Here is a 55345-nt window from a genome sequence, read left to right as displayed (position 1 = left end):
CGGCGGGGGTGAGGGGCACCTGCAGGTCCGGGATCAGCTCCTGATTCTCGTAGAAGGTGCCGTCCGGTTTGCGCAGCCCCAGGGTCGGAATGCCGTAGGAGAGCCCCGGAATCAGCCTAGAGTCGTGGCTGTAGACCATGGTGCCGGTGCCGGGCACCGGATCGCCGACGATGGGGCCGACCTTGAGGGCACGGTAGTACTCGGGGAAGGCGGAACCTTCCGAGTAGCTGGCGGCGTTGACCAGCACCACCGAGGGCTTGGTCCACTGGCGAGTGGCGGCGTCGGTTTCACCCTTGCCCTGACGGGGCCAACTGCTGGCCATCCCCTTGGTGCTGCCGCTGCCGGTCAAAAACTCCACCAGGGTATTGGCGAGATAGCCGCCGCTGTTGAAGCGGACATCGACGATCAGCGCATCGCGATTGCGCTGTCTGCCGAGGGCATCCGCCACCACCGCATCGTAGACCTCGCTATTCATCGCCGGCAGATAGACGTAGCCGACTCGTCCTCCGCTCAGCCTGGCCACCAGCTCCCGCCGTTTCTCAATCCAGCGATCCTGTTGCAGCTGGTACTCCTGCTGTTTGTCGATGGCGGTGAGCACCACCTCATCAGTTTGCTTGTTGCCCTCCTGCTGGAAGGTGAGGGCGAGCCGGGCGCCAGCCTGATGGTTGAGGGCCCGATCCAGCTCGGCCAGATTGGCAATCGGGACGCCGTTGATGGCGAGCAGGCGGGCGCCCGGGGCGATATCGCTCTCCTGATCCAGAGGGCCGCCAGAGAGCAGGGCGGTGAGCATCACCCCCTGCTCGCCATCCTGCCAGTAGCCGCCCAGGCTGGCGGTCTCGTCCGCCATGCGCGGGAAGGGGGCGGGGCCGCTGCCCCAGGTGTGGGAGACATTGAGCTCGCCAGCCAGCTCCGCCAGCAGGTTGCCAAAGTCCCGCGGGTTGCCGATGCCCGGCAGCAGGCGGCGGTAAGCGGCGACATAGCTATCCCAGTTCACCCCGTTCATATCGTCCAGATAGAATTCGTCCCGGGTGAGCCGGGCGATCTGATCGAAGGCGGCGGTCATGCGTTCCTGCCAGAGGCTGGTGGGCTGCAAGGCGAAGGGGGCGCTGGTGGCCTCGCCGGAGTCGAGGTGGATCCGGGTGATCTCCCCATCCCGCACCAGGGTAGCCAGGGTGCCCTGCTGGTTGAGGCTTGCCAGCGCTGGGCCGGGCTGCTCGCCAAACAGTTCGCTGGTTTTGCCTTTGCGCAGATCCTGGCTGTAGCCCTTGATCTCGCTCTCGCTGTTGACCCCCATCTCCTCCACCAGATAGATCAGCTGGTCGCCGATGATGCGGCTGGCGAGCAGGGTACCGGTGGGTTGCAGCAGCAGCGCTTCTCGATGGTTGAGACGATCGCTCTCAAAGCCGTATCCCCCTTTCGGCGGCTCCAGTTCGGCAATCGCATCGGCTCTGGCGGCGCGGCTGCTGTAAATGCCGAGCAGGTTGGTGACGAGGGGCTCGCCATCGGGCCCCAGTGCGCCAAACCGGGTCGATTGCCAGTAGAGAATGGCGCCATCCTGACTCCAGCCCGGTTGCCCATCCTGATAGCCGTTGAGGCTGACATTGACCGGTTTGGCCTTGGGATTGGCCGTATCGATCACCGCGATCTCCTGCTCTGCCGCATCGGGGCGGAAGGTGAGCGCCAGATGGCGGGAGTCGGGGGCAAAGGCGAGATGCACCTCGTGGCGCGACGGGTTGAAGCTGGCAGGCACCAGCTCCCGCTGCTTGTTGCTCGCCAGATCCAGCAGGTGGATGGCCTGGCCATCCACCACGAAGGCGAGCTGCTTGCCGTCGGGGGAGAGCACCGGACGGCTGATCCCCTTGTCGGGAATCGCCAGCAGCAGACTCTCGGTCAGGGTGCCGGGATCGCTGAACAGCAGATCAGGGTCCCCCTTGCGCAGACGATAGAGGGCGGCGTGCCCCTGCTGCTCCGACAGATAGATGAGGGCGCGCCCCTGCTCGGCAAAGAGAGGGCTGGATTGCTCGCTCGGGTCACGAGTCAGCTGGCGCACCCGCTCCCGCTCGGGGTCAACGGCAAACAGGTTGCCCTCGCTCACCAGGATCAGCTCGCCCGCCCCTTCGCTGACCAGCGCTTCGTCTGCCAGGGTCAGGGCCTCGCTCGCCTCATCCGGCGTGCTCGCCACTTGCGGTGTGATGGTCAGCTTGCGTGGCTCGCTGCTACCGGCATCGAGGCGATAGAGCTCGCCCAGCCATGACCAGACCAGATCGCCACTGCGAGAGGCGCTGAGCCCCCGTACCGGATGGTCCTGATAGTGGGTCAGCTGTTGCTCCTTGCCGCTGGCAAGATCCCGGCGCCAGACGTTGAAATCGCCGCTGCGCTCGCTCAGGTAAAAGAGGGTATCTCCCTTGTCGCTCCAGACCGGATCGGTGGCCGCCACCCGATCTTCGGTCAGCTGCTTGTGCTGCTTGCCATCAAACAGCCAGAGACGGGGGACCGCGAACGAGTGCTGATGCTTGCGAAAGGGTTGATCCGCCGCGGGCATCTGGTAGACGAGCCGCTCCCCGTGGGGGCGGGCCAGGGTCGCTGGCAGCGGCAGATCGGCCTGCAAGGTGCCGCCGGTGATCGGGGTCCAGTAGAGCTCGCCCCATTGGTAGCCTTCCGCGACAAAATGGTCGGCATCGGGTGCCCCCAGGCGCTGGCTGCTCAGCAGCAGTCGTTTGCCATCGGCGCTGAAGGCTTGTGGCAGGTCGGTGCGTGAATCACGAGTGAGGCGCACCATCTCGCCGCCGTTGGCGGGTACCACGAACACATCTTCGTTGCCGTAGAGATTGGCGGCAAAGGCGAGCTGTTTGCCATCCGGCGACCAGATTGGCCGCTGGCTCAGGTAGTCGCTGCCGGTGAGCGCTGTAGCGGGGCCACCCTCGGCACTGGCGACAAAAATGCGCCCCTGCCAGGTGAAGGCAAGCTGCTTGCCATCGGGGGAGAGGGCGGGCTCGCGCAGCCAGAGTGCATCGGCGGCGACACTGGCGGGCAGCCAGAGCAGAAGTGGCGAGAACAGCAGGGTGGCGAGGCGGCACGAAGAGCGCATGGCATGATCCTGTCGGGGAGTGGAGTGTTATCTTCGCCGATCATTGCCCCGGGTGCCAGCGCGATAATTTTTGGTATCTTGTTGTTTTAACTGTTAATTACCAATACCAAATGACGGCGTTCAAGGAAGATGGCCTGGCTGCGGCAAGATATGTTTTGCCGAGCATATTGAGTATTGATGGCGATCCAATATCATGGCGCTCGCTCGCCGCTCGGCGGGCATCGTTCAGATGATCTGGTAACAAGAAAAGCCCGCACCAGAGGCTTGTCGAGGGATGGAATGAGAGCCGTATTACTGTGTTTGTTGGGGCTTTGGCCCGCATTGAGTTTTGCCTTGACCGAAAAAGCCGATTTGGTGGTGGTCAAGAAGTCGACCTATAGCCTGACCCTGATGAAGGATGGCAAAGAACTGAAGCGCTACTGGATTGCTCTGGGCCCGGCGCCCAAGGGGCACAAGCAGCAGGAAGGGGATCAGCGTACGCCGGAAGGGCGCTACACCCTCGACTACAAGAAGACCAATTCCGGCTACTACAAAGCCATCCATATCAACTATCCGAACCTGGATGACATCAAGCGCGCCAATGAGCTGGGTGTTCGTCCGGGTGGCATGATCATGATCCACGGCCAGCGCAACAGCATTGGCAACCGCAGGGTTCAGCCTTCCAACTGGACCAATGGCTGCATCGCCATGCTCAATCACGAGCTGGATGAGGTGTGGGACGCCGTTGACCCGGGTACGCCCATCGTCATCGAGCCCTGATCCCCTTGTGCACGCCCGCGACTCCGCGGGCGTTTTATTTCCCGCCAGTGATGACGTGACGGCGCTTGCCGTCCCGTGCTAGTTTTTTCGGCTCGCTTTGGCTGTGACAAGGAAGATCACATGATGTCAGTAACGAGCGTGCCCGAGCGAACGGGGATGCTCTGGTGGCGTGCCACACTGGATATGCTCCCGCTCTCCATTTCGGTGATCCCCTGGGGGATCCTGTGTGGCGCTTTGGCGTTGCAGGCAGGGCTGAGTCCGCTTCAGGCTCAGCTGATGTCGTTGCTGGTCTACGCCGGAGCCGCCCAGCTCTCGGCCACGACCCTGTTCGGGGCGGGCACGCCCCTGCTGCCCATCATGAGCTCCACCATGGTGATCACTTCCCAGCATCTGCTATACGGCTTCACCTTCCGCCGTGACGTATTGCCGCTCTCCCTGCGCTGGCGGGCCAGCCTTGCTTTTTTCCTGACTGATGAGATGTTCGCTGTGGCGCTGAAAGACCGGGAGCGCAGCGGTCACTTTGATCCGGCCTACGCGCTCATCGCGGGATTCGTCTTCTATCTGTTCTGGAATCTGGCGACCCTGCTCGGCATCGCGGCCGGTCAGTACATCGATGGACTGGACAGCATGGGGCTGGATTTTGCCATCGCGGCCACCTTCATCGCCATGACCATACCCGCCATGAAAAACTTGCCCATGGTGGCGGCCACTCTGGTGAGCGGCGGCACAGCGTTGCTTACCAAGCCGCTGCTGGCGGAGATCCACATCATCGTCTCGGCTCTGGCTGGCATGGTGGTGGGCTATGTGTTGCACCGGATGAGGAGGTAGCGTGAGCTGGCTGATGATTGGCCTGCTGGCCCTGATCACCTTTTTCAACCGCTTCGCCTTCTTTTCTCGGTTGACCCGATATCAGCCGGGTGCCGAGATGGGGGCGTTTCTCGGCTTCTCGGCCCAGTCGGTGCTGACTGCCATCTGGTTGCCCATCGTCTTTAGCTACGAGCCGGGGATAGGTCTTGACTGGGATCCTGACTACCTGACCGCCACCCTGTGGGTGATGCTCTTGACCCTGTTGCGGCTGCCGACTCTGGTTGTGGTGGTGGGTGGAATGGGGGGCTTCTTCCTGCTGCGCTGGCTGGGAGGCATCGCCGAGCTCTTGCCTTGGTGAAGCGCGAGCCGTGATCTTGTGTAATGGATGTCATTATTCGACATCCGTCATGTCATGAATGTCACTTCAAAAAAAGCCTGCAAATGGTGAGGATATGGGCTCTATCCGTGAAGGAGTGTCCCATGTCTTTGATCGAAACCTGTCAGCGCATCGTGCGCGATCCCCATCTCTCCGCCGCCCAGAAGAGCCACGCACTGGCGCTGGCCGCCGAGAATGCGTTGCCCTACCCCGACCTGCCTGCCGCAGTCGCCGAGGCGATGGAGCAGGGATTTATCTGCGACATGTTCGAAGGGCACGCCCCCTACAAGCCGCGTTATGTGCTGCCGGACTATGAAAAATTTCTGACTCAGGGCTCTGCCTGGCTGGAGCTGGCGGCGCCGCAGGATTTCGACGAGGCGCTCAACGCCCTGCGCATCCTCTATCACCATGTCCCCTCCGTCACCGGCATGCCGGTCTGGCTGGGTCGGCTCGACCATCTGCTGCTGCCGTTTGTCGGCGAACTGGATGACGAGACCCTCTATCGCAAGCTGAAGGGGTTCTGGGTCTATCTGGATCGGGTGCTGCCGGACGCCTTCATGCACGTCAACATCGGGCCGGATGACAACCGCATCTGCCGCCTGATCCTGCGCATCGACAACGAGCTCAAGCAGGTGGCGCCGAACCTCACCTTCTTCCACGATCCGGAGCAGACCCCGGACAGCCTGCTGCTGCAGGCGGTGAAGAATATCGCCGAGTGCAGCAAGCCGCACATTGCCAACTACCCGATCCACCGCGATACCTTCGACGATCGTGGTTTTGGTATCGTCAGCTGCTACAACGCCCTGCCGCAGGCCGGTGGCGCCAATACCCTGGTGCGCATCTCCCTCAAGCGGGTCGCCGAGCAGTGTCAGGGGATCGATGACTTCCTCGGCTGCCTGCTGCCCCACTACTGCCGTTTGGCTTCTCAGCTGATCGAAGCGCGGGCCGCTTTCCTCCATGATGAGTCCGGTTTCTTCGACAGCTTCCTGGTGAAAGAGGGGCTGCTGGATGAGGATCGCTTTGTCCCCATGTTTGGCATCTACGGCATGGCGGAAGCGGTCAATATCTTGATGGATAAAGAGAATCTGCCGGATCGCTACGGCCACGGCGAGGAGGCGAACCAGCTTGGCTATCGCATCTCGGCCCAGCTCTCCGCCTATGTGACCACGACCCCGCAGACCCATGCCTGGGGGGGGCGCGCCCTGCTGCACTCGCAAGGTGGCCTCAGCATCGATGTGGCAGTCACCCCCGGGGTACGCATTCCCTACGGGCAGGAGCCGGATCCGGCCAGCCATGTGCTGGCGCTGGCGCCGCACCACACTTATTACCATTCGGGGATCAGCGAGATCCTGACGCTTGATCCCACCATCCGCCAGAACCCGCAGGCGCTGTTGCAGCTCTGCAAAGGGGCGCTCGCTATCGGTATGCGCGAGTTCACCGCCAACGTGGCCGACAGCGATCTGGTGCGGGTGACCGGCTACATGATTCGCAAGAGCGACGTGGCCCGCTTCGCAGAGGAGGGGTCACGCTTGCAGACCACCTGTCTCGGTGCCGAGGCGAGTGAAGTGACCGCCATTCGTCAGCGGGCACCGCGAGTGGTCGCCCACGAATCGACCATCGGCGAGTATTGAGTTCGCACCGATGGCTGATGTCTTGCCAACACGCAGCGCCCTGATAAGCAGGGTGCTGCCGTTCTCCTGTGTCGACGGGCCGGGCAACCGGCTGGTGCTGTTTCTGCAAGGGTGCAACTTTCGCTGCCCCGGCTGCCACAACCCTCACACCATAGGGCTGTGCGACGATTGCGGTGACTGCCTTGGGGTCTGCCCGAGCGGCGCCCTCACCATGAGCGAGGGCAAGGTTCATTGGCAGGAGGCGCTCTGTACCGATTGCGATGCCTGTCTGGATGTCTGCCCGCGCAGCGCCAATCCCAAGACCACAACCATGACGGTGGACGACGTGCTGGCCCTGTTGCGCCGCTACGGCCCACTGCTGAGCGGAATTACCGTCTCCGGTGGTGAGGCGACCACCCAGCTCCCCTTCGTGGTTGCGCTGTTTGCCGCCATCAAGGGCGAGCCGGATCTGGCCCATCTCACTTGCCTGCTCGACAGCAACGGCTCACTGGCCGAAACCGGCTGGCAGCGGCTGCTGCCGGTGCTCGACGGCGCCATGCTCGATCTCAAGGGGTGGCGTGACTCGGTGCATCACACCCTGACCGGCTATGGTCGCGAGCGGGTGCTGGCATCGCTGCAACTGCTGGCACGCCACGGCAAGCTGGCCGAACTGCGGCTGCTCCATGTGCCGGGCAAGAGCGATTTTCTGGATGCGAGTGGTGAGCTGGACGCGGATCTTGCCGCCTTCTTGCAGCAGCTTGGGCCTGTGCCCATTCGCCTCAACGGCTTTCGCCATCACGGGGTGCGGGGTGAGGCGGCACAATGGCAAGAGGCTCACCAAACCGAGCTGGAACAGCTGGCCAGCCGTTTGCGTGCAGCGGGATTGGGGCCGGTCTCACTGCCTGCCTTGATGGGCTGAGTGGCTGCGTCATCCGGTGATCGTCATGGCGTGAGGTGCGGCATGGAAAGGCCGCAACTGTGATTTCTGTCTATTGGAGGGGGCGAGAACGGCGGCTAGAATAATGGCCATCTTCTTACCCCTCAATGACAGATAATCATGAGTGAAAGCAAGGCGTTATATCGGGTTCAGTTTATTTGCCACAGCGAGCGCTACGAAGTGTATGTGCGCGAAGTCAATCAGGGCCAGCTGTTCGGTTTTATCGAGATTGCCGATTTTGTCTGGGATAACCATACGGCGCTTATCGTCGATCCCAGTCACGAGAAGCTCAAGAGCGAATTTGCCGATGTGCGCCAGACCCTTATTCCCATGCATCAGGTGCTGCGCATCGATCAGGTGAAAAAGCAGGGGGCTGCCCGCATCACGGATCTGGGCAGCAACGTCGCCTCCTTCCCCAGCCCCATCTATACCAAACGTCCCTAGTCCCTACTTGCCGTTGATGTTTCGCCGCGGTGAAACATCAATCTCTGCTCGCTGTCATCCGGCTCAGGGCTCAATCAATTCGCGACCCAGTTGCAGGATCCGCTGGCGGAACCAGTGGCGGGCCGAGCCATCACCGGCCGGGCCATACCAGACCAGACTGTGACTCACCTTGCCGTAATCGAACGGTGCCGGACGCATCACCAGATCCGGCTGACTGGCCATGCAGGCCGCCCAGCCACCGATGGCGGTGAGGATCAGATCAGTCTGGGGCAGCAGGGCCGCCGCGCTGGCAAAATCGGGCAGGGTGGCGCCAATCTGGCGACGCACCTGCTGCTGGGCCAGGCTCTGCTCGAAGAAGGGGTTGGCCAGCTCCTGATCCCGGATGGCGATATGGCGCCAGCTCAGGTAGGCATCGAGATCCCAGGGCTTGGCCAGCGCGGGGTGGTCTTTGCGCAGCAGGCAGACCAGTTTTTCTTCCCGCAGGGTCTCCCACACCAGCCCGGGCTGGCGCGGCAACGGCTGGCTCTGGTCATGGGGCAGGATCACGAAGTCGAGTTTGCCCGCTGCCAGCGCCTCCAGCCCCTGCTCATCTTTGTTCCAGATCTCCGGCACCATGCCCGGCACCTCTTTTATCAGCTGACCCAGAATGGGGCCCACCGGCCAGGTCATCACGCTCTCGCGCAATCCCAGCCGCAAGCTGCCCTGCCACTGTTGGGGGTTGAAGGCATTCTGGCGAGTGAGGCCGTTCAGCTCCCCCAGTAGTCGATGCAGGGTGGGAGCCAGTCGCTCGGCCATGGGGGTGAGCAACAGCTGGTTTCCCTGACGGTAGAGCAGTTGATCCCCCAGCATATCCCGCAGTTGGTTGAGGGTTTTGCTGACGGTGGAAGGGGTGGTGCAGAGCCGCTCGGCGGTGCGGGTGACGCTCTGGTTGTCGAGCAGCAGATGCAGGGTGACCAGATGGCGACCTCCCAGCCGAGAGAGAGCGATCAGATCCATAGTGGCTCCTGAAGTGGATAAAGATAAGCGGATGAAAAGACAGGCTCTGAATCAGTACGATACAGCGTGACCTGCTGGCATTCTCTCACAGCAGGGGGGAGGGTGAGCAGACTCCTCAAGAGGTGACTGCGAACGCAACAGACAAAAAGCCCCGCCAAAGCGGGGCTGATGCAGATTAGCCCTTGAGCACCGCGGCCATGGCGTCAGCCACATAGTCGACGTTGCGGCTGTTGAGGCCCGCCACGCACATGCGACCGGAGCGCACCAGATAGACGGCAAACTCTTCGCGCAGTCTGTCAACCTGCTCCGGGGTGAAGCCGGTGTAGCTGAACATGCCGCGCTGGTTGATGAAGTAGCTGAAATCGCGGCCCGGCAACTTGGCGCTCAACACCTCGAACAGCTTCTGGCGCATCGCCTTGATGCGGGTGCGCATCTCGGTCACCTCGCCGACCCACAGGGCATGCAGTTCGGGCTGGCTCATCACAGCCGCGGTGATCTGGCCACCGTGGGTCGGCGGGCTTGAGTAGTTGCGACGCACGGTGGCCTTCATCTGGCCCAGCACCCGGCTCGCCTCTTCGGCATCCTGACAGATGACCGACAGGCCACCACAGCGCTCGCCGTAGAAGGAGAGGTTCTTGGAAAACGAGTTGCTGACGAAGAAGCTGACACCGGCGGCCACCATGGCGCGGATGGCGTAGGCATCCTCTTCCAGTCCGTCACCGAAGCCCTGATAGGCGATATCCATAAAAGGGATCAGGTTCTTATCGACCACCAGCGCGATCACCCGATCCCACTGGGCGCGGGAGAGATCCACCCCGGTCGGGTTGTGGCAGCAGGGGTGCAGCAGCACGATGCTCTTGGCCGGCAGGCTGCTCAGGCAGTCGATCATCGCATCGAACTGCACGCCGCCAGTGGCCGCATCGTAGTAGGGGTAGTCGTGCACCTTGATGCCGGCTCCCTCGAACATCGCCTTGTGGTTGTCCCAGGTCGGGTTGCTGACCCACACCTCGGAGGTCGGGAAGTAGCGCTTGAGCAGATCTGCCCCGATCTTCAGCGCGCCTGAGCCGCCGATGGTCTGGATGGTGGCGATACGTCCCGCCTTGACAGCTTCATGGTCGGCACCAAACAGCAGGTGCTGCACCGCAGTGCGGTAGTTGGCGGCGCCTTCCATCGGCTGGTAGGGGCGCGGGGCCGGGGCGGCGGCGCGCTGGGCTTCGGCCTGCTGCACCGACGGCAGCAGCGGAATACGCCCCTGCTCGTCGTAGTAGAGGCCGATCCCCAGGTTCACCTTCTGCTCGCGGGTGTCTTTGTGGAAGGTCTCGACTAGCGTCAGGATGGGGTCGCCAGCATAGGCATCGACGTGTTCAAACATGGGGGATCCTTGAAATTGACTGTCCAGTAAAACCGGCGGTCAGCCGGGCTGGACATCATGGCGCAAAGCTGGCGGTGGCTCAAGCCCGACGCTGGTCGAGCCTGAAGGGATGGTGCCGCGATCCTGCTTACTTCAAATAGGATCGCAGGACGCTGACTACCTGATCCAGATCCTCCAGCCGCTCTGCCGGGGTGGCATCGGCGGCGCCGAGATGCTCGCGCATGTGTCCTTCCAGCACCTCCAGCATCAGGCCGTTGACGGCGCCGCGGATGGCGGCGATCTGCTGCAAAATGGCGGTGCAGTCGCTCTCCTGCTCCAGCGCGCTCTCCAGCGCACCGGCCTGTCCCTTGATGCGGCGCACCCGTGCCAGCAACTTCTTTTTGTCGTGAATGGTGTGGGACATGACGGATCCTCTCGATCAATAAAACTATACTGGGGTATAGTATATTGCATCATCGCTCTCAGGAGAAATCCATGTCATCCCTCGCTCAATCCCACTGCCATCAACCCGTCATCCACGAGGGCAATCCGCTGGCCGAACAGAAGACCCGCTGGGCCGTATTGTTGACTGTCATCATGATGGTGGTGGAGATTGGCGGCGGCTGGTTCTACAACTCCATGGCGCTGTTGGCCGATGGCTGGCACATGAGCTCCCACGCCCTGGCGCTCGGTCTCTCGGTGCTGGCCTATCGCGCCGCCCGCCATTTTGCCCGCGACCACAGATTCAGCTTCGGCACCTGGAAGATCGAGGTGCTGGGTGGCTTCACCAGCGCCCTGTTGCTGGTGGGAGTTGCCGGGTTGATGCTGTTCGAGTCTGTGTTCCGGCTGCTCGATCCCAGCCCGATCCACTATCAACAGGCGATCGCTATCGCGCTGGTGGGGCTGCTGGTAAACCTCGCCTGTGCCTGGCTGCTCAAGGATGATCACGGCCACCATCACCATGGGCATGACCACCATCATGACCATGACGATCACCACGGCCATCAGGATCTCAACCTGCGCGCCGCCTATATCCACGTGCTGGCGGATGCGGCCACTTCCGTGCTGGCGATCCTGGCGCTGGTGGGGGGCATGTTGTGGGGGGCCGACTGGCTGGATCCGCTGATGGGCATAGTGGGGGCCGTGCTGGTGGCGGTATGGGCCTGGGGGCTGTTGCGCGACTCCGGTCGGGTGCTGCTGGATGCCGAGATGGATACCCCGCTGGTGGCGGAGATCCGCGAGGTCATCGCCGAACTGCCGGGCACTGATATCCGCGATCTGCACGTCTGGCGGGTAGGGCAGCAGCAGTATGCCTGCGTGCTCTCTTTGCTGATGGTCAATCCGCTACCAGCGCAGCAGATCCGCGAACGGTTGGCGATCCATGAAGAGCTGGTGCATGTGACCATCGAGATCGCCAGCGAACAGGATAAATAACGGGGGCCGTTGGCCCCCTTGGTTTCAGTGCCGTTGGCACTCTGATGTCAGTGCGGCTGCCCGGTGATTTCATCCTGGGGCTTGTGTTGCCACACAGCGCCGAGCAGCAGCTTGAGCAGCAGTCCGGGCGGGTTGTCCAGCAGATTGCCGGACTCCAGCAGCAGCTGGCCATCGGCGCGAAATCCGAGGCTGGCATCTATGGTGCCATCCTCCGAGACTACCTGGATCAGGCCATTGAGGGCGGAGCGCTCACCGGGCTGACAGCGCAGCCGCAGCTCGCGGGGTTCCCCCAACAGGGTGAAGGCGCGGCTCAGCGGGGGCGAGTCTTCATAATCGGGCCAGTTGAAGAAGTGATACTGCTCGGCCAGGGCGCCCGCCTGCTGGCAAAACTGGTCGAACAGCTGCCCGATCGCCTGATACTCATGATCGAGTCGTCTTGCCTGTTCTTCAATCCGTTTCATTGTTTACTCCTTGTCTATCCACTTGATCAGACATTGCTTTTCTGACCCCGTGACTGCCGTTTTCCAGATATGAGGCCAAATGGCCGCGAGGTCTGTGAGCCGGATCGAAGTTTCAGTCTGAAAACGTTATCTTGTTGAAACTGGATGGTTTTTTTGCTTTTCCGCTCACATTTGAATCGATTGCCGCTGATTAATATGGCACCGCCTGGCAATGACCGGGTGCTCGACTATCGAGACTAACTACAGCGGGAATTATAAAAATATGGATATGAAAAAGACCAAAGTGGCGCTGGTAACAGCCTCACTGCTCGCGCTTTTGTCTGGCTGTAATGACAACAGCTCTGATGCCTCCGGTGTGAACCCCGTCCCCCCTACACCGCCTACACCTGAAGTCACCGATGGGCCTGTCGCTCGTCTGCCCAAGATGGATCCCCCGAAAGAGTTGCTGGTTGCCGGCGAAAATCAGGTGGTCATTGCGCTGGTGGATACCCAGTCGGCAGCCAAAGGCGCCAAGGCACCGTTTGACAGCTACAGCCTGCATCTGTGGAACAACGATGCCTGTAACGCCACCGCTGATAGTGGCCTGAATACCGGGTGGGATGACAAGAGCAAGACACCTGCCACTGCCGACAGCTTTGGTCCGGCCTGGGTCGTTCCGCTCAAAAATGTGGAAGGGTGCATCAACTTTATCGCTCGCAATGGCGATCTGGCCAACCTGACCGGCAGCGATATGAAGGTGAGCTTCAGTGAGCACCCGGATCGCACCGTGGCTATCGTGGCTGGCAAAAAAGAGCTGTTTGGCAGCCGTGCCGAAGCCTTTACCGCCGCCTTTGGCGTAGCGGGGGCCAGCGCTCATCTGATCGATGGCAATACCCTGATTTGGCAAGGGGGCAAAGACAAGCCCCACGTTCGCCTCTATTACACCGACTCGGGCACCATCAAGGCTAATGCCGATGGGGTGTTCGATTTCCCCTATATCAGCCTGACAGCGACCACTCTGACCGCCGAGCAGCAGGCCAAATATCCGCACCTCAAGGATGCGGCCGCCTTTGCCCTGCCTGCCGGGAAAGATCTCAAGCCCCTGCTGAAGGGTGAGCTGGTGGCTATCGGCACCGATGCTGACGGTATCCTGCAGGGGGCAACCCTGGTACAGAGCGCCGGAGCCCTCGATGCGCTCTATGCCGCCGAGGCGACCAAGCTGAGTTATGGCGCCGTGGTGGAGGGCAACCGGGTGACCTTCCGCCTCTGGGCGCCGACCGCCAAGTCGGTCAAGCTGGCCCTCTACAACGCCAGCCACCAGAAGAGTGGCGAGGTGGCGATGACCTTCGACAGCGCCAGCGGCAGCTGGAGCTACGAGGGGGGCAGCGAGCTGATCGGCCAGTTCTACCGCTACGACATGGAGGTTTACCATCCGCTGAGCCGCAAGGTTGAGCACTACGAGGTGACCGATCCCTATTCGCTCAGCCTCGCGATGAACTCCGAGTTCAGTCAGGTAGTGGATCTCGACGATCCGGCCCTGAAACCGGAAGGATGGGACAGCCTCAAGGCGCCCCACAGCCAGCAGAACCCCGCCGACATCACCATCTATGAGGCCCATGTTCGCGACCTGACCGGGAACGATGCCTCCACCGATGAAGAGAAGCGCGGCAAGTTTGTCGGCCTGACCCAGCCCGACTCTGTACCGGTCAACCATCTGAAAGCGCTGGCAAAGAGCGGCGTCAGCCACCTGCACCTGCTGCCGGTGTTCGATATCGCCACCGTCAACGAGGATCCGGCCAAGGTGGCCAATCTCGGCGATGACTTCAGCAAGCTCTGTCAGGTCAATCCGGATGTGAAAACATCCAGATTTGGCGGTTATTGCGGTGGCGGTCAGACCGTGGGAGATGTGCTGGCCGACCTGCAAGGGGGCGACAGCAAGGATAATCCGCAGGTGCAGGAGCTCTCCGGCTATCTGCGCGGCGTCGACTCCTTCAACTGGGGTTATGATCCCTACCACTACACCACGCCGGAAGGCTCCTACGCCACCAACGCCGAGGGCACCAAACGTATTCTGGAGTTCCGCGAGATGGTCAAGGCCATCAAGCAGAACATCGGTATGAACGTGGTGATGGACGTGGTCTACAACCACACCAACGAGTCCGGGCTCGGTCCCAAGTCGGTGCTCGACAAGATAGTGCCCTGGTACTATCAGCGCCTCAATCCGGAGACCGGCTCGGTGGAGAACTCCACCTGCTGCTCCAACACTGCGCCGGAACACGCCATGTTCGCCAAGCTGATGGATGACTCTCTGGTCACCTGGGCGCGCGACTACAAGATCGACGTCTTCCGCTTCGACCTGATGGGCCACCATCCGAAAGATCAGATGGTGCAGGCGCTGGCCGCGGTGAAGAAGGTCAATCCCGAGATGTACTTCTACGGCGAGGGGTGGAACTTCGGCGAAGTGCAGGATGACAAGCGCTTCGTGCAGGCTACCCAGAAGCATCTGGGCGGTACCGGTATCGGCTCCTTCTCGGACCGCTTGCGCGATGCGGTGCGCGGCGGCAGTCCGTTCGACGGTGGCGATACCATTCGCAAGACCCAGGGCTTTGGCAACGGTGCCTTCGTCGATCCTAACGAAATGAGCAAGGTGGAGCTGGCAACGGCCTTGCACCAGTCCGATCTGGTACGGCTCGGCATGGCGGGTAACCTCAAGGAGTTCGTGCTGACCGACAAGGATGGCATGCCGAAGAAGGGGGCCGAGATCGACTACAACGGTCAGCCTGCCGGTTATGCCCAGGATCCGGTGGAAGTGCAGAACTACGTCGACAAGCACGACAACCAGACTCTGTTCGACAACCTGATCTACAAGGCGCCTGCCGGAGCCGAGCTGGTGCGGATGCAGGGGGTATCGCTGGCGACAGCCATGCTGGGTCAGGGCATTCCCTTCACCCACGCCGGTGTCGAGCTGCTGCGTTCCAAATCCATGGAGCGGGACAGCTATGACTCGGGCGACTGGTACAACAAGGTCGACTACACCCTGGGCGACAACAACTTCGACAAGGGGTTGCCGCGCAAGGACAAGGATGGCGACAACTATCCGCTGATCGAGCAGGTGCTCGGCAAGCATGTCAAGCCGGGCTCGGCCGAGATGGCACAGATGGTGAGCTTCTATCAGGAGCTGGCGGAACTGCGCAACTCCTCCCGCCTGCTGCGTCTGGGCAGCGGCGCCGAGGTGATCAAGCGGGTCGACTTCCGCAATACCGGCCCGGATCAGGTGCCCGGCCTTATCGTCATGACGGTGGATGATGGCGTCAGTGCCGGGGCGGATCTGGATCCGGCAATCGACGGTCTGGTGGTGATGATCAACGCCAGCAACCAGAGCCAGAGCATCGGCGACTTCCGTGACGGCAACGATCAGCCCATCGATCTGAGCGGTATGGTGCTTGGCAGCAAGCATCGCGCTGTCGACAGCATCGCCAGCGGCGCCGCCTATGATAACGGCCAGTTGACGCTGGGGGCCTGGTCTGCCGCCGTGTTCGTCAAGCCGCAGTCTGGTGCACAGGGCACGGGCCTGCCGGTCAGCAAGAAGACCGACCTGAGCACCCTGCCACCGTTTGGCAACACCGATGTTTATCTGAAGGGGTTCCTCAATGAGTGGGGCAACACCAACCAGATGACCTTCAGCGGCAACTTCATGTACGAGTTCACTACCGAGGTGAGCACCGACAAGCTGGGTACCACCAACGTCAAGATCGCTGACGCCAGCTGGGGGCCGGTCAACTACGGCAGCTGCAACGCCGGTGACAAGCTGGTGGTTGGCACTCCTCTGACCCTTTGCAAGGGGGGAGAAACCGGCAATATCGGTGTCGATCTGGCCAAGGCAGGCAGCTACAAGTTTGTCTTTACCGCCATGAACAAGGACAAACCGACCCTGAGCGTCAGCTTCACCGAGCCGGTGCAGAGCTGCAAGGTGCTGGATACGGTGGCGGGCAATCCGCTCGGCTACAACCTGTTCGTCAAGGGTGAGCTCTCCGGCTGGGGAGCCCAACCTCAGTACCAGCTGAGCTACAAGGGGATGGACGGCGATCTCGCCATCTATCAGGCGGCGTTCAACTACGCCGGCAGCACCGAGTTCAAGGTGGCCAACGAGGACTGGAGCAAGGAGTACCTGCTCAACGGTGGCGGCGCGGTGAACGCTGAAACCGGCTATTCGTTCGCCTTCTCCAAGGGGGGCAGTGCCAATAACAGCATCACCTTGTCGCAGGGGCTGTGGAGTGTGCTGGTGAAGGTTGACCCGGCTGGCGTCAAGGCGGGCACAGCCGTCATTCAGGAGTGCAGCGTCAAGTAAGCAAGCCATTGAGTCCGGGGGATGGCTCGGCGCCCCCGGGTTGAATTCCACCTTGCCAAGGGTGGGATAACTCCGAGAGAGTAAGCAAAGCGCGACTGCCGACCGGCAGGCGCGCTTTTTCTTTTACGGGGTGCCGTGAGAGAAATGAGAGGAAAAAGAAAAGCCGTCCCGGTTGGGGGACGGCTTTTGGCTGGGATGCCATTGGCTGGCTTAACGCTTGCGCAGCAGCCGCAAGGCGTTGGCGGTCACCAGCGCGGTGGCGCCGGTATCGGCCAGCACCGCAATCCACAGGCCGGTGATGCCGAGCAGGCTGGTGACCAGGAAGATGGCTTTAAGCCCCAGCGCCAGCGCAATATTCTGGTGAATATTGGCCAGTGCCGCCCGCGACAGCCGGATCATCGCGGCAATACCGCCGAGCTGGTTGTGGGTCAGCGCCGCATCGGCGGTCTCCAGCGCCACATCGGTGCCGCCCCCCATGGCGATGCCGATACTGGCCCGCTTCATGGCGGGGGCATCGTTGATGCCATCGCCGATCATCGCGACTTTCTGCAAGCTGGCGAGCTTGGCGATCTCTTCTACCTTGTTCTCCGGCAGCAGGCCGGCACGCCAGCCCATGCCCAGCTCGGTGGCGATCGCCTCGGCGGCACGGCGGTTATCCCCGGTTAACATGATGCTGTTGAGCCCGAGTCGGTTGAGCTCTTGCAGCGCGGCTGCCGCCTCCGGTCGGATCTGATCCCGCAGCGCCAGCAGGGCGACCGGCAGCGCCTGGTCGCCGCTGCTTTGGCAGAGCACCACGACAGTCTTGCCCTGCCGCTCCAGCGAAGCAATCCGGGTCTGCTGTTCCATATTCAGGGCCGCCACCCGGCTCGGTGCCAGCAGTTGCCACAGTTCACCGTTGATGCGTCCCTCAACCCCCATGCCCGGCAGGGCTCGCAGGTCGCGGGCCTCCGCCAGCGTCAGCCCCTGTTCGGTCGCGTTGGCGACCACGGCGCGGGCCAGCGGGTGGTGGGAGCCCTGCTCGATGGCAGCCGCCAGTGCCAGCAACTCGGTCTCCGGTTGGCTATTGAGGCTCACCAGCTCGGTCAGTTGCGGCTTGCCCAGGGTCAGGGTGCCGGTCTTGTCAAACGCCACGGTATCGATATGGGCCAATCGCTCCAGAGCGGCCCCCCCTTTGATCAGCGCCCCCTGACGGGTGGCGGCGGCCAGTGCCGAGGTAACCGCTGCCGGGGTGGAGATGACCAGCGCGCAGGGGCAGCCGATGAGCAGCAGCGCCAGCCCGCGATAGATCCACTCGTCCCAGCTCTGGCCGAAGGCAAGGGGCGGTACCAGCACCACCAGCAGGGCAACCAGCATCATGGCCGGGGTATACCAGCGGCTGAAGCGGTCGATAAAGCGCTCGATGGGGGCGCGCTGGCTTTCGGCCTCCTCGATGAGGTGTAGAATGCGGTCGATGGCGTTGTTGCCGGGCTCGGAGACGACTTCAAGACGCAGCACCCGATCCGCAGCCAGACTGCCGGCCGGCACCTTGTCACCCTGGCGGCGTTCCACCGGAATGGATTCACCGGTCAGGGCGCTCTCGTCAAAGGCGCCGAGGGCGTCGAGCAGGCGGGCATCGGCCGGCAAACGGGCGCCAGGGGCAATTTCGATGATGTCGCCGGGACGCAGCTCATCGGCGCCGACCTCTTCGCGCACCTCGCCCTCGGCAGTGGTACGGATCCGCAGCGCCTTGTCGGGCACCAGCGCCATCAGGGCGGTCACTCCGGCCCGGGCACGTCCGGCGGCGTAGGCCTCCAGATGCTCACCCAGCATAAAGAGCAGCAGCACCATGGCCGCTTCGGCGGTCTCGCCGAGAAACAGGGCGCCCACGGCGGCCACCGTCATCAAGGTCTCGATGGCGAAGGGGGAGCCGCTTTTGGTCAGCGCCCACGCCTTGCGAGAGATGGGCCACAGCCCCCAGAGGGTCGCCAGGGTAAAGAGCGGCTGACCGAACTCGCTCGGCAGCAGGGCGGCAACCAGCATCAGACCGGCCAGTGACAGGGGCTGCCAATATTTGCCCAAAAAGTTACCGAATAGATTGCCCTGCAGGAGCTGTTGTGAAGCTTGCTTGCGGCCAGCTGCCTGTTTGTCAGCGCTTTCCCCCTTGAGCTGGAAACCGGCGGCCAGCACGGCGGCGGTGACGGGATCGGGGGAGAGGCCGGGGGCCAGATCCACTACCAGCTTCTCGGTGGCAAACAATACGCGCGCCTGTTGCACGCCGCTCACCCGGCTGACGGCGGTCTCGATCTTGCGGGCGCAGCTGGGGCAATCCATTCCCATCACCTGCCAGCTATGGCGGCTGTTGCCTTGCTCCGGCGCAACCAGCGGGTCGGCAGGGGGCATATCGTGCTCATGCTCATGCTCATGCTTATGATCGTGAGCCGGCGATAAGGGGGCACTGCAGCACGCTTTATCGTGGTAACTTCCTCGGGGAGGCTCTTCATCCCCGGGGGATTCATTGCCGTCACGGGATGCGTGCTCATGAGGCGTCGGGGTTGAACAGCAACTGACGGGCGTGGTGTTGTCGCAGCAGTGGCTATCGTGGTGATGCTCACTCTGGCCGGAGGCCGCCTTGCTGACGGCCTTGATGGGGGCGGCGTGCTGATGATTGCAGCAGGATTTGCTCATGATGAGTCCCTCTTGATGGATCCCGCCCCTGCGAGATCCCTGATTACCGAGAAGGAGTCTAAACCTTGGTGTTAAGTCCAAGGTCAACCCCTTTATATCCCTTGTCTTCGCGGGTGTTTGTCTGGTCCTGCCGCCCCTATACTGATCACCCGGATTTTTACTACACCAATAAAGGACATAACACATGAGCAACTCAGTCACTCTGCAAGGCAACCCGGTTTCCGTCGCTGGTCACTTCCCGGTCGCCGGTGAGCAAGCCAAGCCCTTCTCCCTGGTGGCCAAGGATCTCTCCGACGTGACCCTGGCAAGCTTTGCCGGTCAGCGCAAAATCCTGAACATCTTCCCGAGCGTCGATACCCCGACCTGCGCGACCTCTGTGCGCAAGTTCAACGAGCAGGCCAGTGCGCTGGAGAACACTGTCGTGCTGTGCATCTCCGCCGATCTGCCGTTCGCCCAGTCCCGCTTCTGCGGCGCCGAAGGTCTGGACAAGGTAGTGACTCTCTCCACCCTGCGCGGTGCGGCCTTCATGGAAGATTACGGCGTTGCCTTCTCTTCCGGTCCGCTGGTCGGTCTGACCGCTCGCGCCATCGTGGTGCTGGATGGTGACAACAAGGTGCTGCACAGCGAGCTGGTCGCCGAAGTGGCCGACGAGCCGAACTACGCTGCGGCGCTGGCAGTGCTGTAAGGCTGCAAGCCATGAAAAATCCCGCTTCGGCGGGATTTTTTATGCGGGAATTGTCTGTTCAGGGTGTTGCGGGCGGGGTGGTCGCCGGTTCAGCCTTGGCGGGTGGGGAGGGTTGCCACTCCACATAGGGGCGGTGGATCTTCTCGTAAATCTCGGCCAGTTTGCCGGTGGCAGCCAGCTGATCAATGGCTTGGCGGAGAAATTCGTCCATCTCATCACCAGCTGCCCCTTTCTGGATGATGAAGACATCCTCGAAATCTCCGAAAAATTCTCGCCTGATATTGGTCAGCCCCAGCTGCTTGAGCATCAGGTCGGCCTCCTCTTGCGCCCAGACAAAGGCGTCGATACGGCCGCGTGAGAGCTTGCGCAGTGACTGCTCGATACTCATCGAGCGCTGCACCGGGAAGGGCATATAGTCGGGAACGGCCTCGATCAGCAGATCCCGTTTGGTGGGCACTATGCCATAGGCCATATCCGTGGTGACCGGATTGGCGGTATTGCTGTAAATCACATGGGCAACCTTGCCAAAACTGCGGGTGCTGAAGCGATAAGCCAGCATATCGATATCCTTGAGGTTGCGGATGGCGGGCAGCCCCAGGTCAGCCTTGCCGGAGATCACCCCAGCCATGGCACGGGCGATGGGGTAGATGGTGATCTTGATGGTTACATCGGGGTAGAGGTCATCGATGGCGTGTACCAGATCGACAAAGGGGCCAGTCTTGTCGGCATTGATCAGCCCCGGCAGCTCGCCAAGGTGGGCATTGAGGATGCGCACAGGTTTAGACGGCTCGGGGGCAGCGTCGTTTTCCGGAGTCTGCGACAGGCCGAGAGTTGCGCTGCCGAGCAGGGTGACCACGAGCAGCAGAAGGGGGATGTGTCTGGTCATGGCGAGTCTCTCTTGGTGATGGGTCAGCTAAAGTGTAGTCAGCCCGTCGTCAGCGCCCCTTGGCCAAACCATCATGGATAGGGTTTTACTTCTCGGCCCCCGCTCACTAGACTTCGCCTCCCACTTCTTTGTTGACGTAGCGCCATGACCTTTAGCGAACTTGCCCTTCATTCCACCTTGCTGGCCTCTTTGCCCGTCACCTTGCAGACGCCGACCCGCATCCAGCAGCTGGCGATTCCGGCGGCGCTGGCGGGGCAGGATCTGCTGGCGCTGGCCCAGACCGGCAGCGGCAAGACCCTGGCGTTTGGCTTGCCGCTGCTGCAACGGCTGGATCCTGCCTCCAGCCAGGTGCAGGGTCTGGTGCTTGTGCCGACCCGCGAGCTGGCGATTCAGGTCACTATTGCGCTTAAAGAGGGCGCCGAGGCGCTGGGGCTGCGTATCGTGACGTTGTGTGGGGGCGTTGCGCAGGAGCGGCAACAGGCCGAGCTGGCGCAGGGGCCACAGCTGCTGGTCGCCACGCCGGGGCGGTTGCGGGATCTGCTGACCCAACAGTTGCTGGGGCTGGATGGTTTGCAACTCTTGGTGCTGGATGAGGCGGATCGCCTGCTGGAGATGGGCTTTGCTCCCGACATCAAGGCGCTGCTCGGCTTTATTCCTGCGGATCGCCAGACCCTGCTCTTCTCCGCCACCTTGCCTGCCGAGCTGGAGACGCTGGCCAACGGCCTGCTGCGCGAGCCTACCCGTATCGAGGCCAACCCCCTCAACAGCGTGGTGAACGAGATCGAAGAGCGGCTCTATCTGGTCAACAAGAGCAGCAAGGTCCCGGCGCTCATCAGCCTGCTCAAGGAGCAGGCGTGGCCGCAGGTGCTGGTCTTTATCAGTGCGCGGGATGATGCCGACGGGGTTGCCAGAAAGCTGGCCAAGGCGGGCATTGCGGTGGCCGCCCTCCATGGCGAGAAGGAGCAGGCGGTGCGCGAGCAGGCGCTCGGCGATTTCAAAGAGGGCAAAATTCGGGTGCTGGTGGCCACCGACCTGATGGCGCGTGGCATCCATGTGGAGGCGCTGCCGGTGGTGATCAATCTGGACTTGCCCGCCAGCGCCTCCGTCTATGTACACCGCATCGGTCGTACCGCCCGGGCTGGCCGCGAGGGGTTGGCCATCTCGCTGGTTTGTCATGGCGAGAGTGACATGCTGCAAGCTATCCGCACCCTGACCGGCCGCGAGCTGCCGTTGGGCGATCTGGCCGGATTCCCGGTCACCGACCAGCCTGCCAGCGGGGAAGGCAAGCGCCCCCCGCGTGACAAGCAGGCCAATCGCCGCACTCAGGCCAAGCGCAGCGTCAAGCAGTTCAAGGGCAAGCGCTGACCTCAGGGTGTGCCTTGCTCCCGCGCGAAGAAGTCACGACGCCACTGGCTCAACACCTCCTCCTTGTGTTGTTGCCACAGCGCAGGATCCATCTGTTGTTGGCTGGCCGCCAGTTGCTGCTCGAGCTCGGCCAGCTCTCGTTGGTAGCTGCTGCGTTGATCCAGCTGCTGCTGGCGCGCCCCGGCAAACGCCAGCGTGGCTTCAGCCTGCTCTGCGGGCAGGAAGTGGCGGGCCAGTGTGGCCAGCTCCTCATCTCCCCAAAGCTGACGAGCTTGCTGCAGGCGGGCATCCGGGTTGAACAGATCCATCGCCAGATCCGGATGATCCGCCGCCCACCGATCCTGCAAGTGGCTGAGGGCGTCCAGCCGCTCGGCCAGCGGCAACTGCTCGTTCTCTTGCGCCAACTGATCCAGCGCCAGGGCATAGCGCCCCTGTAGCCGGATCAGGCTCTCCCCCTCGCTCAGCCACCCGGCCTCTGCTGCCTCCAGATTGCTCACACGCTGCGCCAGCGGCAACTCGCTGTCGCTGATCTCGCTGGCAAGCTGGTTGATCAGTTCATCCGGCATCTGCTGCCAGCTGCTGGGCACTTCTTTGCTTTTGCCATCTATCCCCTCAGCGTTTGGCATGTGGGGAGGCGGGCTCCCCGGTTCTGCTGGCAACTGCATATTGGCCAGAGAGGGCGTCGTCGACCGTTCTGGCGATATCGGGGGCTGCTTTTCCTGCCAGCCCAGATTCACCAGCAAAAGGGTCAGGATCGCCAGCGCCAGTATCCCGTAACGGCGAGTCATCGGCTGATCTCTCCCTTGACCGGGAAGTGGTCTGAGAGGTTGCTGGCGGGCCAGAGGCTGCCATCGCTGCTGCGCGGGATCCAGACCGTGTTGAGGTTGTGGCTGGCGCTGCCGTACTCCCGGCTCACCACCAGATAGTCCAGATACTCGACGTTGGCGCCACCGGAGAGCGGGCCACCGGCATAGGGGTTGATCCTGGGATCGAAGGTGGCTTCGGTATAGCCGCCATAGGCAGGTTCATGAGCGTTCAGATTGGCCAGCATGTTGGCGTAGTCATCGGCAAACTTGCGTTTGTTGACGTTGAAGTCGCCGCCATAGATGACGGTGTCCGTGGCCGGGATCTTGAGGCTGGCTGCCAGAGAGCGGATCTGACCGAACTGGATCTGGCGCAGCTTGCGGGCCTCGTCGGTGTCGAAGCTGGCGGTGTGGGTGGCGAACAGGTGCCACGCCTTGCCCCCCTTGATCACCTCGGCGTACATCACCCCTTTGTCGGCGAAGCAGTCGGTGCCGGTGCATTGGGGATAGACCAGTTGTGCCTCCCGCACTATGGGATAGCGGCTGACGATCACCACGCCGCCATCGTGGACGTTGACCCCGGGCTTGTCGAGTACCTTGGTCTGGTAGGGGTACTCTTTCGCCAGCGCCTGTAAAAAGCCCTCGCGGCGGCCATCGAATACCTCTTGCAGCAGCAGGGCGTCATAGCCCTTGAGATGCTCTGGCAGCAGAGCCAGCCGCTCACCGATGCTGGAGGCGATCACCGGCAGCGCCCAGACGTTGTAGCTGGCCACCTTGAGCCTGTGTTCTGCCGGTTCCGGCTGCTCCCGTTTTTGGGGAGGCGTGATCATATAGTGCAGATCGTCGTAACGGCCGGTGAACTTGGCGGCAAAGGCCAGCTCTTGTGGCCCCGTAACACGGTGGATCGCCCGATCGTTTTGCCAGCCGGATGTGCCGGTTGGCGTTTCGCCACCGTGCTGCAAGGTGGTGTTCCACCAGGTTCCCTCCATCAGCTGATTGAGCCGATAGACGTCGCCACCCGCTGTGGTCACGCGGGTTTCGAACAGATAGCTCTTGCCCGCTTTTACCCCCTCATAGCGATTGAAGCTGAGTACCATGGCGCTCTCCCACGGGCCCAGCTCGGTGCGGTGCTGGCTCCACTGACTGCCGGGTTGCAGCTGGCCGCTGCCGCTTTGGCGGATGTCGATCTGAAGCGGTTCAGGACTGTTGTTGGTGAGATAGACATCGGTATCGGCCATTGCCAGTTGCGGGAACTGGCTGACCAGCAGCAGGGCGGCATAACTGAGGGTTTTCTGCATCACAGGATCCTTTTGGTTGCAGTGCAATGGAAAGTGACTGTTATGGCGAATGCAGAGGTCATTTTGTTTACATTTTGGTTACAAGCAAATTAATTGGTTTTGTTTGGAGCTTTATGGAGGTGTAAAGCGATTGAGGCAGCACGCTTAAAGAGAGAGGGAAGAGCGAGGGAAGGCGCCCGTGTCGGGCGCCTTCACTTCAGGAGTTAGCGGTGGGCCAGCGGGTAGGTGAAGAGCGCCAGATGCGCGAAGTTGAAGGCGAAGTGGATCAGGATGGCCACGGAGAGTCGCCCGCTGAGCTGGAATGCCAAGCCGTAGCAGCAGCCTGCCAGGGTCGCAAACAGCGCCAGCAGTGGGCCACCGGGCAGGTGGATGGCTCCGAACAGTAGCGCGGCCACGACGATGCCAATCCAGGGGCGGTAACGCTCGGTCAGCCCCTGCTGGATCGCGCCACGAAACAGCGCCTCTTCCGCCACACAGGTGAACAGCAGATTGTTGAGTGCAAACAGCCACCACCAGTGGGGCAGACCCACTTCCAGTTTCAGTGCCCCCAACTGCCAGGCGATGACCAGCAGGGCACCCAGCGGCAGCAACAGGGACAAAGGGCGCCAGCGGATTGCGCCCCCCTTGCCCAGCAGCATCGGGCAGGCCAGTAGCAAGCCAAAGAGCAGCAGCGGCTTGTCGAGGTTCAGATACATGTTGAACGGCACGCTGGCGGGGCCTGCCAGCGCCTGCTCCAGCACCTTGAGATTGTTGAAGCCGGGGATCAGGTGCAGGGTCAGCGCAATCGCCCAGAGGATCAGCACCACTCTGGCCGCCATCGCCCAGCGGGCGGGGAGGGTTGGGGTACGCCACGCCAGCAGTAATCCTGCGACCGAGACCAGCAGGGCGGGTAGTGTCATTCGCTCAAGCCACAGTGCCAGCAGCAGGGAGAGTCCCAGCAGGGCCAAGGCGGGAAGACGCTGGCGGAAGAGGGCAAGCAGCACGGCCAGCGCCAGCGCGCCCCAGATAAATGAGTCGGGAAGGGGTAACATTGGATCTCCTTGATCGAGGCAGGCGGCAACCTTAACAAGTGGGCGTCAGCAGGACAACCGCGCAGGAGGTGGTCGGATCCCTTCTCTATACTCATCAACAGGGTAAAGGGAGAGCAGCTGATGAAGCACTGTCTGTGGTTGTTGTGTTGTTGGTGTGTCTGGCTGCAGGCGGCACCCTTGCTGCTGGTGACCGGTGAGTTCACCCCCTATACCGGCAAGGCCCTGCCTGAAGGCGGCGAGAGCACCCGGCTGGTGACGACCCTGCTGCAAGAGGCCGGGTATCGAGAGCTCCAGGTCGACTACCTGCCCTGGCCCCGCGGCTATCAGTTGACCCGCAATGGGTTGGTCGCGGCTACCTTCCCCTACGCCTGGACTGCCGAGCGGGCCAAGCTCTTCCACTACAGCGCTCCCATTCACATAGATCGCCTCTCCTGGTTTACCTATCGGGGGAGCGAGGCCATTCAGGCTGGCCGTTGGCAAGGGTTGCGTGTCTGTATTCCGCTGGGGTGGAGCACCAGCCATGCCGACGGGGTGATCAAGCGTTTCGGGCTGGATCTGCAGCGCCCCAAGACCCTGGCACAGTGTCTGCAACTGCTGGATCGCAAACGGATCGATCTGCTGCCGATGAACGAGACGGTGACCCGGGATGCCAGCCGTCAGCTGTTTGGCGACCCCTGCCATCTGCAGGCATTGCCCCACTTTCGTCAGAGCGACACCTTTTACCTGATCATTTCACGGCAGTACCCGGAGGCCGCGAACCTGCTTGAGCGCTTCAATCATGCCCTGGCTGCCGCCCGTGCCGATGGTCGCTATGACCAACTGATCTCCCGAGCCGGAAAGGGGATCGATTGCCGTTGAGAGTGCTCGGCCGGAAAACAAAAAGCCGGAGCAGTGGCTCCGGCTTTCTATCTGCCTTCAGGGGTGATTAGCGGCCTGATTCGGCAATCACGCGGGCGATGATATCGGCGCGCTTGCCGGCTTCCAGTTCGCCCAGGGCGATCAGGCCAGCCTTGAAAATGACGTTCTTCGGCAGGCTGACGTCGTCCAGCGTGGCGATCGCTTCAACGTGCATGCCGTTCAGACGGCTGGCATCGCGCGGGCTCAGGTTGACCTGAGTGTTCATCACCTGCTTGCCTTTCTTCTTGGCAGGTGCAGCCGCTTTCTTGGTGGATTCCTGTTCTTCATCTTCCGGCAGTTCGTCATCAAAATCGTAAATAGACATAGTCAATCCTGTTGAGTTAGGCAAAAGGGCACATTTGCCCGACATTGGGTCAATCAGCCCATATCCTCGTTACGGATAAAGGCGCGCCAGGAGCCGAGCACCTGGGCAAAATCTTCCAGCCCGCACATGGCCAGCTGTTCATCATCGTAGTAGGCGAGATCGTCAAGATCCTCACCCAGCTCGATATTGAGGGCGTTGGCTTTCACCTCCGCCTCTTCATGGGTCAGCAGCAGGGAGTAGTCACCGCCGTTGAGCCGGTATTCGACTCGGGTGCGGTTGGAGAGCTGATCAATGATGGAGAAGAGCTCGTCGAGCTTCTCCTCATCCTTGCCAACCTCGTCGATCAGCCACTGACCGATGGCTTCATGGCCCATGGAGAACCGGGCGCGATAGCCACCAAACGGGTCGCGGCGAAATTCATAATCCATAGCACAGTCCAGATCGGAGGGATGGGCCATCACGGGCAGGCGGGTGCAAGCACGCAATTCCTGCTCCATGGCGGGGCACACATCGGGTAAAGTGGCCTATTCTAGCGATCCCCCTCTCGCTTGTCTTGATGATGTGGCATCTTTGCGCCCATGTGCCCTGAATCGCCTCGTGGTGACGTAGCCAGATCAGCCCCTTGTCCGGAGATGTTATGCAGCTAAACGATAACCTTGCCCGCCAGATCGTCGCACGGGCGATGAAGATCCTGTCGTTCTCGGTCAACGTGATGGACGAACACGGCCTCATCATTGCGTCCGGCAATCCGGAGCGGATCCATCAGCGCCACGAAGGGGCTGTGCTGGCGCTCACCGAAAACCGGGTGGTGGAGATCAGCGAAGCGACAGCCTTGCAGCTCAAGGGAGTGCGGCCCGGCATCAATTTGCCCATCTCCTATCAGGGGGAGCTGATCGGGGTGATCGGCATTTCCGGCGATCCGGACATCGTTCGTGCTTACGCCGAGCTGGTGCGAATGACGGCAGAACTGATCCTGGAGCAGGCGGCGCTCACCGAGCAGTTGCAGTGGGACAAGCGCCACAAGGAGGAGCTGGTGTTGCAGCTTATACGTGGTGAGGGGCGAGTCGATCAATTGCAGCAGGCGGCCCGCTTTCTCGGACTGGAGTTGGCCCAGCCTCGGGTGGTGGCCGTGCTGGCGCTGGAGGAGGCGGATCCGGCGCGTCTGCGGGAGCTGGTCCATCAGCTGGAAAATCCGGAGCGGGACAATCTGGTCGCCATCAACGGGCTCGACGAGATAGTGGTGCTCAAACCGGCGCAATTGAGTGAGGGGGTCTGGCAATCGGCGCAGGAGCGCAGCCGGATCAAGCAGTTGCTGGCGCGCATTCCCCACTTCAAGGTGCATATCGCGGTGGGCGATTACTTCGCCGGGATCGACGGGCTGGCGCGCTCTTACCAGACGGCGCGAGATACCCTGCGCCGTGGCATGCGGCAGGCGCCGCGCAAACAGGTCTACTTCTTTGAGGACTACCGTTTGCCAGTGCTGCTGGGCAGTCTGGCGGACTCCTGGCAGGCGGATCAGCTGCGCACACCGCTGCAGAAACTGGCCCGGGAAGATGGCAAGGGGGCGCTGCAGAAGACCCTGCGCCACTATTTCTTGCAGGATTGTGATCTGCATCGCTGTGCCGAAGCCTTGTTCATTCACCCCAATACCCTGCGCTATCGGCTGGGGCGGATAGAGCAGATAACTGGATTGAATTTCAACAAGTTAGACGACAAATTTTTGCTCTATCTCGGCCTTAATCTCGACTTGTGATTGTAGATTTAGACAAAAAACCACTTTTACATGACGTGATTTTTGGCTATTCAGCCAAAGCATTCTGATTGCAGATCTCCATAATGGCGGCCATTCACTCCCATTGAAGGTGTCCGTCATGATCCCGGTTACTGCCCTTGGCGCCATCGCGGCGCTCTCCATCGCCATCATCCTCATTTTGAAGAAGGTGCCGCCCGCTTACGGCATGATCGTGGGTGCCCTTGCCGGTGGCCTGATTGGCGGTGCCGATCTGACCCAGACCGTAGCCCTGATGATCGGCGGCGCCCAGGGGATCACCACAGCTGTGATGCGGATCCTGGCGGCCGGTGTACTGGCGGGCGTGCTGATCGAATCGGGTGCTGCCACCACTATCGCCGAGACTATCGTCAAGAAGCTGGGTGAAACCCGCGCCCTGCTGGCACTGGCGCTGGCGACTCTGATCCTGACTGCGGTCGGCGTATTCGTGGATGTGGCCGTTATCACGGTGGCGCCCATCGCGCTGGCCATCGCCCGCCGTGCCGATCTCTCCAAGGCGGCCATCCTGCTGGCAATGATCGGCGGCGGCAAGGCGGGTAACGTCATGTCCCCCAACCCCAACGCCATTGCCGCGGCTGATGCCTTCCATCTGCCCCTCACCTCAGTGATGGCGGCGGGCATCATTCCGGGCCTGTTTGGTCTGGTGATGGCCTACTGGCTGGCCAAGTGGCTAAACAACAAGGGCAGCAAGGTTGCTGCCGACGAGGTGGTGAGCTTTGCCGGTGCCAAGTTGCCGGGCTTTGCCGCCGCCATCAGCGCGCCGCTGGTCGCCATCCTGCTGCTGGCCCTGCGGCCGGTCGCCGGTATCGTGGTGGATCCGCTGATTGCACTGCCCCTCGGTGGTCTGGTCGGTGCCCTGATGATGGGTAAATTCAGCAAGGTGAACCAGTTTGCGGTCTCCGGTCTCGCCCGCATGGCGCCGGTCGCCATCATGCTGCTGGGTACCGGTACCCTGGCGGGCATCATCGCCAACTCCGGCCTGAAAGATGTGCTGATCAGCGGCCTGACCGCCTCCGGTCTGCCTTCTTACCTGCTGGCGCCCATCTCCGGTGCCCTGATGTCGCTGGCAACCGCCTCGACTACCGCCGGTACCGTGGTGGCCTCCAACGTATTCAGCTCCACCCTGATTGAACTTGGCATCAGCAGTCTGGCCGGGGCGGCGATGATCCATGCCGGTGCCACCGTGTTTGACCACATGCCCCACGGCTCTTTTTTCCATGCCACCGGTGGCAGCGTCCACATGGGGGTGGGGGAGCGCCTGAAACTTATCCCTTACGAAACAGCAGTCGGTCTGACCATTGCCACTGTCTCCACCCTGATGTTTGGCGTGTTTGGCCTCGCCTAAGGAATTGATATGAAAATTGTTATTGCCCCCGATTCATTCAAGGAGAGTCTGAGCGCCATGGCGGTGGCTGATGCCATCGAGGCCGGTTTCAAGAAGGTGCTGCCGAACGCCACCTACGTCAAATTGCCGATGGCCGATGGCGGCGAGGGCACGGTGCAATCGCTAGTGGATGCCACCGGTGGCCGCATCCTTCCGGTCGAAGTGACCGCGCCCCTTGGCAACAAGGTGCAGGGCTTCGTCGGCCTGCTGGGTGATGGCGAGCGCGCCGTCATCGAGATGGCCGCCGCCTCCGGTATCCATCTGGTGGCGCCCGAGCAGCGCAATCCGCTGCTCACCTCCAGCTTCGGCACCGGCGAGCTGATCCTGGCCGCGCTGGAGATGGGGGTGAAGCACCTTATTCTCGGTATCGGTGGCAGCGCCACCAATGACGGCGGTGCCGGCATGATCCAGGCGCTCGGCGGCAAGCTGCTCAAAGCGGATGGCTCTGCCATCGAGCTGGGTGGCGCCGGTCTCAGTGAGCTCACAACCATCGATCTGAGCGGTCTGGATCCGCGTCTGAGCGATCTGGTTATCGAGGTAGCGTGCGATGTGAACAACCCGCTCTGCGGCCCGAAAGGCGCCTCTGCGGTGTTTGGCCCGCAAAAGGGGGCGACCCCAGAGATGGTGGCGCAACTCGATGTCAACCTCTCCCGTTATGCCGACTGCATTGAGCAGGCCCTTGGCAAGCAGGTGAAGGATATTCCGGGGGCGGGCGCTGCCGGTGGCATGGGGGCCGCGCTGGTCGGCCTGCTTGGTGCCGAGCTCAAGCCCGGCATCCAGATCGTCATCGAAGCCCTGAAACTGGCCGAGGAAGTGGCCGATGCGGATCTGGTCATCACCGGTGAAGGGCGCATCGACAGCCAGACCATCCATGGCAAGACGCCAATCGGTGTCGCACGTTGCGCCAAGCAGTTCGGCAAGCCGGTGATCGGTATCTCCGGTTGCCTGACCGACGATTGCGGTGTGGTACATGATCACGGGCTGGACGCGGTATTCGCCGTGGTCAACCGCGCCATGTCTCTGCCGGAGGCGCTGGAGAGCGCCAGCACCAACATTCAACTCACTGCGCGCAACGTCGCGGCACTCTATCAACTCAAGGGTTGATCCGGTTCGGCCGATGGGCGCCATCGGCCACCTAATATTCCCGTATGGGACATCTCCCATCCTGCGAGATGTCTGACTGCCCTGGCACTTATTTGCCGATCCATCGTGATCGGCTCTTTTCTTTCCGTTCCTTTGTCTTGCCACACTTTTGACTCCATGGGTAAGCGCGGTTTTGATAGGCGCAAATCTCCCTTTACGGCATAGTGGTCGTACCAAGTACAAGGAGAGACTCATGTTCCTGCTGACCCTGGGGGTTGCGCTGTTTACCCTGATCCATCTCTACCCCTGTTTTGCGGTGGCCCATCGGGCGCGACTGAGAGAACGGCTGGGTGAGAATCGCTACAAGGGGCTCTTCTCCCTGCTGGTGTTTGTCGCCATTGCCTGCATCATCGCCGGTTGGCGCTCGGCCAGCTCGCTGCCGCTCTACTTCCTGCCGGAGTGGGGGCCGATGACCATGACGGTGATGATGCCCTTTGCGCTGATCCTCTTTTTCTCCGGCCAGGGGCCCAACCATCTGCGCCGCTGGCTGGTGCATCCCCAACTGCTCGGTACCCTGCTCTGGGCGGTGGCTCATCTGCTGGTCAACAGCGAGGCGCGCTCTCTGGTGCTGTTTGGCGGCATCGGGCTGTGGGCGCTGGTGAGCATCATCTGGATTTCGGTGCGGGACTGGCAGCGATATCCCCGCCCGGCGGCTAACTGGACGGGCACTGGCATCAGCGTCGGGGCAGGCCTGGCTGCCACTGCGCTGCTGGTATTCTGGGGCCACGGCTGGCTGACCGGCATTCCATTGCATTGAGAGTGAACTGCGGCTCTGGTAACCGTGTATGATGGACAAAACAAAAGGAGTCTTGGCGATGAAATGGTTCACTCTGTTGCTGTTATTGGGGGCCGGCGCGGCCTCTGCGGCGTGCCCCGATTATTTCAATGTGGAGATGCGGGAACTCAACAATGCCCAGCGCCACAACCTCTGTCAGCTGACCGAGGGCAAGGTGGTGCTGGTGGTCAATACCGCCTCCTACTGCGGCTACAGCGGCCAGTTTCGCGATCTGGAGAAGCTCTACCAGAGCTACAAGGATAAAGGGCTGATTATTCTGGGTTTCCCCTCCAATGATTTCTGGCAGGAGGCGGGCAACGAGACCAAGACCGCCGAGGTGTGTCGCCGCGACTATGGCGTCACTTTCCCCATGTTCAATCGGGTAGCGGTGCGGGGCTCCGATGCTGTGCCACTGTTCAAGGGGCTGGCGGCGGCCGCTGACGGGGATGAGCCGAACTGGAACTTCCACAAGTATCTGGTGGGGCGCGATGGCAAGCTGATTGCAAGCTACGGCGCCAACCAGAATCCGTCTGATGATCCCCTCAAACTGCAGATCACCCGGGCGCTGGGGCTTTGACCCTACCCCTTGGCGGGCGGCTCTGGAATAATGGGCTCCCGCCACTCAGTCCGGTTATCTTGTGCTGCAACGTCTTCCTCAAATGGTGATCTTCGATGCGCTGGTGCGCGAGCAGGGGATCTCTGCCGCCGCCCGTCGTCTTGGGGTCTCCAAATCCCATATCAGCAAGCAGCTGGCGCTGCTGGAGACCACCCTTGGCGCCCAGCTGGTCCAGCGCACCACCCGCCGCTTTGTCCTGACCGAGCTGGGTCAGGAGTATGCCCGCCACTGCCATGCGCTGGTGGCGGTGGCGCAGGAGGCTGACTCCATGATCGCCGAGCGGCGCGGCAAGGTGAGCGGTGTGCTCCATCTAGGGGTGGGCCAATCCTTCGGCCGTCTGCACGTCATTCCCCATCTCAAGGCGTTTCAGGATCGCTATCCCGAGCTGGAGCTGGAAGTCTCGCTGTTCGACCACAGAACCAATCTGGTGGATGAGGGGCTGGATCTCTGGCTCACCACCTATGAGGACAAGCCGGAAGGGCTGGTCGGGCAGCGGCTTGCTGACATCGGCTTCGTGGTGGCGGCGTCGCCGGATTACCTGCTGAGCCACGGCACGCCGCTTCATCCCAAGGATCTGGCCCAGCACAACTGCATCACTTACCAGAGTCGGGAGCGGCGCTATCACCAGTGGTCGTTTCGCCAGGGCAAGGAGCGCCAGACGGTGCAGGTCGCGGGTAACTATCGGGTGGATATGGCGGAGGCGGTGCGGGATGCGGCACTGGCCGGGCTCGGCATCGCCTATATCGCCAACTACTTGCTGGACAAGGAGTTACAGAGCGGCAAGCTGATCCCGGTGTTGCCTGGGTGGCGACCGAACCAGCAGATGGCGGTACACGCCGTTTATGCCCGGCGTGAACATCTGGATCCCAAGATCCGTCTCTTCATCGATTTCCTCAAGGCCCGCTTTGGCCCCGAACCCTATTGGGAGCAGCGACTGGCCCCCTGGCTCGGGGGTAAATTGTCCGGCAGTGAGGAATGATTGTTTCCATATAAGAACTCTCGATTTCTCCTGATACTAAAATCGAACCAAATCAGCCAGTTGGCGCAACCGATATCGTGCAAACGTTTTTTCTAACAGACTTGTAACCAAGCGGACTTGCAGTGACGGGGGGAGAGGCGCAGAATCCGCGCCCATCTTTTGCCCCACCTGATGGAGTCCCTATGATTGCCCTGCTCGGCATCCTGAGTATCCTGGCGCTTGCCGTCATCTGCTCTGATAATCGTCGTCGTATCCCGTTGCGAACAGTTGGTCTTGCCCTCTGCCTGCAAGTCATGTTTGCCGGTCTGGTGCTCTGGCTGCCTGCCGGTCAGCACGTGCTGAACGGGGTCAGCGAGAGCGTAAGCAGCGTGATCGGTTATGGTCAGGAGGGGATCGCCTTCCTGTTCGGTGATCTGGCCAAGTTCAAGCTGGGCTTCATCTTTGCCTTCAACGTGTTGCCGGTCATCATCTTCTTCTCTGCGGTGATCGCCATTCTATATCACATCGGTATCATGCCGCGGGTGATCGCCCTGCTGGGTGGTGGCTTGCAGAAGCTGCTGGGTACCGGCCGTGCCGAGAGCCTCTCCGCGACTGCCAACATCTTCGTTGGCATGGTGGAAGCGCCGCTGGTGGTCAAACCCTACCTCTCCAAGATGTCCGATTCCCAGTTCTTCGCGGTGATGAGCTGTGGTCTCGCTTCCGTCGCCGGTGGCACCCTGGTGGGCTATGCCAGCCTCGGGGTTGAGCTGAAATACCTGATCGCTGCCGCCTTCATGTCGGCCCCTGCCGGTCTGGCGATGGCCAAAATCCTGGTGCCGCCGGGAGCTGAAGAGGTCGATCACCATCAGGATGTTGAGATCCCCCGCGCCACCAATGTGATCGAAGCGGCTGCCGATGGCGCCATGTCCGGCCTCAATATCGCGGTGGCGGTCGGTGCCACCCTGCTGGCTTTCGTTGGCGTGATCGCCATGCTCAATGGCCTACTCGGCTGGGCTGGCGGTCTGGTGGGGCTGGATCTGAGCTTCCAGATCATTTTGGGCTGGCTGTTTGCCCCCGTCTCCTGGCTGATCGGTGTACCCTGGGATCAGGCACAAGCCGCTGGCGCCCTGATCGGTACCAAGATCGTGGTCAACGAGTTCGTCGCCTTTATCGGTCTGGTGCAGGATCAGACTCTGAGCGAGTCGAGCAAGGCCATTGTGACCTTCGCCCTGTGCGGCTTTGCCAACATCTCCTCCATGGCGATCCTGATCGGCGGTCTGGGCTCCATGGTGCCGGAGCGCAAATCCTTCATCGCCCGTTACGGCATGCGTGCCATTCTCTCCGGCGTGCTGGCGAACCTGATGAGTGCCTGTCTGGCCGGTCTGTTCCTCGCCCTGTAACCGCTGCGGTACGGGATAGATGCAACAAGGGCGCCCTGATGGCGCCCTTGTCATATGGATAAAATGAAGCCCCGGCCTTGGTCGGGGCTTCTTGTTGCTGCTCAGTCGACGTAGAAGGTTTGCTGGAAGCTGAGGTTCTGTTGCTGCCCACCGCCCATGATCTTCAGGGTGAACTGATAGGTATCTTCGTTGCGGTAGGGGAGGGTCGCCAGATAGTAGATGGCATCCCCCTCTTTTACCTCCTGAAAGTTCAGGGTGCGGATGGTGCCGGTCAGGTTCTTGGCCTCACCGGTGATCCCCACGGCTTGCGCCACTTTCTGCTTGTCCTGTACCGCGATATTGATGATGGCGTTGTAGCGACTGCGCTCCAGTCCATACGCTTTGGCGACCTCTGGTGTAAGGAAGCTGGAGTTGAAGGCGTTGTAGTGCACCAACCAGGGCCCCAGCTCCTTCATCTGTTCTGCCTTGAGCGGCAGGGTCATCAGCAGTGCCAGCAGGCCACTCATCCAGGCTGTTTTCATCTGTCATCCCTCTCATATCTACGGTTGGCGCAGGCCGATTCATTCAGCCTTGCGTGTCATTCAGCAGCGCGCTCACTTCTTGCGGCAACTGTTTGGGGCTGTCGATGGCGACGGTTTTGTGCCGCCCCAGTTCGCCCCGCACTATGGTTACCTGGCCCTTGGCCACCTTGAACTGCTTGGCCAGAAACTTGATCAGATGGCTGTTGGCTTGGCCATCGACGGGCGGCGCCGTGATGGCCACTTTCAGCTCTTCGCCATGCAATCCGATGATCTGATCCCGACTCGCCTTGGGCTGGATCACCAGATGCAGTACCAGTTCATCCCCTTGTTGCAGGACGGCTGGCATCAAATCATCCACCATAGCTGGCCAAACAGGTCACCCAGCAGGTAGTTGATGGCTTGCAGGCCGATAAAGGCGACCAGCACCGAGAGGTCCAGCCCGCCCAGTGCCGGCAGTACACGGCGGATAGGGGCGAGGAAGGGCTCGGTCAGCTGATGCATCACGTATTCGATGGGGTTGCGGCCCTGGCTGACCCAGCTCAGGATGGCGCGGATCAGCAGTACCCAGAAGATCATCGAGCCCGCTTTTTTCAGCACGGTCAGCGCGGCAAACAGGCTGATGCTGAGCCAGTCCGCCAGCAGCACGTTCATGCTCTTGAGCAGGGCCAGCTTGGCGAAGGCGATGGCCAGCGCTAGCACCACGGAAGCTAGATCGATGCCGCCAAAGCCCGGGATAACGCGGCGCAGCGGGATCACCAGCGGATTAGTCAGTTTGACCACCATCTGGCTCATCGGGTTGTAGAAGTCGGCACGGGCCCACTGCAGCCAGACGCGCAGCAGGATCACCATCAGGTAGAGATCGAAAACGGTGTTAATCAGAAAGTAAGCAGTGTTCATCTGGGCTCCTGTTAGAAGAGGGTTTCCATTTCGGTGGCGCGAGCAACGGCCGCCTGCATGGCTTGCGCAGTCAGCGGCATCAGCCCCTGCTGCTGGAATGTCTTGATGGCTTCGGCTGTGGTGCCGCCCTTGCTGGTGACCTGCTCACGCAGGGTTTGCAGCGACAGCTCGGGGTTTTGCTCCACCATGGCGGCTGCGCCCAGCGCGGTCTGCTGCACCAGCAGGCGTGCCTGATCGGGCGAGAAGCCCATTGCCTCCGCCTCTTCGGCAATGGCCTGCATAAAGAGGAAGAAGTAGGCCGGGGCACTGCCCGCCGCGGCGATGACGCCGTTGATGCCGGACTCCTGCTCCACCCAGAGGGTCTTGCCGACCGCCTGCATCATCTGCTCGGCAAACGCGCGATCCGCGGCGGCAATATGTTCGGGCGCATAGAGGCCGGTCATGCCCAGACCCAACAGGGCAGGTGTATTGGGCATGGTGCGGATGATGCGGTTGTGGCCACCGGCCATCTCGCCAAGGCGCGCCACCTTGATGCCAGCTGCGATGGAGATGAGCAGCTTGCCCTCAAGGGAGCCCAGCTCTTCAACCAGTGCTGCCAGCATGCCGGCCATCAACTGCGGCTTGACCGCCAGCACGATCACTTCGGCGTCGCGGGCCGCCTCGGCATTACTCTGGGTGATGCGAATGCCATGTTCGCTCGCCAGCGCCTCCAGCTTGGGCAGACTGGGGTTGGCAGCAGTGATCTGCCCGGCGGGATAACCTGCCTTGACCAGTCCGGCGATGATACTGCGGCTCATGTTGCCCGCGCCGATAAAGGCCAGCGTTCTATGCTGCATCAGATGCTCCTGTTGCACATGGGGTCGCGGCGGGGTGGGTGCTGCCTGCACCACCTGACGCCAGAATTCGGTGTTCCATCAAACGCTCCTGTTGATGAAGTCGCGGCAAGAGGCGGACGTATGGGTTATCCGCTGGCCTTGCCTATGAGTAGTCACGGGCGCCGAAGATGGCGGTGCCGACCCGCACCATGGTGCTGCCGTGGGCTATCGCCAGTTCAAGATCCTCGGTCATCCCCATCGAGAGGGTATCGACGCTCGGGTATTGTCGCGTAAGCTCGGTGAACAGAGTCTGCATACGGGTCATTTGGGCGGCCAGTACGCGCTCGTCACTGGTGTGCTCGGGAATGGCCATCAGCCCCCGCAGCACCAGTCGCTCACTTTGAGAGACCAGCTCGGCAAGGCGGAAAATCTCTTGTTCCGACGTTCCGGATTTGCTGCTCTCTCCGCTAATATTGATTTGCAGACAAACATTTAGCGGTGCCATTGTAGTTGGGCGCTGGTTGTTGAGGCGGTCGATCAGCTTGTCCCGATCCACGCTCTGCACCCAGTCAAACCGTTCGGCGATCAGTTTGGATTTGTTCGATTGCAAAGGGCCGATAAAGTGCCACTCTATGTCGCTATATTCCGGCTGCTGGCGCAAGGTATCGATCTTGGCCGCTGCTTCCTGGGCGTAGGATTCGCCAAAGCAGCGCTGACCTGCAGCATGGGCAGCCATGATGGCCTCGACCGGCTTGGTCTTGCTCACGGCCAGCAGGCGGATCTGCTGCAGATTGCGGCTCGCCCGTTCGGCGGCCTGGGCAATACGTTCCTTTACCTGAAACAGGTGCTGGGCAATCTGGTTCATATTTCGTTAGTGATCTTGTGATGGGAGAATGACAAGTCTATGGATATCACAGAGTTATTGGCTTTCAGTGTAAAGCATAAAGCCTCGGATCTACACCTCTCGGCCGGGGTTCCCCCGATGATCAGGGTTGATGGTGAGGTTCGCAAGATCAATTTGCCCGCCCTGGAACACCGGGAAGTGCATGCCCTCATTTACGACATCATGAACGACCATCAGCGCAAGGAGCTGGAAGAGAACTTCGAGGTCGACTTCTCGTTCGAGGTGCCCAATCTGGCCCGTTTCCGGGTCAACGCCTTCCAGCAGGCGCGCGGCTCGGGCGCGGTATTTCGTACCATCCCCAGCACTGTGCTGAGCCTCGAGGATCTCGATGCGCCGGAGATCTTCCGCAAGATCGCCGAGTTCCCGCGGGGTCTGGTACTGGTGACCGGCCCGACCGGTTCCGGTAAGTCGACCACCCTGGCGGCCATGGTCAACTACATCAACGAGAACTTCCATCACCACATCCTCACCATCGAGGACCCCATCGAATTCGTCCACGAGAACAAGCGCTGTCTGGTGAACCAGCGAGAAGTGCACCGCGATACCAAGAGCTTCAGCAACGCCCTGCGCTCGGCACTGCGGGAAGACCCGGACATCATTCTGGTGGGCGAGATGCGCGACCTTGAGACCATTCGTTTGGCCATGACGGCCGCTGAAACCGGCCATCTGGTGTTTGGCACCCTGCACACCTCGTCAGCGGCCAAGACCATCGACCGTATCATCGACGTCTTCCCCGGTGCGGAGAAGGACATGGTGCGCTCCATGCTCTCCGAATCCCTGCGGGCGGTCATCTCCCAGACCCTGCTCAAACGTATCGGTGGCGGTCGGGTGGCGGCCCACGAGATCATGATGGGCATTCCGGCGGTGCGTAACCTGATCCGGGAGGACAAGATTGCCCAGCTCTACTCGGTGATCCAGACCGGGATGACCCACGGCATGCAGACCATGGATCAGAGTCTCAAGCAGCTGGTGAGTCGCGGCGTAGTGGCATCCCTCGATGCCAAGGCCAAGGCCGTTGATCCCAACAGCATTTAAGCGACTCGCACCCAGGGAGGGATAGATGATGAATCTGGATGATCTGCTGAGCGAGCTGGTCGAGCGAAAGGGATCGGATCTGTTTGTGACGGTGGGCTCGCCGCCCACCCTCAAGGTGAATGGCCATCTGGTGTCGCTGGGGGGTGAGGCGCTCGACAAGAAGGGGGCGCTGACGCTGGTCAGGGATACCCTCAGTAGCGATCACTTCGAGTGCTATATCCGCACCAAGGAGGCCAACTACGCGATCTATCGCGAGGCGCTTGGTCGTTTTCGGGTCAGCGCCTTCTGGCAGCAGGAGCTGCCCGGCATGGTGGTGCGGCGTATCGAGACCCGCATTCCTACCTTTGAAGATCTGCAGTTACCCAAGATCCTGCAAGAGGTGGCGATGGCCAAGCGGGGGCTGGTGCTGTTTGTCGGCGCCACCGGGGCGGGCAAATCGACTACCCAGGCGGCGATGATCGGCTATCGCAACCAGCATGCCGATGGTCACATTCTGACGGTGGAAGATCCGGTGGAGTTCGTCCATCAGCATGGTCGCAGTCTGGTGACCCAGCGAGAGGTGGGGATCGACACCGAGTCGTTCGATGTGGCGCTGAAAAGTTCGCTGCGTCAGGCGCCGGACGTGATCCTGATCGGCGAGATCCGAAGTCAGGAGACCATGGAGTTTGCCCTGCAGTTCGCCGAGACGGGACACCTTTGTCTCGCCACTTTGCATGCCAACAATGCCAATCAGGCGCTGGATCGCATCCTCCATCTGGTACCGCAAGACAAACACCGCCAGTTCCTGTTCGATCTCTCTTTCAACCTCAAGGCCATCGTCGCCCAGCAGCTGGTGCCGAGTATGGATGGCAAGCGGCGCTGCGCCGCGTTCGAGATCCTGCTCAATACCCCGCTCATCACCGACATCATCCGCAAGGGAGAGATGCATCGCCTCAAGGAGGTGATGACCAAATCCACCGAGCTGGGTATGCAGACCTTCGATCAGGCGCTCTTCAGCCTGTTCTGCGCCGGCCAGATTGGCTACAGTGAGGCCCTCGCCCACGCCGACTCGGCCAACGACCTGCGATTGCTGATCAAGCTATCCGGTCGCGAGCGGCTCGGCACCGGTACGCTGGACAATGTGACGCTGGATGAATGAATCATGGGGCCGCTCTGCCGTTCGGCCCCTCGCCATAAAGGAACGTTATGCTGATTGTGGTTTCCCCGGCCAAGACGCTGGATTACGAGTCACCGCTGGTGACACCCCGTTTCACCCAACCCGAGCTGCTGGATCACTCCGCCGAACTGATTAGCCGGGCCCGCCAACTGAGCCCGGACCAGATCGCCACTCTGATGAAGATCAGCGACAAGCTGGCCGGTCTCAATGCCGCCCGTTTTGCCGAGTGGCAGCCAGATTTCACCCCCGCCAATGCCCGTCAGGCGCTGCTGGCCTTCAAGGGGGATGTCTACACCGGATTGGCGGTGGAGGATTTCAGCGAGGCCGATTTTGACTTCGCTCAGGCGCACCTGCGGATGCTCTCCGGCCTCTACGGCGTGCTGCGCCCACTCGATCTGATGATGCCCTACCGGCTGGAGATGGGGACCAAGCTCGACAACGATAGCGGCAAGGATCTCTACCAGTTCTGGGGCGAGGTGATCACTCACCATCTCAACGACGCGCTGGCAGCGCAGGGGGATGAGGTGTTGATCAATCTGGCTTCCGACGAGTATTTCAAGTCGGTACGCCCCAAGAGCCTGAAAGGGCGGATTGTCACACCGGTGTTCAAGGATGAGAAGAACGGCCAGTTCAAGATCATCAGCTTCTACGCCAAGAAGGCGCGCGGCATGATGGCTCGCCACATCATCAAGCACCGTCTGACCGAGGTGGAGCAGCTGACCGGTTTCAACGCCGAGGGCTACTACTTCGTACCGGAAGAGTCGGACGCCAATACCCTGATGTTTAAACGCGCCGAAAATTAATTACAAAAAGAAGGAACCAATCTTTCGACCCGCGGGTCTGAATATGTGAATCCTCTGTTGTAAGCACTTTTTATTCGCCGACGTTTGATACGTCGGCTTTTTTATTGCCGTTTTTATTGTCCATCGATTGCCTTCGCCGGGACTATGTGGTTCAGATAGACTCAAGACAGGGAGCGAGTCGTCGTGAGGTGAATATGGAACAGAAAAATGCCATTCGGCAGGTTGCCGTACCTTGGGCTCCGTCCCGCCAGCTCCCACCCGGGCTGGTCGTTGCCGAGCTGCATCAGGATCTCTGGAGCGACTCCCTGACCATCATGCTGGGGCGGGCACGCAGCATCGATCTGCCCCCGCAAATCCTCTGCCGGGTCTATTTTCGCCATATCTATGCCCTGCGGGTCATCGAGGATTGCGATCTGGCCGAGGGGAAGGATAGTCACGCTATCGAAGAGCAGATCCAGCTCATCACCCCATCCCGTTTTGCCAGCTGGTTCCATCAGGAGTCGGACGGCCTGCATCTGGATGAAGATCTGCAGCACTATCGAATCTCGACCTGGGATTATTGCGCCGATGTGCTGACCTCCTCGGCGCCGGAACTGCAGTTCCTGCCCCAGAGCGAGTAGCCAGCTGTTACGTCAGAGGCGAAGGATGATCCTTCGCCTCTTGGTTTTTGGGCGGGCGCAGATTTTGTGGCGCTCAGGCTACTCAACCCGGGTGGCAGCCTGTTGTGTTGGCACAAAAAAAAGCGCCTCAGAGGAGGCGCGGGGAAAAAGACAGATTGGAAGCGTCACATGGGTGCTACTTGAATCAGCGAATGAGCCGTGCCATTCAAGTATGGAGCCATCATGCCAAGCTCAATCTGAAGTAGTTCTGAGGCGATTCTTCATTTTCTGTTCATCTTGTCAGCAAAGCGTGGCTACTGGCTGAAAGCCTTTTCATTTTGGCCACCATATTGTCCCGTTCCTCTCCGGGGCGGTCATCGTGTCATGGGGCCAGCTCGAATGTTGTGCCTGTCTGTTCCAGAGCCAGCAACCAGCGCTTGATGGGAATGCCGCCAGCATAGCCGGTCAGATCGCCGCTGCGTCCGATCACCCGATGGCAGGGTACTATGATGCTCAGCGGATTGCGGCCATTGGCAGCGCCTACCGCCCGCACCGCCTTGGGATTGCCGATAGCCTGGGCAATCTCGAGATAGCTGACGGTCTCGCCATAGGGGATATCGCACAAAGCGTTCCACACCGATTGTTGAAACGGGGTGCCCTTCGTTGCCATGGGCAGATCGAACTGCTGCAATTTTCCGGCGAAATAGGCGGTGAACTGCTCGACGAAAGGAGCAAGAGCCAGGTCATCACGCAGCCACTCATCGGTCGGAGTTACCGGCTGCTCCCCCTGCACGAACTCCACATAGCGCAGGCCATCCTGATCGATGGCAATGAGCAGGGGACCGCGGGCGCTGTCGCAAAAACTGTATCTCATCGGCTGACATCCTTTGGGGGCTGGGGGTTGGCTCAGTCCAGAACCGGTTTGCCGCGGGCGGATTTGATATCCCCCTTGCGCTTTTTGGCATCGACCCGTTTGCGCTGGGAGCTGCGGGTCGGCTTGGTGGCATGACGAGCCTTGGGGCGCCAGGCTGCTTTCTTCAGCAACTCCACCAGACGGCTCATCGCCTCCTTGCGGTTCATGTCCTGGCTGCGATGGCTCTCGACCCGGATCAGGATAAAGCCATCGTGTACCCGGCTGTCGCTCAGCTTGTCGAGACCCTCCTTGTAGAGGGGCGTCAGGCTGGGAGAGTTGCGGTAATCGAAGCGTAACCAGACGGCGGAGTCGGTCTTGTTGACGTGCTGTCCACCGTTGCCCTGTGCCCGCATGGTCTGAAATTGCAGCTCATGCCATGGAATCGTGACGCTGTTGGAGATAACTAACATGCTGTTTTGCTCTTGTTTGGTGCATACCCGCTGACCGCTGCAGCATGGTGCCTCATTATGGGGCGTGCTGGCCGGTTATGGGGATGTGCCTGGCGAATGGCGCAGGCATTAAACTCTATCTATATGAAATAAAACAATAAAAATACTTGGCATAAGAATTGAAGACCGATTCATGACACACCATGGATTGGGAGCAACCAGATGAAGCTGATTAGTGCGATTATCAAACCGTTCAAGTTGGACGATGTCCGCGAGGCTATTGCCAACCTGGGGGTGGAAGGGCTGACCGTGTCCGAGGTCAAGGGATTTGGCCGCCAGAAGGGACACACCGAATTATACCGGGGAGCCGAGTATCAGGTCGACTTCCTGCCCAAGGTGAAGCTGGAGATTGCTACCGCCGATGATAACGTGGAAGGGGTGATCGAGGCGATCTGCAAGGCGGCCTATACCGGCAAGATCGGCGACGGCAAGATTTTTGTCTACGACTTGCAGCAAGCGGTGCGCATCCGCACCGGCGAGAGTGACGACGAGGCGCTGTGATGAACCGCATCCGTGACGTACAGATCTGTTGACCTCCCGACCTCGGGGCATCCCGATGGCGTGAGCGCTTATTGAAGCCTGATCAACATAACGTTTTGCTCAGAAGAGGCCGAATGGGATTCCATCCGGCCCTTTTCATTTATGGGCGATTAAATATGTGATGTGGCGACGGCGAGCTTTCTTGATCCGCTTATAAGATGTATGCAGAATGCAAACGGAAATCGTTATCACTCTGTATAGCTAATCAAGGAATGGATGATGAAAATGAAGATGTTGGCACTGGCTTTCTCTGCGTTGGCAGCTCAGTCGGCATTGGCGGCCGGGGAAGTGAATGTCTACTCCAACCGGCAGGATGAGCTGATCAAGCCCATCATCCAGCAGTTCGAGAAGGAATCTGGCATCAAGGTGAATGTGGTGTTCGCCAAAGAGGGGTTGAACGAGCGTCTGGAGCGGGAAGGCAAACTCTCTCCGGCCGATCTGATGCTGACCGTCGACATCAGCCGTCTGACCGATCTGGTGGACAAGGGGCTGGTGCAGCAGGTGGACAGCAAGATCCTGCAGGAGAACATCCCCGCTATCTATCGTGATCCGGAGAATCGCTGGTTCGCCCTGACTACCCGGGTTCGCGCCATCTACTCCAGCAAGGAGCGCCTCGGCAAGCTCGACACCATCAGCTACGAAGACTTGGCCAAGCCTGAATTCAAAGGAAAAATCTGCACCCGCAGCGGCAAGCATGAGTACAATGTGGCGCTGGTCTCCTCCATGATTGCCCATCACGGCATGGCCGAGACCAAAACCTGGCTGGAAGGGGTCAAGGCCAACCTGGCGCGCAAGCCGCAGGGCAACGACCGGGATCAGGTCAAGGCGATCAAGGATGGTATCTGTGACGTGTCACTCGGCAACAGCTACTATCTGGGCGCCATGTTGAAAGATCCTGCGCAAAAGTCCTGGGCGGATGCGGTCTATATCAACTTCCCGAACCAGGCTGACCGCGGTGCCCACGTCAACGTGAGTGGCGTGGCCATGACCAAGTATGCCAAGAACAAGGCCGAGGCCCAGAAGCTGATGGAGTTTCTGGCTGGCGACACCGCCCAGCACATGTATGCGGACGTGAATGCCGAATATCCGGTCAAGGCCGGGGTCGAGCCTTCCGCCATGGTCAAGTCCTGGGGCAGTTTCAAGTCTGACGCACTACCGGTCAGCGATTACGCCAAGCACCGCAAGGACGCCTTGCAGTTGCTGGATGAGGTGAAGTTCGACTTGTAATCAGATGGGGCCAACGGCCCCATCAACATCTGTGGTCTCATGAAAAATTTTGGATGGATGACCGGCAGCTGGGCCATCGCCCTGCTGCTGGGTTTACCGGTGATTGCTCTGCTTTTCTCTGCCTTCTCGGCTGAGGGGGAGCTGTTTCGCCACCTCGCCGATACCGTGTTGCTCGATTATCTCGGCAATACCCTGGGGCTGGTGGTCGGCGTAGTATTGCTCAGCCTGCTGTTTGGCGTACCCACCGCCTGGCTGGTGGCCATGTGTCAGGTGCCGGGGCGCCGTGCCCTGCAATGGGCCTTGATGCTGCCAATGGCCATGCCCTCCTATATCGTCGCCTACGTCTATACCGACCTGCTCGACTACTCGGGCCCGTTACAAGCCGGGTTGCGAGCTCTCTTTGGTTGGAACAGCCCTGCCGATTACTGGTTTCCGGCCATTCGCTCCCTTGGCGGCGCCGCCTGGGTGCTGGCGCTGGTGCTGTTCCCCTATGTCTATCTGCTGGCCCGCGCCTCCTTTCTGGAGCAGTCAGTCAGCCTCATTCATTCCAGCCGCCTGCTAGGTTGTACCCCGTGGCAGAGCTTTCGTCGCCTCAGTCTGCCGCTGGCGCGCCCCGCCATCATGGTGGCGGTGTCGCTGGTGGCCATGGAGACGCTGGCCGATTTCGCCACCGTCCACTTCTTTGCCATCAACACTCTTACTACTGCGGTCTATGACACCTGGCTCGGCTATGGCAGTCTGGCCACTGCGGCCAAACTCTCCTGCCTGATGCTGCTGGCGGTGGTGCTGCTGATCGCGCTGGAGCGTCGCTCGCGCAGTCGACAGCAGGTGTTCCAGAAGTCCATGGGCCATGAGCAGCCGCTGCGCTATCCGCTCAAGGGGATGAGTCGCGCTCTGGCCGCTCTCTGGTGCTGGGGGCTGGTGCTGGCCGGTTTTGGCCTGCCGTTCGTCATCCTGCTGGACTACGGCGTGCGCTACTTCGAGTTGTCGTGGACGCCGGAGTTTGTCCGCTTTGCCGGCAACAGCTTGGCTATCTCTGCGCTGACCGCCCTGCTGGCGATGGGGATTGCCCTGCTGCTCGGCTTCTTCCGCCGCCTCGATGGCGGTATAAAGAGTCTGTTGCCCCTGCGCATCGCCGCCATGGGTTACGCCATGCCGGGCACCGTGCTCGCCATCGGGGTGCTGGTGCCGCTCACCGCCCTCGATTTTGCCATCAACGATCTGGCTGAGTGGCTCGGGCGTCAGGGGCCGGGCTTGCTGCTGACCGGCACCATTACCGCCATCGTGTTCGGCTATCTGGTGCGCTTCGTGGCCATTGCTATCGGCTCGGTGGAGAGCAGCATGGGCAAGATCTCCCCCAGCCTCGACATGGCTGCCCGCTCCCTGGGGCAAGGGGATGGCGGCATGCTGCGCCGGGTCCATCTGCCGCTGGTGCGCCGTGGTCTGTTTGCCGGTGCCATGCTGGTATTCATCGAATCCATGAAGGAGCTGCCCGCCGCTCTGCTGCTGCGGCCGTTCAACTTCGATACTCTGGCGACCCACGTCTATCAGTTTGTCTCGGACGAGATGCTGGAGCGCGGCGCGCTGGGGGCCATCGTTATCGTGCTGGTGGGACTGTTGCCGCTGATCTGGGTCAACCGCAGTCTGGACAGTCCGGGTCACTGAGTCGCCACGTCGGTCAATGAAATTGCATGCGGTGTGCTGAACCGAAAGGCAGCGCGCCGCCAGAAACGAGAGGAAGTCAGCCTTGTCCTGTTTGCAGGTTGAAAATGTCAGCTGCCGTTACAACGGCCGCAATGTGCTGGAACAGCTCTCCCTGACGGTGGCAGACAATGAGATCGTCTGCCTACTGGGAGCCAGTGGCTGCGGCAAAACCACGTTGCTCAAGGCCATCGCCGGGCTGCTGCCGTTGGCAGAGGGCTCTATTCGCCTCGGCGATACCCTGCTCGACGGGCCGGGTGCCAGCGTGCCGCCCGAGGCGCGCAACATCGGCATGATCTTTCAGGATTACGCCCTCTTTCCCCACCTGACGGTGGCCGACAACGTCGGTTTCGGGCTGACCAAACTCGACCGCAGTGCCCGCCAGCAGCAGGTGGACGAGGCGCTGGCGCTGGTCAATCTGCAGGGGCTGGGGGATCGTTATCCGCACCAGCTCTCCGGTGGTCAGCAGCAGCGGGTGGCCATCGCCCGGGCGCTGGTGTGCAAGCCGCGGCTGATGCTGCTGGATGAGCCCTTCTCCAACATTGATACCCAGGTGCGGATGAAGTTGATCCTCGAGATCCGCGCCCTGCTCAAGCAGCAGGGGATCGGCGCCATCTTCGTCAGCCACAGCAAGGAGGAGGCGTTCGCCTTCGCCGATCGGCTGGCGCTGTTTCGCGCCGGTCACATCGAGCAGGTGGGCCAGCCTGAGCAGCTCTATCGCCGCCCGCAAAACCGCTTCGTGGCGGAGTTTCTCGGTGGGGTCAACTATCTGGCTGCCGAGGTGGTGGACAGCCACTGCGTGCAGACGGCGCTCGGGGTCATTTGTGGCAGCGAGCCTCATGGCCGCGCGGTGGGTGAGCAGTTACAGCTGATGCTCCGCCCTCAGCAACTGCTGCTGGAGAGCGCCGCAGATGGCGAGCTCAAGGTGGTGGAGCAGCAGTTCCTCGGCCACCACTGCCGGGTGCTGTTCGAGTGTGGCGAGCTGCAGTTGGAGGCGAGCATTGGCGAGCCCCTTGATGGGATGCGGGCACGGATCAAGGTTGCCCCCCATGGGCTGGTGTTGTTTGACCCTTTGCCCTGAACGCGTGATATCGTCGTGAAATCAAAGAACTGGATCCACTCTGGTTTATAATCGCGCAACGCAAATAGCCCGTAACGCTAACGCCTACTCAGGGGAGAGATATATGAAAGCCCAAGCCGGGATCTGCGCAGAGCCGAATCTGCACGCCCTCTATCTGATGTTCAATCGCACCGGCGATGCCGCCGAACTGGTCGGCCGTCTGGCCAAATTGCCCGCCCTGTGGCAGGCGGTGGCTGCCGATTTCCCCGATGCCGGTTTCAGCGGTCTGGTTGCCGTTGGCGCCGATGCCTGGGATGGTCTCTACCCTGCCGCCCGTCCGCCCCAGTTTCGCAGCTTTATGGCGCAATCCGCCAACGGTCAGGAAGCCCCCAACACCCCGTTTGATCTCTTTATTCAGCTGCGCGCCGATCGGGTGGATGTGCTGCACCACGCCGGTCACCGTGTGATGGCGCTGCTGGCCGGGCTGGTCGAGCTGGCCGAAGAGGTGCGCGGTTTCCGCAACCTGGATTTCCGTGACCTGACCGGTTTCGTTGATGGCACCGAGAACCCGCAGGATGAACACCGTGCCGAAGTGGCGCTGCTGGCGGAAGGCGAGTTTGCCGGTGGCTCCTATATTCATGTCCAGCGCTGGGTCCACGCCATGAGCGACTGGGAGAAGCTGGCGCAGAAAGAGCAGGAAGACATTATCGGTCGCACCAAGCCCGACAACATCGAGTATGAGTCTGCCGCCAAACCGCTGACCGCCCACATCAAGCGGGTCAACCTCAAGACGCCGAAAGGGGAGTCCATGGAGATCCTGCGCCAGAGCATGCCCTGGGGCACCATGACCGAGCAGGGGCTCTACTTCATCTCCTGCTGCCGCACTCCGCAGCACTTCAACGCCATGCTGGCCAGCATGTACAAGGGGGAGGGCAGCCACTTCGACCACCTGCTGCGCTTCACCAAGGCAGTGACTGGCGCGGCTTTCTTCGCACCATCGGAAGGTTTTCTGATGGCGCAGGGCAAATAAGCCCGCCTGACGAAGCTGCAGAAAACAAAAATCCCGGCCTTGGCCGGGATTTTTCGTTCTGGCGTGACCGCGATGACGCGGTAGCGGCCATTACGGCGTCTGTTCGAACAGCTCGAGGGCGGAGAGGTAGAGCTCTTCGATATCGGTGTCGCTGGTCGGGGTGATGAAGATGGTGTCATCACCGGCGATGGTACCGAGGATCCCCTCTGCCTTGCCGAGGGAGTCGAGCAGGCGGGCGATCAGCTGGGCCGCGCCCGGGCTGGTGTGGATCACCACCAGTGCGCCGTTGTGGTCGACGTCCAGCACCAGATTTTTGAGCGGGCTGGAGGTGGTGGGTACGCCCAGTTCAACCGGCAGGCAGTAGACCATCTCCATCTTGGCGTTGCGAGTGCGAACGGCGCCGAAGCGGCTCAGCATGCGCGATACCTTGGACTGGTTGATGTTCTCGAAGCCCAGCTCTTGCAGGGCGGTGACGATTTCTGCCTGGGAGCCAAAGCGCTCTTCTTTCAGCAAGGCTTTAAAGGCCTTGGCCAGTTTTTCTTGCTTGTCGTTGTGTTTCATCTTGGTCTCACGAATGAGGAGGTGTGGCGGCCTGTGCGATACAGGCGGCAGATACGAACAGCGGGGCCATTTTGCATTCATATGCCGTTTTTTGCAAGGAAGCGGCGCTTGTTCTGCATATTGATTCAAAAATGGCTTGCATCAACCTTTATTAGGGATAGAATCGGGATGAAATTTTGAAAACTTATTCAATTGGGCTGTATGGGTATTGAATTAATAGGTATCGAGAAATCTTGGCACAAGGTGCCGGTTCTGCAACAGGTCAGCTTTCGGACATCCCCCGGTGAAACCTTGGTGTTGCTGGGCCCGAGCGGTGCTGGCAAGAGTTCCCTGCTACGGATGATGAATCTGCTGGATACCCCGGATGCGGGTGTTCTGCGGATTGGTGAAAGTGAATTTTCTTTCCCGATCTCCCTCTCTGCTGCCGAATTCAACCGCCAGTCCCAACTGCTGCGTCGCAAGGTGGGGATGGTGTTCCAGCAGTACAATCTCTGGCCACATCTTACTGTGATGGAGAATCTGATTGAAGCGCCGGTCAAGGTGCTCGGCATGAGCAAGGAGGCCGCCATCGAGAAGGGGGCCTACCTGCTGGCCCAGCTGCAACTGGCCGACAAGCGCGATGCCTGGCCTGCCCGTCTCTCTGGCGGCCAGCAGCAGCGGGTGGCCATTGCCCGTACCCTGATGATGGACCCGGAAGTGCTGCTGTTTGACGAACCGACTGCTGCCCTCGATCCCGAGATCACCAAGGAGGTGGCCGAGATCATCCGTAACCTCAGCCAGACCGGCATTACCCAGGTGGTGGTGACCCACGAGGTCGACTTTGCCCGCAAGGTGGCCAGTCAGGTGATTTATCTGGAGAAGGGGCGGATCATCGAATCCGGCACCGCTGCCATTTTCCAATCCCCGCAAACCAGCCGGTTTGCCGAATTCTTGATGCATTGATATTGAATCGATAAGGAAGCTGTCATGAAAAAGAGTCTGTTGTTGGTTGCTGCCATGGGCCTGTTGAGTACCTCCGTCATGGCCAAAGAGATCAAGTTCGCCACCGAGGCCACCTACGCGCCGTTCGAATACCTGGACGACAAGAACGAGTTTCAGGGTTTTGACATCGATCTGGCGCGCGCCATCTGCGAGCAGGCCAAGCTGGAGTGCAGCTTCCATAACCAGGCCTTTGACAGCCTGATCCCCAGCCTCAAATTCCGTCGCTACGATGCTGCCATCGCCGCCATGGACGTGACCCCGGAGCGGGCCGCACAGGTCGATTTCTCCGACATCTACTACGAGAACTCGGCAGTATTCGTCGCCAAGAAAGGGGCCTTCAAGGGGCCGGAAGAGATGGTCGACAAGACAGTCGGCGTGCAGAACGGTACCTCTCACCAGTCCTATCTGGTGGATAACTGGGTGAGCAAGGGTCTGCTGACCGTGCCGTACGCCAGCTACCAGAGCGCCTTCCTCGACATGATGAATGGCCGTACCGACGGTGTCTTTGCCGATACTGCAGTTGCTGCCGACTGGCTGAAGCAGCACAAGGAGTATGCGGTGGTGGGGACGCCGGTGACCGATGCCAAGTACTTCGGTACCGGCTTTGGCATCGCGGTCGCCAAGGGCAATCAGGAGCTGCTGACCCAGCTGAACAAGGGGCTGGCCGAGATCAAGGCCAACGGCACCTATCAGAAAATCTTCGACAAATACTTCGCGCAGTAAGCCATGTTGAGCCTGTTGTTGGATGCAGCCTGGATGACCCTCGGGCTGGCCTTGGCATCACTGGTCGGGGGCATGGTATTGGCACTGGCGTTCAGTGCCGCCGAGCTCAGCAAGAAGCGTGCGATGGTGTGGCCGGTGGCCACCCTGACCACGCTGATCCGTGGCCTGCCCGAGTTGCTGGTGGTGCTGTTTATCTACTTCGGCTCGACCCAGGTGCTGTTCCTCATCACTGGCGAGTATGTGGAGTTCAGTCCGTTCGCCTGTGGCGTGCTGGCGCTCTCCCTGCTGTTCGCCAGCTATGCGACCCAGACCCTGCGGGCGGCGCTCAATGCGGTGCCTTCAGGTCAACGGCTGGCGGCGATGGCGCTCGGTCTTGGCAAGGGCCACATCTTTTTTCGCATCGTGTTGCCGCAGGCTTGGCGTCACGCCTTGCCGGGCCTCGGCAACCAGTGGCTGGTATTGCTGAAAGATACCGCGCTGGTGTCGCTTATCGGGGTGAACGAGATGATGCGTCAGGCGCAGATGGCTTCGGCCAGTACCTATGAGCCTTTCACCTGGTATGCCGCCGCGGCCCTCATCTATCTGGCCATCAGTCTGGTGAGTGAATATGGCCTCGGGCTGGCTGCCCGCTACACCCGCCGCTACGGAGGCTAACTGATGCAAGAGTATCTCGTTACGTTGCTGGGCGGTCTGGTCACCACGCTGGAGCTGACCCTGTTCAGCCTGCTGCTGGGGATTGTGTTGGCAGCCCTGATGACCTGGGTGCTGGAGCTGCGCTTGCCGGTGGCGACCCAGCTGGTGCAGCTGTGGGTGCTGCTCTTTACCGGTACGCCGCTGCTTATCCAGATCTTCCTGATTTACTACGGGCCGGGCCAGTTCGAGTGGCTTAAAGCCAGCCCGCTCTGGCCGCTGCTTAAGCAGCCCTGGTTCTGCGCCGTGCTGGCGCTGGGTCTCAACACGGCGGCCTACTCCACCCGGTTGTTCAAGGGGGCGCTCGATGCCATCCCAGCCGGTGAGGTGGAGGCGTGTCGTGCGCTTGGCTTTAACGGCCGCCAGACCTTGTGGATGAAGGTGCGCCATGCCGCCCGTCATCTGGTGCCTGCCTACTCCAACGAGGTGATCCTGGTGCTCAAGGGGAGCTCCCTCGCCAGTACCATCACCATCATGGACATCATGGGGCTGGCGCAGGGGTTGAACGCCCAGACCTACGATACCCTGGCTGTGTTCGGGGTGGCTGGTGGGCTTTATCTGGCGATGAACGGATTGTTAACAATTGGTTTTCGCTGGTGTGAAAAACGGGCGCTGGCATTCCAATCCTGAGACCCTCAAATCTACCTCTTTATGGTAAGTAGAAGTGCAGAAAAACTGTGCTTCTCCTCCAACTTTTTGTATTTCCCTCCAATTTTTGCTCCCGCATGTTTCGTGGCTCACAGAACCCGTGACTGCAACTGTTATCAGATTGTTTTTTATGGGGGGATCCATTAAGGTTGGGCGCACAACAACAAACAACCTTAAACCTACGCTTAAACATGGAGTTGATCATGAAAGTTGCCGTTCTGGGTGCCGCTGGTGGCATCGGTCAAGCCCTCGCTCTGCTGTTGAAAAACCGTCTGCCGGCTGGCTCCGAGCTGAGCCTGTATGACATCGCCCCGGTCACCCCGGGTGTGGCCGTTGACCTCAGTCATATTCCTACCGACGTCGCCATCAAGGGCTTCTGCGGTGAAGATCCGACTCCTGCGCTGGTTGGGGCCGATGTGGTGCTGATCTCCGCCGGTGTGGCACGCAAGCCGGGGATGGATCGCTCCGACCTGTTCAACATCAACGCCGGTATCGTCAAGAATCTGGTCGAGAAGTGCGCGGCCACTTGCCCGAAAGCGCTGATCGGCATCATCACCAACCCGGTCAACACCACCGTTGCCATCGCCGCCGAAGTGCTGAAGAAAGCCGGTGTCTATGACAAGCGTCGTCTGTTTGGTGTCACCACTTTGGACGTGATCCGCGCCGAGACCTTCGTGGCCGCCGCCAAAGGGTTGAACATCGACAAGGTTCGCGTCAATGTGATCGGTGGTCACAGTGGCGTTACCATTCTGCCGCTGCTCTCCCAGATTGAAGGCGCCTCCTTCACTGCTGAAGAAGTGGCTGCCATGACCAAGCGCATCCAGAATGCCGGTACCGAAGTGGTAGAAGCCAAGGCCGGTGGCGGTTCCGCAACCCTCTCCATGGGTCAGGCGGCTTGCCGTTTCGGTCTCTCCCTCATCAAGGGTCTGCAGGGCGAAGCCAACGTTGTTGAGTGCGCCTACGTGGAAGGCAACGGCGAGCACGCCACCTTCTTCGCACAGCCGGTACTGCTGGGCAAGAACGGCGTCGAAACCGTACTGGATTACGGCAAGCTGAGCGCGTTCGAGCAGGAAGCGATGGAAGGCATGCTGGCTACCCTGAAAGCCGATATCCAGCTGGGTGTCGATTTCGTCAAGTAAGCGGGTCAACCGTGCCAACAAGGGAGCTTCGGCTCCCTTTTGTATTGATGAGATCCGCCCGGAAGGCTAAGGCTAAGGGGATGGGGCTTGGTGCCGATAACAGAGTGCAGCAGGAGATCCTTATGATGAAACCCCTTACCCTACTCATTCTTGTCGGTGCATTCACCGCGCCCCTCTATGGTGCCGAGGCGGTATCGGCTGCCGTATCGAGCGATGCGCCTGCAGCAAGTGCATCGGCACCGACCGCAAGCAGTGCTGCGGTGGCGGCCCCTGTCTCTGCTGTTACGCCAGCGCCCTCTGAGGCCGTCCCCGTCTTGCTTCCGGCTGAGCCGGTCACGCCCGTTGCCAGCAGTGGCGAGGGGGCCGCACCGCTGCCAAAACCGGCGGAGCCTGCCGCTGTGGTGGCGCCTCCCGCACCTCTGGCCGCTGGCGAGTTGCAGGCGGTGCCGCTCTATCGTCAGGACGAGCTGCTCAACTGGATTGAGCAGGGGCTCCACCTCACTCAGGTGAAGCAGGATCGCTGTCAGCTGACTCAGGATATCGAAGCGCGCGCCTCGGTGATGAAGATCCCGGCCTATCAATTCCTCTGGGGGGATATGCTGGCGTGGGGTGTCTGTACCAAGTCCAACGCCGAGCTCGGCGTGCAATATATGTGGGAGGCGGCCAATCAGGGGTTGGCGCCGGCGCTGGAGCAGTTGGGTCGCTACTACTGGAAAGGAACTTTGGTGCAGAAGGATTTGGTGCGAGCCGAAACTCTGATGCGCGAGGCGGCCAGCCTCGGTTTTCTGCGGGCTCGCATCGAGTGGGTCGAGATGCTGTTGCAGGGGATGGGCAGTCCGCTCGATTATGAGGACGCCTATCGTTGGCTCCATGGCTCCGTCATCGGTGACAAGGCGCTGCACCAGAAGGCGGCGAGTCTGCTCAACCGTCTTGGCAACCGGATGCCGGCCAACGTGGTGGCCCGCGCCAAGGCGATGCACTGACCCAAAAAAATGACCCACAGATCTGCACCTGTGGGTCCGGTTCCAGCCGCCGTGCCATGACAGGCCGGAACCTCCCTCTGTTATATGGCTGCCCGCGCCTTAGAGATCTTGATGGGGGCCAAAAACTTCGTAATGGAGCTGCCCCGCTGGCACCCCAGCCGCCAGCAGCTGCCGCTTGATCTCTTGCATGAAGCCGACAGGGCCACAGAAGTAGTAGTGGGCCTCTGGCGTGATGCGCTTCTTCACGGCAGTCAGATCCATGGTGCCGGCCAGGTCGTAATCTTCACCCTGTACATCGCTGGCCTCCGGCTCCCGATACCAGACCCGGCTCAGCAAGTTGGGATGCTGGCGGGATTTTTGCTGAATATCCTCCCGGAAGGCGTGTACAGCGCCCTGTTCGCAGGCGTGCAGCCAGGTGATCTCGGCCTGATGAGCACTTTCCAGCAGCTGGTTGAGCATGCTCATCATCGGCGTCACGCCGACACCGGCGGAGAGCAGTACCACCGGGGTCTGGCTGTCGGCTTTCAGGTAGAAATCGCCGGTAGGGGGCATCACCTCGATCTTGTCACCCGCCTGCAGGTGAGCGTGCAGCAGGTTGGAGACCTGACCCTGCGGCTCACGCTTGACGCTGATGCGGTAATCCTGCCCGTTGGGGGCATCGGAGAGGGAGTATTGGCGGATCTCCTGATATTCCAGCTCGGGGTGAACCAGCTTGATGCTGAGGTATTGACCCGGTTTGAAGGTCAGTACCGGCTTGCCATCTTCCGGCGCCAGCAGGAAGGAGGTGATGAGGTCGCTCTCGGCTCGCTTCTCCTTGATGATGAAGGTGCGGGTACCTTGCCAGCCGCCATCCTGATTGGCCTTCTCCTGATAGATCTCCTGCTCGCGGCCGATGAAGATGTCGGCCAGCACGCCATACGCCTTGCCCCATGCCTCCAGCACCTCGTCGGTGACCGCACTTCCGCCCAATTCTTTGAGCGTGGCCAAGAGATGACTACCTACAATGTGATATTGTTCCGGCTGGATCAGGAATCCGGTATGTTTGTGCGCAATCCGCTCGACCGCACCGGCGAGTGCTCCCAGATTGTCAATATTCTTGGCATACGCGGCGACTGCATTGAACAGGGCTAGCGGCTGGCCGCCACTGCGTTGATGGGCCAGGTTGAAGATATCTTTCAGCTCCGGGTTATGGCTGAACATCCGTTGGTAGAAGTGCTGGGTGAGGGCAGGGCCTGCCGATTCGAGCAGCGGAATAGTGCTTTTGATGACGGCAACGGTGGTTTGATCTAGCATAGGGGCCTCGTTCTAATTGAACATATAAAATGTCATTTAATAAGTGGCATCCTAGATGTTTATTTGAT

Annotated in this window: 54 protein-coding genes (1 of these 54 cut by a window edge); 33 read left to right on the top strand and 21 right to left on the bottom strand. The window is 60.8% G+C overall.

The features are described from left to right. Positions 1–3088, bottom strand: the 5' portion of a protein-coding gene (locus tag AB5Y84_RS18265) for a S41 family peptidase (protein WP_368177517.1). It extends 80 nt beyond the left edge of the window; 3088 of the gene's 3168 nt are visible here — the first part of the coding sequence; the start codon lies at positions 3086–3088; its stop codon lies beyond the left edge, outside the window. A 279-nt stretch (positions 3089–3367) separates the two neighbouring features. Between AB5Y84_RS18265 and AB5Y84_RS18260 the strand changes: the two genes are divergently transcribed. From AB5Y84_RS18260 to AB5Y84_RS18235, 6 genes are all read left to right on the top strand, one after another. Beyond that, positions 3368–3847, top strand: coding sequence for a murein L,D-transpeptidase family protein (locus tag AB5Y84_RS18260; RefSeq protein WP_031227763.1), 480 nt, complete (start codon positions 3368–3370; stop codon positions 3845–3847). Between the two features lie 120 nt (positions 3848–3967). After that, on the top strand, positions 3968–4675 hold the full coding sequence (locus AB5Y84_RS18255) for an AzlC family ABC transporter permease (RefSeq protein WP_021230918.1): 708 nt from the start codon (positions 3968–3970) through the stop codon (positions 4673–4675). A 1-nt stretch (position 4676) separates the two neighbouring features. Beyond that, a complete protein-coding gene (locus tag AB5Y84_RS18250; RefSeq protein WP_005340292.1) occupies positions 4677–5012 on the top strand; it encodes an AzlD domain-containing protein in 336 nt (111 codons plus the stop codon). Positions 5013–5134: 122 nt separating this feature from the next. Then, positions 5135–6661, top strand: a complete 1527-nt coding sequence (locus AB5Y84_RS18245) for a YjjI family glycine radical enzyme (protein WP_368177516.1) — start codon at positions 5135–5137, stop codon at positions 6659–6661. A 10-nt stretch (positions 6662–6671) separates the two neighbouring features. Continuing rightward, positions 6672–7559: a YjjW family glycine radical enzyme activase gene (locus tag AB5Y84_RS18240; RefSeq protein WP_368177515.1), complete on the top strand. Its 888-nt coding sequence runs from the start codon at positions 6672–6674 to the stop codon at positions 7557–7559. 138 nt (positions 7560–7697) lie between these two features. After that, complete coding sequence (locus tag AB5Y84_RS18235) at positions 7698–8021, top strand: DUF1820 family protein (RefSeq protein ID WP_005340296.1); 324 nt, start codon at positions 7698–7700, stop codon at positions 8019–8021. 63 nt (positions 8022–8084) lie between these two features. Here the strand turns inward: AB5Y84_RS18235 and AB5Y84_RS18230 are convergent, their stop codons facing one another. The 3 genes from AB5Y84_RS18230 to AB5Y84_RS18220 all read right to left on the bottom strand — a co-directional run bounded on the left by AB5Y84_RS18230 (position 8085) and on the right by AB5Y84_RS18220 (position 10792). Next, positions 8085–9017, bottom strand: coding sequence for a LysR family transcriptional regulator (locus AB5Y84_RS18230; RefSeq protein WP_236341756.1), 933 nt, complete (start codon positions 9015–9017; stop codon positions 8085–8087). A 175-nt stretch (positions 9018–9192) separates the two neighbouring features. Beyond that, positions 9193–10389: an aromatic amino acid transaminase gene (locus AB5Y84_RS18225; protein ID WP_368177514.1), complete on the bottom strand. Its 1197-nt coding sequence runs from the start codon at positions 10387–10389 to the stop codon at positions 9193–9195. A gap of 127 nt (positions 10390–10516) precedes the next feature. Continuing rightward, positions 10517–10792, bottom strand: a complete 276-nt coding sequence (locus tag AB5Y84_RS18220) for a metal/formaldehyde-sensitive transcriptional repressor (protein ID WP_005357909.1) — start codon at positions 10790–10792, stop codon at positions 10517–10519. A gap of 71 nt (positions 10793–10863) precedes the next feature. On the opposite strand from AB5Y84_RS18220, the gene dmeF reads away from it, so the two are divergent. Continuing rightward, positions 10864–11802 (top strand): CDF family Co(II)/Ni(II) efflux transporter DmeF, encoded by a 939-nt coding sequence (gene dmeF / locus AB5Y84_RS18215; RefSeq protein WP_368177513.1) that lies wholly within the window; start codon positions 10864–10866, stop codon positions 11800–11802. A gap of 47 nt (positions 11803–11849) precedes the next feature. On the opposite strand, the gene AB5Y84_RS18210 is transcribed toward dmeF, so the two are convergent. Further along, positions 11850–12263 carry a hypothetical protein gene (locus AB5Y84_RS18210; protein WP_368177512.1) on the bottom strand — a complete coding sequence of 138 codons (414 nt, stop codon included), beginning with the start codon at positions 12261–12263 and terminating at the stop codon, positions 11850–11852. A gap of 262 nt (positions 12264–12525) precedes the next feature. Between AB5Y84_RS18210 and pulA the strand changes: the two genes are divergently transcribed. Beyond that, positions 12526–16590, top strand: a complete 4065-nt coding sequence (pulA, locus tag AB5Y84_RS18205) for a pullulanase-type alpha-1,6-glucosidase (protein ID WP_368177511.1) — start codon at positions 12526–12528, stop codon at positions 16588–16590. A 210-nt stretch (positions 16591–16800) separates the two neighbouring features. On the opposite strand, the gene AB5Y84_RS18200 is transcribed toward pulA, so the two are convergent. Continuing rightward, positions 16801–19254: a zinc/cadmium/mercury/lead-transporting ATPase gene (locus AB5Y84_RS18200; RefSeq protein WP_368177510.1), complete on the bottom strand. Its 2454-nt coding sequence runs from the start codon at positions 19252–19254 to the stop codon at positions 16801–16803. A gap of 184 nt (positions 19255–19438) precedes the next feature. On the opposite strand from AB5Y84_RS18200, the gene tpx reads away from it, so the two are divergent. After that, entirely contained in the window at positions 19439–19939 is a 501-nt protein-coding gene (gene tpx / locus AB5Y84_RS18195) for a thiol peroxidase (protein WP_005341463.1), read from the top strand. Positions 19940–19997: 58 nt separating this feature from the next. On the opposite strand, the gene AB5Y84_RS18190 is transcribed toward tpx, so the two are convergent. Beyond that, positions 19998–20825 (bottom strand): transporter substrate-binding domain-containing protein, encoded by an 828-nt coding sequence (locus tag AB5Y84_RS18190; protein ID WP_368177509.1) that lies wholly within the window; start codon positions 20823–20825, stop codon positions 19998–20000. A 144-nt stretch (positions 20826–20969) separates the two neighbouring features. Between AB5Y84_RS18190 and AB5Y84_RS18185 the strand changes: the two genes are divergently transcribed. Continuing rightward, positions 20970–22190, top strand: coding sequence for a DEAD/DEAH box helicase (locus AB5Y84_RS18185; RefSeq protein WP_368177508.1), 1221 nt, complete (start codon positions 20970–20972; stop codon positions 22188–22190). 2 nt (positions 22191–22192) lie between these two features. Here the strand turns inward: AB5Y84_RS18185 and AB5Y84_RS18180 are convergent, their stop codons facing one another. The 3 genes from AB5Y84_RS18180 to AB5Y84_RS18170 all read right to left on the bottom strand — a co-directional run bounded on the left by AB5Y84_RS18180 (position 22193) and on the right by AB5Y84_RS18170 (position 25322). Further along, positions 22193–22978, bottom strand: coding sequence for a hypothetical protein (locus tag AB5Y84_RS18180; protein WP_368177507.1), 786 nt, complete (start codon positions 22976–22978; stop codon positions 22193–22195). Further along, positions 22975–24291 (bottom strand): sphingomyelin phosphodiesterase, encoded by a 1317-nt coding sequence (locus tag AB5Y84_RS18175; protein WP_368177506.1) that lies wholly within the window; start codon positions 24289–24291, stop codon positions 22975–22977. The genes AB5Y84_RS18180 and AB5Y84_RS18175 overlap by 4 nt, the downstream gene beginning before the upstream one ends. 203 nt (positions 24292–24494) lie before the next feature. Then, on the bottom strand, positions 24495–25322 hold the full coding sequence (locus tag AB5Y84_RS18170) for a lysostaphin resistance A-like protein (RefSeq protein ID WP_368177505.1): 828 nt from the start codon (positions 25320–25322) through the stop codon (positions 24495–24497). 120 nt (positions 25323–25442) lie between these two features. On the opposite strand from AB5Y84_RS18170, the gene AB5Y84_RS18165 reads away from it, so the two are divergent. Continuing rightward, positions 25443–26180 (top strand): ABC transporter substrate-binding protein, encoded by a 738-nt coding sequence (locus AB5Y84_RS18165; protein ID WP_064338824.1) that lies wholly within the window; start codon positions 25443–25445, stop codon positions 26178–26180. Positions 26181–26247: 67 nt separating this feature from the next. Here the strand turns inward: AB5Y84_RS18165 and AB5Y84_RS18160 are convergent, their stop codons facing one another. Both AB5Y84_RS18160 and AB5Y84_RS18155 read right to left on the bottom strand, forming a co-directional pair. Further along, positions 26248–26544, bottom strand: coding sequence for a hypothetical protein (locus AB5Y84_RS18160; protein ID WP_005348860.1), 297 nt, complete (start codon positions 26542–26544; stop codon positions 26248–26250). A gap of 53 nt (positions 26545–26597) precedes the next feature. Then, positions 26598–26972 (bottom strand): YacL family protein, encoded by a 375-nt coding sequence (locus tag AB5Y84_RS18155; protein WP_031227767.1) that lies wholly within the window; start codon positions 26970–26972, stop codon positions 26598–26600. A gap of 209 nt (positions 26973–27181) precedes the next feature. Here AB5Y84_RS18155 and AB5Y84_RS18150 point away from each other — a divergent pair, with 209 nt between their 5' ends. The 7 genes from AB5Y84_RS18150 (at position 27182) to AB5Y84_RS18120 (ending at position 34609) form a co-directional block, all read left to right on the top strand. Next, positions 27182–28297: a sugar diacid recognition domain-containing protein gene (locus AB5Y84_RS18150; RefSeq protein ID WP_368177504.1), complete on the top strand. Its 1116-nt coding sequence runs from the start codon at positions 27182–27184 to the stop codon at positions 28295–28297. A 118-nt stretch (positions 28298–28415) separates the two neighbouring features. Then, entirely contained in the window at positions 28416–29678 is a 1263-nt protein-coding gene (locus tag AB5Y84_RS18145) for a GntP family permease (protein ID WP_368177503.1), read from the top strand. 9 nt (positions 29679–29687) lie between these two features. Further along, the gene (locus AB5Y84_RS18140; RefSeq protein WP_368177502.1) at positions 29688–30821 is read left to right on the top strand and encodes a glycerate kinase; all 1134 of its coding nucleotides are present in this window, start codon (positions 29688–29690) and stop codon (positions 30819–30821) included. 232 nt (positions 30822–31053) lie between these two features. Continuing rightward, the gene (locus tag AB5Y84_RS18135) at positions 31054–31617 is read left to right on the top strand and encodes an NnrU family protein (RefSeq protein WP_368177501.1); all 564 of its coding nucleotides are present in this window, start codon (positions 31054–31056) and stop codon (positions 31615–31617) included. Between the two features lie 58 nt (positions 31618–31675). Next, positions 31676–32212 carry a glutathione peroxidase gene (locus tag AB5Y84_RS18130; RefSeq protein ID WP_368177500.1) on the top strand — a complete coding sequence of 179 codons (537 nt, stop codon included), beginning with the start codon at positions 31676–31678 and terminating at the stop codon, positions 32210–32212. A gap of 82 nt (positions 32213–32294) precedes the next feature. After that, complete coding sequence (locus AB5Y84_RS18125; RefSeq protein ID WP_162515184.1) at positions 32295–33230, top strand: LysR family transcriptional regulator; 936 nt, start codon at positions 32295–32297, stop codon at positions 33228–33230. A 182-nt stretch (positions 33231–33412) separates the two neighbouring features. Beyond that, on the top strand, positions 33413–34609 hold the full coding sequence (locus AB5Y84_RS18120) for a NupC/NupG family nucleoside CNT transporter (protein ID WP_005357935.1): 1197 nt from the start codon (positions 33413–33415) through the stop codon (positions 34607–34609). 101 nt (positions 34610–34710) lie between these two features. On the opposite strand, the gene AB5Y84_RS18115 is transcribed toward AB5Y84_RS18120, so the two are convergent. The 5 genes from AB5Y84_RS18115 to AB5Y84_RS18095 all read right to left on the bottom strand — a co-directional run bounded on the left by AB5Y84_RS18115 (position 34711) and on the right by AB5Y84_RS18095 (position 37707). Continuing rightward, positions 34711–35130 carry a DUF4426 domain-containing protein gene (locus tag AB5Y84_RS18115; protein WP_005340339.1) on the bottom strand — a complete coding sequence of 140 codons (420 nt, stop codon included), beginning with the start codon at positions 35128–35130 and terminating at the stop codon, positions 34711–34713. A gap of 43 nt (positions 35131–35173) precedes the next feature. Then, complete coding sequence (yggU, locus tag AB5Y84_RS18110; protein WP_021230942.1) at positions 35174–35476, bottom strand: DUF167 family protein YggU; 303 nt, start codon at positions 35474–35476, stop codon at positions 35174–35176. Beyond that, positions 35476–36027 carry a YggT family protein gene (locus tag AB5Y84_RS18105; protein WP_005341416.1) on the bottom strand — a complete coding sequence of 184 codons (552 nt, stop codon included), beginning with the start codon at positions 36025–36027 and terminating at the stop codon, positions 35476–35478. The genes yggU and AB5Y84_RS18105 overlap by 1 nt, the downstream gene beginning before the upstream one ends. Positions 36028–36038: 11 nt before the next feature. Then, on the bottom strand, positions 36039–36863 hold the full coding sequence (proC, locus tag AB5Y84_RS18100) for a pyrroline-5-carboxylate reductase (protein WP_368177499.1): 825 nt from the start codon (positions 36861–36863) through the stop codon (positions 36039–36041). A 142-nt stretch (positions 36864–37005) separates the two neighbouring features. Beyond that, positions 37006–37707 carry a YggS family pyridoxal phosphate-dependent enzyme gene (locus tag AB5Y84_RS18095; RefSeq protein ID WP_368177498.1) on the bottom strand — a complete coding sequence of 234 codons (702 nt, stop codon included), beginning with the start codon at positions 37705–37707 and terminating at the stop codon, positions 37006–37008. A 39-nt stretch (positions 37708–37746) separates the two neighbouring features. Here AB5Y84_RS18095 and tapT point away from each other — a divergent pair, with 39 nt between their 5' ends. The 4 genes from tapT (at position 37747) to AB5Y84_RS18075 (ending at position 41360) form a co-directional block, all read left to right on the top strand. Further along, positions 37747–38781, top strand: coding sequence for a type IVa pilus ATPase TapT (gene tapT, locus AB5Y84_RS18090; protein ID WP_005340354.1), 1035 nt, complete (start codon positions 37747–37749; stop codon positions 38779–38781). Between the two features lie 28 nt (positions 38782–38809). Beyond that, the gene (tapU, locus tag AB5Y84_RS18085) at positions 38810–39919 is read left to right on the top strand and encodes a type IVa pilus ATPase TapU (RefSeq protein ID WP_368177538.1); all 1110 of its coding nucleotides are present in this window, start codon (positions 38810–38812) and stop codon (positions 39917–39919) included. 47 nt (positions 39920–39966) lie between these two features. Continuing rightward, positions 39967–40740: a peroxide stress protein YaaA gene (gene yaaA / locus AB5Y84_RS18080; RefSeq protein WP_368177497.1), complete on the top strand. Its 774-nt coding sequence runs from the start codon at positions 39967–39969 to the stop codon at positions 40738–40740. Between the two features lie 194 nt (positions 40741–40934). Beyond that, positions 40935–41360 carry a hypothetical protein gene (locus AB5Y84_RS18075; protein ID WP_005340360.1) on the top strand — a complete coding sequence of 142 codons (426 nt, stop codon included), beginning with the start codon at positions 40935–40937 and terminating at the stop codon, positions 41358–41360. A gap of 361 nt (positions 41361–41721) precedes the next feature. Here the strand turns inward: AB5Y84_RS18075 and AB5Y84_RS18070 are convergent, their stop codons facing one another. Together AB5Y84_RS18070 and arfB are read right to left on the bottom strand one after the other, a co-directional pair. After that, positions 41722–42213 carry a methylated-DNA--[protein]-cysteine S-methyltransferase gene (locus tag AB5Y84_RS18070; protein ID WP_368177496.1) on the bottom strand — a complete coding sequence of 164 codons (492 nt, stop codon included), beginning with the start codon at positions 42211–42213 and terminating at the stop codon, positions 41722–41724. Between the two features lie 32 nt (positions 42214–42245). Beyond that, positions 42246–42662, bottom strand: a complete 417-nt coding sequence (gene arfB / locus AB5Y84_RS18065) for an alternative ribosome rescue aminoacyl-tRNA hydrolase ArfB (RefSeq protein WP_021230947.1) — start codon at positions 42660–42662, stop codon at positions 42246–42248. Between the two features lie 201 nt (positions 42663–42863). Here arfB and glnK point away from each other — a divergent pair, with 201 nt between their 5' ends. From glnK to AB5Y84_RS18040, 5 genes are all read left to right on the top strand, one after another. Beyond that, on the top strand, positions 42864–43202 hold the full coding sequence (gene glnK, locus AB5Y84_RS18060) for a P-II family nitrogen regulator (RefSeq protein WP_005340373.1): 339 nt from the start codon (positions 42864–42866) through the stop codon (positions 43200–43202). Positions 43203–43460: 258 nt separating this feature from the next. Then, positions 43461–44468, top strand: a complete 1008-nt coding sequence (locus AB5Y84_RS18055; RefSeq protein WP_368177495.1) for a Fe(3+) ABC transporter substrate-binding protein — start codon at positions 43461–43463, stop codon at positions 44466–44468. Positions 44469–44507: 39 nt separating this feature from the next. Then, positions 44508–46133 (top strand): ABC transporter permease, encoded by a 1626-nt coding sequence (locus tag AB5Y84_RS18050; protein ID WP_368177494.1) that lies wholly within the window; start codon positions 44508–44510, stop codon positions 46131–46133. A gap of 82 nt (positions 46134–46215) precedes the next feature. Then, positions 46216–47250, top strand: a complete 1035-nt coding sequence (locus AB5Y84_RS18045; protein WP_201953727.1) for an ABC transporter ATP-binding protein — start codon at positions 46216–46218, stop codon at positions 47248–47250. Between the two features lie 103 nt (positions 47251–47353). Then, positions 47354–48259 (top strand): Dyp-type peroxidase, encoded by a 906-nt coding sequence (locus tag AB5Y84_RS18040; protein WP_064338814.1) that lies wholly within the window; start codon positions 47354–47356, stop codon positions 48257–48259. 90 nt (positions 48260–48349) lie between these two features. Here the strand turns inward: AB5Y84_RS18040 and argR are convergent, their stop codons facing one another. Continuing rightward, positions 48350–48820 (bottom strand): transcriptional regulator ArgR, encoded by a 471-nt coding sequence (gene argR / locus AB5Y84_RS18035; protein WP_005340378.1) that lies wholly within the window; start codon positions 48818–48820, stop codon positions 48350–48352. Positions 48821–49021: 201 nt separating this feature from the next. On the opposite strand from argR, the gene AB5Y84_RS18030 reads away from it, so the two are divergent. The 6 genes from AB5Y84_RS18030 (at position 49022) to AB5Y84_RS18005 (ending at position 53984) form a co-directional block, all read left to right on the top strand. Next, the gene (locus AB5Y84_RS18030; RefSeq protein ID WP_160881760.1) at positions 49022–49762 is read left to right on the top strand and encodes an ATP-binding cassette domain-containing protein; all 741 of its coding nucleotides are present in this window, start codon (positions 49022–49024) and stop codon (positions 49760–49762) included. A 24-nt stretch (positions 49763–49786) separates the two neighbouring features. Continuing rightward, positions 49787–50524: a transporter substrate-binding domain-containing protein gene (locus tag AB5Y84_RS18025; protein WP_005348898.1), complete on the top strand. Its 738-nt coding sequence runs from the start codon at positions 49787–49789 to the stop codon at positions 50522–50524. A gap of 3 nt (positions 50525–50527) precedes the next feature. Beyond that, positions 50528–51178 carry an arginine ABC transporter permease ArtQ gene (artQ, locus tag AB5Y84_RS18020; RefSeq protein WP_129504769.1) on the top strand — a complete coding sequence of 217 codons (651 nt, stop codon included), beginning with the start codon at positions 50528–50530 and terminating at the stop codon, positions 51176–51178. 3 nt (positions 51179–51181) lie between these two features. Further along, positions 51182–51844: an arginine ABC transporter permease ArtM gene (artM, locus tag AB5Y84_RS18015; protein WP_005348902.1), complete on the top strand. Its 663-nt coding sequence runs from the start codon at positions 51182–51184 to the stop codon at positions 51842–51844. 221 nt (positions 51845–52065) lie between these two features. Beyond that, on the top strand, positions 52066–53001 hold the full coding sequence (gene mdh / locus AB5Y84_RS18010) for a malate dehydrogenase (protein WP_005340384.1): 936 nt from the start codon (positions 52066–52068) through the stop codon (positions 52999–53001). A gap of 398 nt (positions 53002–53399) precedes the next feature. Continuing rightward, positions 53400–53984 (top strand): tetratricopeptide repeat protein, encoded by a 585-nt coding sequence (locus AB5Y84_RS18005; protein ID WP_368177537.1) that lies wholly within the window; start codon positions 53400–53402, stop codon positions 53982–53984. A gap of 99 nt (positions 53985–54083) precedes the next feature. On the opposite strand, the gene hmpA is transcribed toward AB5Y84_RS18005, so the two are convergent. Beyond that, positions 54084–55277: an NO-inducible flavohemoprotein gene (hmpA, locus tag AB5Y84_RS18000; RefSeq protein WP_368177493.1), complete on the bottom strand. Its 1194-nt coding sequence runs from the start codon at positions 55275–55277 to the stop codon at positions 54084–54086. Positions 55278–55345 lie beyond the last annotated feature (68 nt).

The organism is Aeromonas sp. s11 (genome assembly GCF_040907945.1).
Lineage (GTDB): Bacteria > Pseudomonadota > Gammaproteobacteria > Enterobacterales > Aeromonadaceae > Aeromonas > Aeromonas veronii.
The sequence above is the reverse complement of the archived record's forward strand: the minus strand, read 5'-3'. Positions and strand labels throughout refer to the sequence as shown.

What these genes read in the sequence shown, in the direction of transcription:
- AB5Y84_RS18210 (WP_368177512.1), bottom strand. Translation starts at nt 12,263, where the DNA reads ATGAAACGGATTGAAGAACAGGCAAGACGACTCGATCATGAGTATCAG.
- AB5Y84_RS18255 (WP_021230918.1), top strand. Translation starts at nt 3,968, where the DNA reads ATGATGTCAGTAACGAGCGTGCCCGAGCGAACGGGGATGCTCTGGTGG.
- arfB (WP_021230947.1), bottom strand. Translation starts at nt 42,662, where the DNA reads ATGTTAGTTATCTCCAACAGCGTCACGATTCCATGGCATGAGCTGCAA.
- AB5Y84_RS18115 (WP_005340339.1), bottom strand. Translation starts at nt 35,130, where the DNA reads ATGAAAACAGCCTGGATGAGTGGCCTGCTGGCACTGCTGATGACCCTG.
- AB5Y84_RS18220 (WP_005357909.1), bottom strand. Translation starts at nt 10,792, where the DNA reads ATGTCCCACACCATTCACGACAAAAAGAAGTTGCTGGCACGGGTGCGC.
- AB5Y84_RS18130 (WP_368177500.1), top strand. Translation starts at nt 31,676, where the DNA reads ATGAAATGGTTCACTCTGTTGCTGTTATTGGGGGCCGGCGCGGCCTCT.
- AB5Y84_RS18030 (WP_160881760.1), top strand. Translation starts at nt 49,022, where the DNA reads ATGGGTATTGAATTAATAGGTATCGAGAAATCTTGGCACAAGGTGCCG.
- AB5Y84_RS18070 (WP_368177496.1), bottom strand. Translation starts at nt 42,213, where the DNA reads ATGAGATACAGTTTTTGCGACAGCGCCCGCGGTCCCCTGCTCATTGCC.
- AB5Y84_RS18230 (WP_236341756.1), bottom strand. Translation starts at nt 9,017, where the DNA reads ATGGATCTGATCGCTCTCTCTCGGCTGGGAGGTCGCCATCTGGTCACC.
- artM (WP_005348902.1), top strand. Translation starts at nt 51,182, where the DNA reads ATGCAAGAGTATCTCGTTACGTTGCTGGGCGGTCTGGTCACCACGCTG.
- argR (WP_005340378.1), bottom strand. Translation starts at nt 48,820, where the DNA reads ATGAAACACAACGACAAGCAAGAAAAACTGGCCAAGGCCTTTAAAGCC.
- hmpA (WP_368177493.1), bottom strand. Translation starts at nt 55,277, where the DNA reads ATGCTAGATCAAACCACCGTTGCCGTCATCAAAAGCACTATTCCGCTG.
- tapU (WP_368177538.1), top strand. Translation starts at nt 38,810, where the DNA reads ATGAATCTGGATGATCTGCTGAGCGAGCTGGTCGAGCGAAAGGGATCG.
- AB5Y84_RS18180 (WP_368177507.1), bottom strand. Translation starts at nt 22,978, where the DNA reads ATGACTCGCCGTTACGGGATACTGGCGCTGGCGATCCTGACCCTTTTG.
- AB5Y84_RS18155 (WP_031227767.1), bottom strand. Translation starts at nt 26,972, where the DNA reads ATGGATTATGAATTTCGCCGCGACCCGTTTGGTGGCTATCGCGCCCGG.
- AB5Y84_RS18225 (WP_368177514.1), bottom strand. Translation starts at nt 10,389, where the DNA reads ATGTTTGAACACGTCGATGCCTATGCTGGCGACCCCATCCTGACGCTA.
- AB5Y84_RS18140 (WP_368177502.1), top strand. Translation starts at nt 29,688, where the DNA reads ATGAAAATTGTTATTGCCCCCGATTCATTCAAGGAGAGTCTGAGCGCC.
- AB5Y84_RS18190 (WP_368177509.1), bottom strand. Translation starts at nt 20,825, where the DNA reads ATGACCAGACACATCCCCCTTCTGCTGCTCGTGGTCACCCTGCTCGGC.
- mdh (WP_005340384.1), top strand. Translation starts at nt 52,066, where the DNA reads ATGAAAGTTGCCGTTCTGGGTGCCGCTGGTGGCATCGGTCAAGCCCTC.
- AB5Y84_RS18170 (WP_368177505.1), bottom strand. Translation starts at nt 25,322, where the DNA reads ATGTTACCCCTTCCCGACTCATTTATCTGGGGCGCGCTGGCGCTGGCC.
- AB5Y84_RS18040 (WP_064338814.1), top strand. Translation starts at nt 47,354, where the DNA reads ATGAAAGCCCAAGCCGGGATCTGCGCAGAGCCGAATCTGCACGCCCTC.
- proC (WP_368177499.1), bottom strand. Translation starts at nt 36,863, where the DNA reads ATGCAGCATAGAACGCTGGCCTTTATCGGCGCGGGCAACATGAGCCGC.
- yaaA (WP_368177497.1), top strand. Translation starts at nt 39,967, where the DNA reads ATGCTGATTGTGGTTTCCCCGGCCAAGACGCTGGATTACGAGTCACCG.
- AB5Y84_RS18075 (WP_005340360.1), top strand. Translation starts at nt 40,935, where the DNA reads ATGGAACAGAAAAATGCCATTCGGCAGGTTGCCGTACCTTGGGCTCCG.
- AB5Y84_RS18200 (WP_368177510.1), bottom strand. Translation starts at nt 19,254, where the DNA reads ATGAGCAAATCCTGCTGCAATCATCAGCACGCCGCCCCCATCAAGGCC.
- AB5Y84_RS18095 (WP_368177498.1), bottom strand. Translation starts at nt 37,707, where the DNA reads ATGAACCAGATTGCCCAGCACCTGTTTCAGGTAAAGGAACGTATTGCC.
- AB5Y84_RS18150 (WP_368177504.1), top strand. Translation starts at nt 27,182, where the DNA reads ATGCAGCTAAACGATAACCTTGCCCGCCAGATCGTCGCACGGGCGATG.
- AB5Y84_RS18185 (WP_368177508.1), top strand. Translation starts at nt 20,970, where the DNA reads ATGACCTTTAGCGAACTTGCCCTTCATTCCACCTTGCTGGCCTCTTTG.
- tapT (WP_005340354.1), top strand. Translation starts at nt 37,747, where the DNA reads ATGGATATCACAGAGTTATTGGCTTTCAGTGTAAAGCATAAAGCCTCG.
- AB5Y84_RS18245 (WP_368177516.1), top strand. Translation starts at nt 5,135, where the DNA reads ATGTCTTTGATCGAAACCTGTCAGCGCATCGTGCGCGATCCCCATCTC.
- AB5Y84_RS18235 (WP_005340296.1), top strand. Translation starts at nt 7,698, where the DNA reads ATGAGTGAAAGCAAGGCGTTATATCGGGTTCAGTTTATTTGCCACAGC.
- yggU (WP_021230942.1), bottom strand. Translation starts at nt 35,476, where the DNA reads ATGCCAGCCGTCCTGCAACAAGGGGATGAACTGGTACTGCATCTGGTG.
- glnK (WP_005340373.1), top strand. Translation starts at nt 42,864, where the DNA reads ATGAAGCTGATTAGTGCGATTATCAAACCGTTCAAGTTGGACGATGTC.
- pulA (WP_368177511.1), top strand. Translation starts at nt 12,526, where the DNA reads ATGGATATGAAAAAGACCAAAGTGGCGCTGGTAACAGCCTCACTGCTC.
- AB5Y84_RS18145 (WP_368177503.1), top strand. Translation starts at nt 28,416, where the DNA reads ATGATCCCGGTTACTGCCCTTGGCGCCATCGCGGCGCTCTCCATCGCC.
- artQ (WP_129504769.1), top strand. Translation starts at nt 50,528, where the DNA reads ATGTTGAGCCTGTTGTTGGATGCAGCCTGGATGACCCTCGGGCTGGCC.
- tpx (WP_005341463.1), top strand. Translation starts at nt 19,439, where the DNA reads ATGAGCAACTCAGTCACTCTGCAAGGCAACCCGGTTTCCGTCGCTGGT.
- AB5Y84_RS18240 (WP_368177515.1), top strand. Translation starts at nt 6,672, where the DNA reads ATGGCTGATGTCTTGCCAACACGCAGCGCCCTGATAAGCAGGGTGCTG.
- AB5Y84_RS18105 (WP_005341416.1), bottom strand. Translation starts at nt 36,027, where the DNA reads ATGAACACTGCTTACTTTCTGATTAACACCGTTTTCGATCTCTACCTG.
- AB5Y84_RS18160 (WP_005348860.1), bottom strand. Translation starts at nt 26,544, where the DNA reads ATGTCTATTTACGATTTTGATGACGAACTGCCGGAAGATGAAGAACAG.
- AB5Y84_RS18055 (WP_368177495.1), top strand. Translation starts at nt 43,461, where the DNA reads ATGAAAATGAAGATGTTGGCACTGGCTTTCTCTGCGTTGGCAGCTCAG.
- dmeF (WP_368177513.1), top strand. Translation starts at nt 10,864, where the DNA reads ATGTCATCCCTCGCTCAATCCCACTGCCATCAACCCGTCATCCACGAG.
- AB5Y84_RS18050 (WP_368177494.1), top strand. Translation starts at nt 44,508, where the DNA reads ATGAAAAATTTTGGATGGATGACCGGCAGCTGGGCCATCGCCCTGCTG.
- AB5Y84_RS18175 (WP_368177506.1), bottom strand. Translation starts at nt 24,291, where the DNA reads ATGCAGAAAACCCTCAGTTATGCCGCCCTGCTGCTGGTCAGCCAGTTC.
- AB5Y84_RS18165 (WP_064338824.1), top strand. Translation starts at nt 25,443, where the DNA reads ATGAAGCACTGTCTGTGGTTGTTGTGTTGTTGGTGTGTCTGGCTGCAG.
- AB5Y84_RS18260 (WP_031227763.1), top strand. Translation starts at nt 3,368, where the DNA reads ATGAGAGCCGTATTACTGTGTTTGTTGGGGCTTTGGCCCGCATTGAGT.
- AB5Y84_RS18135 (WP_368177501.1), top strand. Translation starts at nt 31,054, where the DNA reads ATGTTCCTGCTGACCCTGGGGGTTGCGCTGTTTACCCTGATCCATCTC.
- AB5Y84_RS18025 (WP_005348898.1), top strand. Translation starts at nt 49,787, where the DNA reads ATGAAAAAGAGTCTGTTGTTGGTTGCTGCCATGGGCCTGTTGAGTACC.
- AB5Y84_RS18120 (WP_005357935.1), top strand. Translation starts at nt 33,413, where the DNA reads ATGATTGCCCTGCTCGGCATCCTGAGTATCCTGGCGCTTGCCGTCATC.
- AB5Y84_RS18125 (WP_162515184.1), top strand. Translation starts at nt 32,295, where the DNA reads ATGGTGATCTTCGATGCGCTGGTGCGCGAGCAGGGGATCTCTGCCGCC.